The sequence below is a fragment of the Neobacillus niacini genome, assembly GCF_036961885.1.
Lineage (GTDB): Bacteria > Bacillota > Bacilli > Bacillales > Cytobacillaceae > Neobacillus > Neobacillus niacini_H.
Genome location: NZ_JBALNQ010000011.1, coordinates 424 through 58,094, shown reverse-complemented (window position 1 = coordinate 58,094; position 57,671 = coordinate 424). Strand labels below are relative to the sequence as shown.

Sequence of the window (57,671 nt, the reverse complement as noted above, 5' to 3'; positions counted from 1 at the left end):
ATTAGGGGAATTCACTAGGAAGAAAGAATATACATAAAAGAAATGCCATTTTGGAGAGGAAGATTTTGATGAAGCGGAGGAAATTCATCACCAAATACTCTTACACTTCCTGGTATATAACCACTAGGAGAGTATGCGAGCAGCTGATTTTACCGTTCACGATTTTTCAATTAATCCGGACCCTGTTTATTCCGACTGTTTTTGATGTCTTATTATTAACCGTTTTTATAGCCATAGCCGTATCAATTTATTTTGAAATTGTTTAAGAGCCCAATGAGCATCTTCACTGCTGCTGGGCTCCTTCTTTTGCCTGTTTTTCCTTGTCATCGAGTTCTGTCATCCTCATGACAACATACTCTGAATTCTTTAAATGCCAATATTTGCGTTGGAGCATCCGAACAAATTTCAGCTCATTTTTAGGCTGTTCTTTTTTATAATACTTTTCGACTACTTGGATAATAGGAATGGGAAAAGCTAAATAACTAAAGAATAGCAATTTTTCATCTGTTTTAAAGGGAAAATATTTATAATAGTGGTGAACCCACTCAACCGCTTCATCATTACGTGTAGGCTGAGAATTAAAAGATCGTGAAAGGTATGGCAATAAATCATGAATGGGTGAGCCATAGCTGGCATTTTCAAAATTAATAAAATAGCCGTACCCTTTGTCGTCATATAGAAAATGCTCGGATGATAATTTGCCGTGCGTAATCACCATGCGTGCTTTTTCTTCTTCCTTTGTTTTTTCATACCATTCCTCGAATTTTGTTTTTGAAAAACGCAGCGCCTGGCTTATTTCGTTATAGTACAAGCAATACACCAGTTCAAACGGTGACATGTACGCCTTTTTTTCACATTTATCGATGAAGCCGTCTAGAAACTCCTGTTTTTTATCAAGTAATTCAATAGTTTTCTCATAATGCTCTGTCCGTTCCTCTTTGTTCACAGTGATGTCTTTAGCGGATAGCGTGTGCAGCCTCGCTAATTCGCGAAATAGCTGTTGATGTTTATGTTGGCGGTCTTCCTTCACTTCATTCGGCATCCATGGCATCAGGTAATATAGAGATTTATCATGGAGGACGGCATATCTTCCGTCCATTGTCGGATAAATAGGCACAATTCGATTAAAGCCCTTTTGGTAGAGAAGTTGAACATGACGGATGAAATCTGTTCCCACAGTTGGGATTATTTTTTTCAGCGCAAAGGTTCCTTTATTTGAATAAACTTTTTTTATATTGCCGTGTTCCTCAACAAAATATGGTTGTACCTGATAGTTATTTAAAATAGGGACCAGTGAATCCACCTGATTCGAATCACTCATCAAAATTTCATCTACCTTTCAAATGAAAAGCGCAAGCGCCCTGTTCAGCGGCGTATGGCCTCCTCGAAAAAGCTAACGCTTTTTCTTCGTGCGAAGCCTATGCTGCCGATGCGGTCCTTGTGGAGCGCTCCAACTGAGATAAAGGAAACACGAAGAGCCGAAGGCGATTCGATGTTGACTTATCGTAGGGCGGAGAGCGAAGGACACTAGCCGCTAGGGCACTGGAGCTAGACAGTAAACTAAGTTCCAAAAACTTATCTCGTCTTATTCTTAAAAAGATGTGAGCAGGTTTTGTAACCCCGCTCACCCTGTTTTGGCTGTTATTTTTTTGCAAAGGCCACAGGTACGTATAATACCTGACCCTCAAACACGTCTTGGTTGAGCTCGAGATTATTATATCTAAGCAGATTTGGGACGGAAAGATCGTAACGGTCAGCAAGACTATCCAGCGTATCACCCTTTTGAACAATGCAAACTTTTAATCTAGCTTGATCAGAACCTTCTTCCTTGCGGGCAAAGAATTCCGTAAGTGTCATTGATTTCTTTTTTGCTGCCTTCTTTTTTGATTGTTTCGGCGGTGCTTCTGGGGAAGAAGAACTCTCTTCCATAACAGGTTCTTTTGGTTCGACAGATTCCTTTACCTCTTCGGCAATAGGTGCGGCTGGCATTTCCTCGGCGATTTCATGTTCAGGCTTACCGACTTCACTCCTAGCAAATTCAAAAACTGCTGGCTGTTGTGGCTCTTGCACCTCTTCTTCAGGCTCCTGATAGGAAAAGGTTGGAAATTTAGGAAAAGCTTCAATCATTTCTTCTTCAGGCTGCTTTCTGGCTTCGGCCTCAAATAAGAAAGTATCCTCAAATTGTTCCTCTTCTGTATCCTCATTGGCTTTAGCTTGATAGCGATGGAGTACTTCATACTCCTCCTCAGCTTCCACAGCTTCTTCATCTTGCTGCTGGGTTGAATCATATAAGCCGCTGATGGTCAGTTCTGCGGTTAGTTTAAGGCAGCTGCGCTCCGGTAATCCATAATCAAATGACTCTACAATGACATCGATATCATAAATGCTTTGAATTCGATTGTTTGGAATGGTAATATCGACAGGAAAACGGTGTGAGAATTCACAAATTCCCTCTTCTTGTGCATCCACTCTTTCTACATACTTTTGATTCGGTACATTTTCATCCTCATTCTCAGCACTATCTTCGTCACTTCTATATTCGCCTGTTAATTCCAGCGAACCACGTATGGTTACGTATTGATCATTTTCCTGGATAGTAATATCCGGGTCTAGAGAAATCGACACGAGTTCAGCTACTTCCTGTCCCTTTCTAAACCACAAAGATTCCTCCAAGGAAAATCGCAGGCACGATTGATTCTCCTGAGACAAAGCGACTCCTCCTTTCGTTTCCTTTTACGCAAAATCACTATGTCACTTACACAATATGAACAAAAACTTTTAAATATGATAAAAATGCCTTCTGAAGAGAAAAAGTTTAAGTTTAAGGAGGTTGGTCTAAATTAATCTCGCGAGAAATTCTCATGATTGATATAAGGCATAGGTTGGGGCCGTCTATTATCTTGAAATATGTGTGACGAAGTCTTTTTTCGTGTTATTATTAATTTATGAATATTCCAATTTTATCCACTAAACTATATATCCCCCTGCCACGGACTAATGTTGTACTAAGACCGCGCCTTGTCGAGCGGTTGAATAAGGGTCTGAACCGCAAGCTTACACTCATCTCTGCTTCTGCTGGCTTTGGCAAAACTACGCTAGTCAGTGAATGGGTCGCCGGTTGTGAGCGACCAGTCGCATGGCTGTCACTGGATGAAGGAGATGGCGACGCCGCACGCTTCTTAACTCACCTGGTCGCTGCACTGCAGACAATTATAGACAATATTGGAGAAGGCGTAGTTGGTTCGCTCAAATCCCCACAGCCACCGTCAATTGAATCGATTCTAATCGTTCTGCTCAATGAAATTTTAGCTATACCGTACAAATTCGTTCTCGTTCTTGACGACTACCATTTAATTGATTCTAACCGTATAGATGATGCACTTATCTTCCTACTCGAGCATCTACCACCACAGATGCACTTGGTCATTGCCACCCGAGAAGACCCGCAGCTTCCCCTAGGAAGGCTACGTGCCCGGGGTCATTTAACTGAGCTGCGTGCCAACGACCTGCGCTTTACTCCTGGCGAAGCAGCCATGTTCCTCAATGAAGTGATAGGCTTAGATCTCACGACCGACGAAATTACTGCGCTGGAGACCCGGACCGAGGGCTGGATTGCCGGGCTCCAATTGGCAGCACTCTCGATGCATGGGCGCGAAGACATTCCTGCATTCATTCGGGCATTTGCTGGGGACAATCGGTACATTATGGACTATTTGGTCGAAGAGGTCCTGCAGCGTGTGCCCAATTATGTCCGAACCTTCTTACTTCAGACCTCCATTCTCGACCGCTTGCATGGCCCGTTGTGCGACGCCGTCACGAGTCAGGCAGAAAGCAGCGCTCGGTTAGACTCCTTGGAGCGAGGCAACTTCTTTATTGTCCCACTGGATGACAGGCGTCACTGGTATCGCTATCATCATCTCTTTGCAGAGGTTCTTTCTTCGCATTTGAGAGCAGATTTACCCGATCAGGTTGCTACGCTGCACCTGCGTGCGAGTAAGTGGTATGAACAGAATGGATCTCCCGCCGATGCAATCCGCCATGCGTTGGCCGCCAAAGATTTCACACGGGCTGCGGACTTGATCGAGATGGCATGTCCTGCCATAGGCAGGAGTGGACAGTGGGCTCTGGTGTTGGGCTGGTTGAAGGGGCTCCCCAGCGAGCTAGTCCACTGTAGACCTGTACTTTGTGTTTGGTATGCCGGTGCGTTACTGGCAGGCGGCAAGCTAGAGGCAGTTGAGGACCGATTGCAAATTGCCGAAAAATGGCTGGAAACTACGGCAGGCATGCGCAATCGACTGGAAGCTCCACTCGGTAAGATGATTGTCGTGGACGAAGAGGAATTTCGCCGACTCCCAGGTTCGATTGCTGTGTTCCGTGCCGGACTAGCTTTGGTTCTGGGTGATGTGCCCGCCACCGTGAAATACGCCCAGCTTGTGCTCGACCTCGTACCCGAGGATGATCATCTCCCTCGAGGATCGGCAGCTGCGCTCCTGGGACTCGCATCCTGGAGGAGCGGAGACCTCGATGAAGCACACCGAATGTTTGCCGATGGTATTGCTACTGTTCAACTGGCAGGAGCTATCCCTGACGCAATTAATGGTGCAATCGCTCTTGCTGATATACGGATTGCGCAAGGCCGACTCCGCGATGCGATGCGTACCTATAAGCGGGGATTACTACTTGCAGCAGAGTACGGCGAACCTGAACTACTGGGAACGGCTGATATTTACGTGGGAATGAGTGAACTCCACCGTGAGCATAACGATCTGAATACCGCCACGCAACACCTGCTGAGAAGCAAGGAGCAGGGCGAGCATACCGGGTTCCCCCAAAATCGCTATCGGTGGTACGTAGCAATGGCTAGAATACGGGAGGCCGAAGGAAACTTGGATAGCGCGCTCAACCTGTTCCACGAGGCAGAGAAGCTGTATGTAAGTGACTTTTTCCTAAATGTACGTCCTATAGCAGCGTTGAAGACAAGGATATGGGTGGCACAGGGTAGGTTGGGTGAAGCCCTTGACTGGGCACGGGAGCAGGACCTGTCCGCACGGGACGACCTTTCCTACATGCACGAATTTGAGCATATCACCCTGGTCAGGGTACTCCTAGCCAAGTATAAGAGCGAACGTGCAGACCACTCCATGCTTGAAGCAATGGGTCTTCTCGAACGCCTACTCCAAGCAGCGGAAGAGGGAGGAAGGAAGGGAAGTGCGATCGAAATCTTGATCATGCAGGCACTTGCTCACCAAATAAAAGGCGACAGCCCTGCTGCGCTTGTTCCGCTGGAACGTGCCCTGTCCCTAGGTGAGCAAGAGGGCTATGTTCGGATTTTTGTGGACGAAGGACAACCAATGGCTGCCCTGCTGGAAGTAGCAGTAAAACGGAAGGTTTCCCTAAACTATGTCCGCCGTCTCCTGAAATTCTTTAACAAGACTGAGGATAAACCGCCTGCCAATCAGGTTTTGAGCGAGCGACTAAGTGAACGTGAACGTGAAGTACTAAGGCTGCTCAGAACCGACTTGAGTGGCCCAGACATTGCCCGTGAACTCATAGTATCCTTAAACACACTAAGGTCCCACACCAAGAACATTTATGGCAAACTTGAGGTAACCAACCGTCGGGCAGCAGTCCGCCGAGCAGAGGAACTCGATTTATTCTAGCAAGCCCTGCCCCCCTGCTTCTGGCTCATGCCAACGGGTTTCTTTAGTGGCGGCAACATTGTAAGGACATAGAATAACGCACTTGAATTCACACTATAATTCACAGTGCGACTGGTCTTCGTTTTTATTTATAAGAAGTCATATCCTTAATTCAGTAACCAGTGATACTTATGATAAGCGGAGATTTCCGGTTATGGAAAGCAAAATTACCTATTTTCACGTTTTTTGAATTAATAGGCGGAATCCTTCCGTCTATTTAAGCTATTTCCAGTACTTTTTTCCAATTAACAGGATTTCTCCGCTTATTTATCAAACTCGCTTAGCATTCTAATGAACTGTAAAACTTACGGGGTGCTTTTGTGAAAAATAGAAAATTTTAAAAAAGGCTTAGAGATATTGCATCTCTAAGCCTTTTTTCCTGTGCAGAATACTGTGAATTGTATTATGAAATAAATCACCACACCAATCACCACATGTGGTGATGTCTTCTCACCACTTCAACATGTAACTTTGATATAGAAAGGAACGAATACACCGATGGTCATATAAATCCTTAGAACGAACAGGAAGGAGGAACGAAATGAGTGAAACACACAGGTCAACGGAGGGCTATCAAGAACCTAGAACATACGAAATTCGCCTGCAGGGACAACTTGATACCCGGTGGGCCGACCGGTTTGCTGGCATGACCTTCAACCACGAAAGCGATGGAACAACCATTCTCACTGGTCAGGTTGTCGATCAGGCAGCATTACATGGCTTGCTAAGGAAAGTGCGTGATCTCGGCCTGCCCTTGGTCTCCGTTATCCAGATTGATCACAAACAGGCCAAAATGCCCAATGTCAATGCGGAAACAACAAATAGTTCAAAAAAGGAGCCAAACCGATGAAAACAAATCCCCTGACATCAGGCATTGATCGGAAAACTCACACCAACCCTCTCTCTGAGACCAGGTCGGAGAACAGCAAGATGAGGATAACAGCCACCAATCTAATCCGCTGGTCGGGTTTAGCAGCTTTGGCGGCAGGAATCCTTTTCATAATCATTCAGACGATCCATCCAGCTGATATCCTTTCTTCTGTCACCACCGGTCGATGGGCAATCGTCCACTACTTGAGCATCACCATGTGTCTCCTCGGCCTGCTCGGCATTGCGGGAATCTACGCTAGGCAAGTGGAAAAGGCCGGTTGGCTTGGTCTTGCCGGCTATCTCCTATTTAGCCTCTTCTATGCGCTCACAATGGGTTTTCAGTTCATAGAGGCCTTTATCTCGCCGCTGTTGTCGACCGAGGCACCGAAGTTGGTGGAGAGCCTCTTGGCGCTCGCCGGTGGGTCTGCCGGAGAAATGAGCCTCGGAGTCCTCCCAGCGATATATTCGCTAGTAGGGGTACTGTATATCCTCGGCGGCCCGCTGTTTGGCATCGCGACATTCCGCGCTGGCATCCTGCCGCGCTGGGCAGCCGCCCTATTTGCCTCGGCGGGTCCTGTGTCGGCCCTCGTGATTGCACTGCTTCCCCATCCGCTCGACCGCATAGCGGCGGTGCCTCTTGGGTTAGGTTTGGCCTGGCTGGGATATGCGCTCTGGTCTGAACGGAGAGGAAACCCTATCTAGTCGAGGAAACCCCCAGCTCCAATAAACTGAGCTGAATAAGTCATTAGAAACTAAATGGGGAAACAAGCGGCCATCTTGTCTCTTGTAACTTTATAGTCCACCCTATCCCAGTATCTTTGGAACATGCTGTGTCACGCAATAGTCACTAAGTAAATCAGTAAAAGGAGCTGAAAATGAAAGTATTTCATAACGATAAAGGTCAAGCTGCTGATGTACCGCAACTCAATGAGTTAGGAAAACCTACGTCACAGGAAATCAAAGCATCGTCAAAGTGGCTCGTCGCCGCACTGCTCCTGCTGAGTGTGGTACCGCTCGCCGCTGGCGCTTTCCGCTTAACCAACCTAGCTTTTGGTGCGGGAATAACGCCGGACAAAGTACGGTTCCTTATTTTATCCCTGCCTGTGGTGGTGCATATCCTGAGTTCCAGTGTGTATGCCATCTTTGGCGCGTTCCAGTTCGAAACCGGCTTTCGGGAGCGCAAGCCCGTATGGCACCGAGTTGCCGGTCGGCTCCTGGTGATATGCGGGCTACTAGTTGGTCTTTCAGGACTGTGGCTAACCCTGTTCTCTCCCCGCCCAGATGGCACCGGTGAATTGCTTTTTGCATTGCGGCTCCTGTTTGGATCGGCTATGGTCGTGACCATCCTTCTCGGCTTTGTTACGATCCGTCGGGGCGACGTGATTCGGCACCGCGCTTGGATGATACGCGGCTACGCAATTGGGCTTGGCGCGGGCACCCAGGTACTAACCCTATTAGCCGGGGAAATTATCGTCGGCCCACCAAGTGAGCTAGGTAAAGCGCTGCTGATGGGTGCGGGGTGGGTAATCAACCTCACCGTGGCCGAATGGGCCATCCGCAAGCAGTCAGCCTGAAGGAAGCCGCCTATCCAGCACCGTTGGCTTCTTTCTTAGGGAGAACGCTTGGGAGGCTGGTCTATTAAAATATAACGAATTAATGGAGGATAAAATGAAAGCAATTGTGTATACAAACTACGGTCCCCCTGAAGTTCTTCAACTAAAAGAGATAAAAAAACCTACTCCTAAAGAAAATGAAATTTTGATAAAAGTAAAAGCAACAACTGTAACAGTAGCTGATATTCGGGCTCGTAGTTTTACTGTTCCTCTCGCTTTTTGGCTGCCAGCCCGAATGTCACTAGGTTTCAGACAACCCAAAAAAGCGATATTGGGAATGGAGCTAGCTGGTGAAGTTGAGTCAGTTGGGAAAGATGTCAAAAGGTTTAAGGAAGGTGACCAGGTTTTTGCAGCATCCCTATTGGATTTTGGTGCATATGCCGAATATAAATGTTTGCCTGAAGATGGTCCTGTCACTCTTAAACCAGCCAATATTACTTTTGAGGAAGCTGCTGCCATCCCCATTGGGGCACGTACAGCATTGTTTTTTCTTAGAAAAGCAACTATACAGAGCGGCCAGAAGGTTCTAATTTATGGAGCCTCAGGAAGTGTAGGAACGTATGCCGTACAAATTGCTAAAATTTTCGGAGCAAATGTTACGGGGGTATGCAGTACCAGAAACTTAGAATTGGTAAAGTCTTTGGGAGCAGATAGAGTTGTTGATTATACGAAAGAAGATTTTTCAAGTAATGGGGAAACCTTTGACGTCATCTTTGATACGGTTGGTAAAAGTCCATTATCAGCTTGTATGAAATCACTCAAGGACAATGGAACCTATATAAATCCCACCCTGCTACTACCTAATGTTATTATGCTGTGGAAAAAATTGACTAACAGCATCAAATTCATTTTGGGGCAAAACTCTCCTGAAACTCCCGAAGCATTAAACTTCCTCAAAGATTTAGTAGAGGCAGAAAAGCTAAAAGTAGTGATTGATAGAACCTATACGATGGAAGAAATCGTTGATGCCCATAGTTATGTCGAACAAGGACACAAAAAGGGAAATGTCGTCATAAATCTAGAACAAAACAACAAAGGAGGATGAAAAAAATGAATGAAAGCAAAAAAGCTGCTAAAATGAACGAGGTCTCGTTGTTTCGTCTTTATTTGCTGAGGGCGCTGTACCTTTTTATCGTGGTGGGGCTCGCTATCGTACGATGGCCGGATGTCATCCAACTAGTTTTCTATCAGGAGAAGCCCTATGAGTTAATGGAGGGAGTAGTCATCTGCATGCTGGCCTCCTTTTCGGTTCTGTTAATCCTGGGGCTGCCGTATCCACTGCAGATGATACCTTTGCTTCTGTGGGAATTGGTGTGGAAGTCGATTTGGCTGATCAGCGTTGCGCTCCCACTATGGACAGCCGGTCAAATGGACGAAGCAACCTGGGCAATGGCCTATGCCTGTTTATTCGTCTTGATTGTTCCTTTCTGCATTCCTTGGCGCTATGTATTCGCAAACTACGTGAAGAAGCGCGGAGCTCGGTGGCGCTAAAGCCTGCTCTAACAGGTGCTCGAATTTATTAAGGCTCTTTTCTTAAACTTTGTTGCTTTTTGTAACAATATTTAATAATTGTGCAGTGATATCCTAGAAAAAAGCATAAATTTTTTAAGAAAAGAGCTTGCAAATTAAATTCAATGGCTAAAAACAGCTATTTTCTCGTTAAAATCGGCTTTAAGATTTTAACAACAATCGTTACGAAAACAGCCTTCAATAAAAACAGCGACAAAGCTTAAAAGCTTCGTCGCTGTTTTTTGCATATAAATAATGTCCTTGTGGGTACTCCAAAAGAGAACGGCTTACAACAAAGGTAAGTGCTTAACTTTATTTAAGTTTGGAAAAAGCAACTTCTACGGCTTTGATTGTTTTTTCGATGTCTTCATCAGTATGTGCAGTCGATAAGAACAATCCTTCGAATTGAGATGGCGGCAGGAATACACCTTGTTCAGCCATTTCGCGATAGTAGGCAGCAAAATATTCTAGATTAGATGTTTTTGCTTTTTCATAGTTAATAACATTTTCATTGGTAAAGAAGAACCCGATCATAGAACCCGCACGGTTGAATGTAACGGGAATATCATATTTTTCAGCCGCTGCTGTAATTCCTTTTTCAAGTAAGTCACCTAAACGCTTAAACTCCTCGTAATGCTCTGGTGTTAATTGGCTTAATGTCTCATAACCAGCTGTCATCGCAAGTGGGTTTCCAGAAAGTGTTCCCGCTTGATAAATTGGTCCGGCTGGAGCGATTTGACGCATGATTTCAGCTTTACCGCCGTAAGCACCCACTGGCAGCCCGCCGCCAATTACTTTTCCAAGACAAGTGATATCTGGAGTAATATTGAAATAGCCTTGTGCACAATTGTAGCCGACTCGGAAGCCTGTCATTACTTCATCAAAAATCAGTAAGGCTCCGTTTTCAGTCGTAATTTCACGAAGACCTTCTAAGAATCCTGGAAGCGGTGGTACAAGCCCCATATTACCAGCAACAGGTTCAACGATAATACAAGCAATATCATCGCCAAATTGTTCAAAGGCATATTTTACAGCCTCAAGATCATTGTAAGCAACTGTAATCGTGTTTTTAGCAGTTCCTTCAGGAACACCTGGGCTGTCTGGCAAACCAAGTGTAGCGACACCAGAGCCAGCTTTAATCAATAAGGAATCACCATGACCATGGTAGCAGCCTTCAAATTTCAGAATCTTATTACGGCCTGTGTAACCGCGTGCCAAGCGTAGTGCACTCATCGTTGCTTCTGTTCCTGAAGATACCATCCGTATCACTTCAATCGATGGTACACGTTCAATTACAAGCTTAGCCAGTTCATTTTCCATTAATGTTGGAGCACCGAAGCTTGTACCAAGCTCAGCAACTTTTTTAATCCCTTCCACCACTCGATCATTTGTATGACCGAGAATGAGCGGACCCCACGATAATACATAATCGATATATTCATTGCCATCAATATCATAGATTTTTGATCCTTTTCCTCTTTCCATGAAGATTGGATCCATATTCACTGATTTAAAGGCACGAACCGGGCTATTCACACCGCCCGGCATTAAGTTTTTAGCCTCTTTAAATGCTTCGATTGATTTGGTATATGAGCGCATTTTACGTTCCTCTTTTCGCGTTGTTATTGTTGGTCTTCTTTTAACCAGCGGCATGCATCTTTTGCTGCATAGGTAATAATCAGATCTGCACCGGCACGCTTCATGCCTACTAACATTTCAAGAACCGTGTTCTTTTCATCAATCCAACCATTTGCAGCTGCAGCCTTCACCATTGCATACTCACCGCTCACATTGTAAATGACAACTGGAAGATTGAAGTTATTTTTTACATCCCGAACGATATCAAGATAAGGTAAACCTGGCTTAACAATTAAGAAATCTGCCCCTTCAGCCACATCTGATTCTGCTTCCCTAAATGCTTCCATCCGGTTTGCAGGGTCCATTTGATAGGTTTTGCGATCACCAAACTGTGGAGCGCCCTCTGCTGCTTCACGGAATGGTCCGTAAAAGGCTGACGCATATTTAACCGCATAGGACATAATTGGGATCTCTTTAAATCCTGCTTCATCTAAGCCAGCACGAATTGCGGCAACAAAGCCATCCATCATATTTGAAGGTGCAATGATATCTGCTCCAGCTTTTGCTTGTGCTACCGCTGTTTTCACAAGTAATTCAAGGGATTCGTCATTAAGTACCTTTTCCCCTTCTACTACGCCACAGTGACCATGGTCGGTATATTCACATAAGCATGTATCGGCAACGACAATGATTTCTGGGAATCTTTCCTTAATAAAACGAGTTGCAACTTGAATAATCCCATGGTCATGGAATGCTTGCTCCCCGCAGGCATCCTTTGTTGTAGGAATACCAAATAATAATACAGATTTAATTCCATGTGCGACGATATCTTCCATCTCTGCTTGAAGATGATCGATAGATACCTGGAAAACACCTGGCATTGATGATACTTCATTGCGAATGTTCTCACCTTCATAAATAAATAACGGATAGATGAAATCTTCCGGTCTTAAGTGATTTTCTCTTACTAGTGCCCGCATGTTAGCGCTTGAACGTAAGCGGCGATGACGTGAAAATTGTAAATCCATTTATATTACCCCCAACATTATTTTTCTAAGTATTCAATCGTACTTTTTACCATTTCTTTAACGGTATATTCCTTAGGTGAAGCATGTATGGGCAACCCATACGCTTGCAGTTTTTTCTCAGTGACCGGTCCAATACAGCCAATGACACAATTTCTGATGTGACTCTCAAGTTTATACTCCTTCACCACACTCATAAAGTGATCAACAGTAGAGGGACTAGTAAACATTAAGATATCGAGCTCATCTGCAGAAAGCATGTTTGCTAGTTTTTCAAGGCTCTCATTCGGCATGTACGTTTCATAAATGACCATTTCATCGACATGTGCACCGTGCCTTATAAGGGACCTTGAGATATATTCTCTGGCTAGGTTTCCTTTCGGAAGCAGGATCTTTGACCCCTGTGCCACATGAGGCAGGAATTCTTCTACAAATACCTCTGCCACATAGGCCGATGGGACAAATTCAGCCTTTAGCCCCTTATCCTTAATGACCTCTTCTGTTTTCGTTCCAATTACAGCAACCTTAGGGAATGTCTCGAACTCTTCGATATTTTTAAAAGAAAAGAAGGTGTCAACCGTGACATTACTTGTAAAAATAATCCAGTCATATGTATCAATTTCATTTATTGCAGTTTGAAGACGCTGATTGATTTCAATCGGACGAAACGCAATAAGAGGGATTTCAATTGAAATCCCTCCATACTTTTCTACAAGTTGTGAAAAGGATTTTGCTTGACCTGCTCCGCGGGGAACAAGGACCTTTTTGTCTTTCAAACCTAATGGTTTTATCATTGACCATCGAGCTCCCGTTTAACCTTCTCAATCAGGTCTTTAGCTCCTCTTTCGATTAATAAGTCTGCAGCTTGAATGCCAAGTTCTTCTGGATTATGGCCTCTTAGTTCCTCTTTGAAGATTTCTTGGCCTTCAGGAGACGCTACTAACACGGTTAGAGCGATTTCATCATTGTCTGCAATTGTAGCGAAGCCAGCGATTGGAACTTGGCAGCCACCCTCCATTTTTTGAAGGAAGGCACGTTCAGCTCTAACTGCTCTATCTGTTTTCTTGCAGGTAAATTTTTCAAACAGTTCAAGAAGCTCTTTATCATCCTCACGGCATTCGATGGAAAGTGCTCCTTGACCAACTGCAGGTACACAAATATCTGCATCGATAAATTCAGTGATGGTTTCCTTTGCCCAGCCAAGACGAGAAAGTCCTGCTGCTGCTAAGATTATCGCATCATATTCTTCATCTTGAAGCTTTTGTAATCTCGTATCAACATTTCCACGGATCCATTTAATTTCAAGATCTGGCCGCTGTACTAAAAGCTGTGCGCTGCGACGAAGGCTGCTCGTACCGATAATCGCTCCTGGCTTCAAATCTTTTAGCTTAACATGGTCTCTTGAAATTAATGCATCACGGTGGTCCTCACGGAAAGGAATACAGCCAATCGTAAGACCCTCAGGTAATTCAGCTGGCATGTCTTTCATACTATGAACAGCCATATCAATTTCTTTATCCATCATAGCTTGCTCGATTTCTTTCACAAACAAGCCTTTCCCGCCTACTTTTGAAAGGGTAACATCAAGGATTTTATCTCCTTTTGTAACAATTTCTTTTACTTCAAATTCAAAAGGTCCGCCGAGCTTTTTTAGCTGTTCAATTACCCAATTTGTTTGTGTTAACGCCAATTTGCTTCGTCTAGAACCTACGATAATTTTTCTCATGTCTGCCTCCTACTATTATGAATACCAAAAATGAAATGATGATAATTGACCAAAAAGGAAAAAATTAATTAAAACGATTAAAAAGGATCCTGTATTCCATATGGCTAACTGTCTGCCTGACATGTTTTTTACAATTCGCAGGTACAAATACATACTGTAACCAAACAGAACAATAAAAGAACCTATTACTTTCATATCATACCAGGGCATTCCTGGGACCTTTAGAATGGCCCATTGTAATCCAAGAATAAGACTTAATAGCAACATGGGAACTCCTATTACTACTAAAATATAGGAGGACCGTTCTAGCTTGCTTAAATCTGCAATTCTCATAAGTCTGGCACCCCATTTTTTCTTTTTCAATAAATCATATTGAATGAGATACAGCGTAGAGAGGACAAAAGACAATGAGAAAGCTCCATACGATAAAATCGCCATTGTGATATGTATAAGCAAAAGCTCAGACATAAGCTGATTGCTTATGACATGTGAATCATAGTTTATCGGCGCAAATGTATGGATAACAATGACGATAAATCCTAGTATATTTGTAAAAAAAACAATGAAGTCAACCTTTAGTAACCGGTTGATTCCGAGCGATAGGGTAACCAATACCCAGGCATAAAAATAGAGACCTTCAAATATCGTTAACGCTGGAAATCTACCTGTTTTTAGCATATAGGAAGTCAAAACAATCGTTTGTAAAACCCATACAAACGCAAGTAACCAGAAGGCGATTCGGTTTGCCTTCCGGTTATGGTGAATGAAATCGAAAAAATATAACAACACACTGAAGGCATATAGGACTACTGTCAATTCGTGCAGTCGTGTCATATAAAAGTCATACATAATGGTACCTCTTATGACTGAAAAGAAGCCTGAGGTACACGAACCATTGCATTTTTGGTTTCGGCTGCTTTTGTTTGTTTTTCAACAAGTTCTTCAATCTTAAATATTTTCACAAATAAATCCAACGCCTCATCGGCATCAGGGCGAGCAGCCAATTCTTTTGCTTGTAAGATTGGATCTTTTAAAAGCTGATTGATAATGCTCTTGGTGTGTTTATTTAATACCTTAAGATCACGGTCCGATAAATGGGACAGCTTGCGTTCTAAGCTGACCATCGTTTCAGCTTGAATGGCAACCGCCTTGTCTCTAAGCGCTGAGATAACGGGAACAACTCCCAATAATCCAAGCCATTGTTTGAAATCAACAATTTCCTTTTCGATCATTAACATAATGGCTTGAGCTGCTTTTTTTCGTTCCTGAAGGTTTGCCTGCACAATTCCCTCTAAATCATCGATATCATATAAGAATACACTTTCAAGCTCAGCGATTTTAGGATCCAAGTCGCGCGGAACAGCAATGTCAACCATAAACAATGGTTTACCCTTACGCTTTTTCTCGACTTTTTCCATCATCGTTTTCGTAATGACAAAATCCTTTGCGCCTGTAGAACTTATCAGAATATCTGCATCAATAAGCGTCTCATGTAATTCATCAACTGTTTTTGCATCTCCGGAAAAACGGTCAGCAAGAACTTTTGCCTTTTCATATGTGCGATTAATGACGGTAACTTTTCTAACACCGTTCCCATGCAGATTTTGGGCTGCTAATTCACCCATTTTACCGGCACCAAAAATTAGTACATGTTTATTTTCAAGTGAACCAAAGATTTTCTTTGCAAGTTCAACAGCCGCATAGCTGACAGAGACTGCATTTGCGCCAATATCTGTTTCAGCGTGTCCACGTTTCGCAACAGTAATTGCCTGTTTAAACAGGTGGTTGAAGATGGTACCTGTTGTTCCTTGTTCTTGAGCTAAAATAAAGCTTGACCGAACCTGCCCTAATATTTGTGTTTCCCCTAATACCATTGAATGAAGCCCGCATGCTACTTTAAATAAATGCTCCACGGCACCGTCTTCTTCATAAACAAATAGAAAAGGTGAAAACTCAGCTTGTTCAATTCCGAACCATTCAGATAGAAATTCCTTTATATAATAGCGGCCTGTATGCAATTGATCAACAACCGCATAAATCTCTGTACGATTGCACGTCGACACAATTATATTTTCAAGGATGCTTTTTTTAGAATTCAATTTTGTCATGGCTTCCCCAAGGTCGAATTGATTAAATGTCAACCGCTCACGGATTTCCACAGGGGCAGTTTTATAGTTTAAACCGATCACTACAATATGCATTTTTTTGAACACCCCCAATAAGTAATACAATAACTACTAATACATGATTAACTAGTCTGATTATACCACGGGTTTTTCACCATTTACCCGAAAAATGTGAACAGAAAACGAAACTATATGTTACTATAAAAAGCAGAAGCGCCTCTAGTCGTTGGAGCCAGTCTGCTATAATATTAAAATAATCATCTAATGTACCGTACCAAAAAAATAGAATGGATTCAAGTATACCTTACTGGAAGTGGTGTTAAAATGAAGAGTCAACGGATCTTTACGGGAACTATTCTCATAGGCTTTGGGGCCTTTCTTTTCTTGCAGCAATCTGGTTTCTCTGCTCTACAAACATTGTATTCATGGCCAACTCTTCTTATTATTGTAGGAGCGGCTTTTTTGGGACAGGGATATTCAGCAAAAGACTATGAAGCGATTTTGCCTGGAGTCATCATCGGGGGCTTCGGTCTACATTTTCATTTCGCTGGTAAAGTCGCATTTTGGCCGAACAACACCATTGGAATGCTGGTATTATTTATATCCTTTGGCTACTTTCTTCGGTTTCAAAAAGCAAATAATGGTCTATTTCAAGCCTTTCTCTTTTTAATATTAGCATTATTGCTATTATTTTACGACAACGTTTCTGAATATCTTAATTTACTCCAAAATGGGCTAAGCTTTGTTTGGAAATTTTGGCCAGCCGTTATTATTCTTGTTGGAATCTACTTTCTTTTTATGAAAAAGAAATAACGTCAGGCCACAGTGCCTGACGTTATTTTTTACATATAACTTTGTAAGATTGACCAGGCTTTATCTTTGCCTTCGCCTGTTTCTGATGAGAAAAGAACGATTTGATCATTTTCATCCAAATCGAGTGTTTCCTTCGTTACTTTTAAATACTTCTGCCACTTACCTTTTGGTATTTTATCTGCCTTCGTCGCTATGACAACGCAAGCAATACCATGGTGCTTAAGGAAGTCGTACATCATGACGTCATCCGGAGTTGGCGGATGCCTTAAGTCAACAATTAAAACCACCGCTCTTAATTGCTCCCGAGAGGTAATATACGTTTCAATCATTTTCCCCCATGCTGCACGCTCTGACTTAGAAACCTTCGCATATCCATAGCCAGGAACATCAACAAAATGAAGAATTTCATTGATTAAATAAAAGTTTAAGGTTTGTGTTTTTCCAGGCTTTGATGAGATTCTTGCCAGACCTTTACGATTTAACATCTTATTAATAAAGGAGGATTTCCCTACATTTGATCTTCCTGCCAATGCAAATTCAGGCAGCTCTGTTTCTGGGTACTGCGCTGGCCTGACGGCACTGATGACAATATCGGAACTGGTTACTTTCATTTGGATCCACCTTCTACTAGTGCATGTCGTAGAACTTCATCGACATGTGAAACAAGGACAAACTCAATTTCATTTCTGACACTTTCCGGAATATCATCAATATCAATTTCATTATCCTTTGGGAGGATAATCTTTGTTAATCCTGCTCGATGAGCACTAAGTGTTTTTTCTTTTAAACCGCCAATTGGGAGAACCCTGCCTCTAAGCGTAATTTCTCCTGTCATTCCTACTTCACGTCGAATCGCTCTGCCTGTTAACGCAGACACCAATGCAGTCGCCATTGTAATACCTGCAGATGGACCGTCCTTCGGAACGGCACCTTCTGGAACATGAATGTGTACATCATATTTTTCATGAAAGTCTTCTTCAATCCCAAGTTCAACAGCTTTGGAACGAATATAGCTAAAGGCTGCCTGAGCTGATTCTTTCATGACATCGCCTAATTTTCCTGTTAAAACGAGTCTGCCTTTACCCGGGGCTAAGGAGACTTCGATTTGCAACGTATCGCCCCCTACCGTTGTGTAGGCAAGACCTGTTGCAACACCTACTTGATCCTCTGTTTCTGCTTGACCATAACGGTATCTTGGTTTACCTAGGAATTCCTCAACATTCTTTTCGGTAACGACTACCCGCTTTTTCTCACCTGAGACCACAATCTTTGCGGTCTTCCGGCAGATGGTCGCCATTTGCCGTTCAAGACTCCGAACCCCCGCCTCACGTGTATAATGCCTGACCACATTTAGAATGGCATCATCTCGTACCTGCAGGTTCCCTTTTGAAAGTCCATTTTCTTTAATTTGCTTTTGCAGCAGATGGTCTCTAGTGATATGCACTTTTTCGATTTCGGTATAACCGGCAATCGTGATAATTTCCATTCTATCCAAGAGCGGACCAGGAATGGTCGATAAGTTATTGGCTGTCGCAATAAACATAACCTTTGATAGGTCATATGTTTCTTCAATATAATGATCGCTAAAATTATGGTTTTGTTCTGGGTCCAACACCTCTAGCATCGCTGAAGATGGATCGCCACGGAAATCACTCGACATTTTATCAATCTCGTCTAATAAAAATACTGGATTAATCGTGCCCGCTTTTTTCATTCCTTGAATGATCCGACCTGGCATCGCCCCAACATAGGTTCTACGGTGACCACGAATTTCAGACTCATCACGAACACCACCAAGGGAAACTCGGACAAAATTACGATTTAATGAAGAGGCAATCGAACGTGCTAAGCTTGTTTTCCCTACTCCTGGAGGGCCTGCTAGACAAAGAATAGGTCCTTTTAAGGAATTCGTCAGTTTTTGAACAGCCAAAAACTCAAGCACGCGTTCTTTGACTTTTTCAAGACCGAAATGATCCTGGTTAAGGATTTTCTCGGCGCGTTTAATATCAATATCGTCATTCGTCTTTTTTGACCATGGGATCGTAATCAGCCATTCAATATAGTTCCGAATGACCGAACTTTCTGCTGAACTTGATGGCACCTTCTCATAGCGGTCAAGTTCTTTTAATGCAGCCTGCTGAACATGTTCAGGCATACCTGCCTTGGTAATTTTTTGAGTAAGATCGGCAACTTCACCCGTTTTGCCTTCTTTGTCGCCTAATTCCTTCTGGATTGCTTTCATTTGTTCACGCAGATAATATTCCTTTTGCGTTCTTTCCATCGAGCGCTTTACACGCTGTCCAATCTTTTTTTCAAGATTTAACACTTCTTTTTCATTTTGAATGGTAGTAATAACGATATTCATTCGCTCTTTTACATCAATCGTTTCTAATATTTCCTGTTTTTCCTTCAATTTGATTGGTAAATGGGAAGCGATAATATCCGCCATTCTTCCTGGTTCCTCAATATCGACAACTGAGGTATAGGTTTCTGCTGATATTTTTTTTGATAACTTTATGTATTGCTCGAAATATTCAAGCATGGTTCTCATTAATGCTTGATCTTCTACATCCTTTGTAACAGGTTCATCATATGTCACAATGCTGACAGAATAGTATTCTTCCTCATCATGAAATGTTTCGATTTTTGCTCTGTTTAGTCCTTCGACCAATACTCTAATCGTTCCATTTGGGAGTTTAAGCATTTGCTTAACCTTTGTTAACGTGCCAATCTCGTATAACTCTTCCTCAGATGGTTCGTCTATTGCAATATCCTTTTGAGTGGTTAAAAAAATTAAGTGGTCATCTACCATCGCTTTTTCAAGGGCTTCAACCGATCTTTCACGTCCAACATCTAAATGAAGGACCATTGTCGGATATACAAGCAACCCTCGAAGCGGCAGGAGGGGGACGATCAATTCTCTATCTTTCGCCATTAAATTGCACCTCCACATGCATTAAGTCAGTCTTTTCTGTGATAAAAGCAGAATCGTCTTTGTACAATTCTATCTCATTTGCAAATTTGTGTCTAATATTACGAAAGCCATGTACCTGCTTGTCAATATAATTAATTTTCCCCAAGCAAGACGATTTCTATCATTAAAAACACTTCGGTCTGACAACCGAAGTGTTTTTGTTAAATGGATTCTTTTTTTGACAGCTCGATTGAAGCAGGAATCACCTGATTTATTGGCTGATTATTGACGAGGGCAATGTCAAAAACTTCACTTAAATGTGTAACTGGAACAATCCGAATTCCTTTTATTTCATTTAATATGGATTGTATGTTTTCTTCAGGGATTATAACCGTCGTTGCTCCTGCTTTCCTAGCCGCCTTTACCTTCGGATAAACGCCGCCAATTGGCTTCACATTTCCATGAATGCTTATTTCACCCGTCATCGCAACTTTATTATCAATCGGGATTTTGTAAATGGCAGAATAGATTCCGGTTGCCATTGCAATTCCTGCTGATGGACCATCTATCGGGACTCCGCCTGGAAAATTGACATGAATATCGAAATCATCCGCTGGAACTCCCATTGCCCTCAGAACGGTAATAACATTTTCAATCGAACCACGGGCCATACTCTTACGCCGGACTGATTTACCTTGACTGCCAATACTTTCCTCGTCGACAATACCGGTTATGTTTATCGATCCTTTATCCTTCGCAGGGATAACGGTAACCTCAATTTCAAGGAGCGCACCGGTGTTTGGACCATAAACTGCTAAACCATTCACAAGGCCCACACGGGAGTCATCATTAATTTTTCTTTCCATTCTTGGCGAAAGTTGACTAGAATGAGCCACCCATTCTAAGTCTTCATCTTTAATAAAATTGCGCTCATCCGTGATGGCCAGTCCAGCAGAAATCTGAATCATATTAACGGCTTCGCGCCCATTTCTTGCATATGTAGATAAAATATCTAATCCAGCTTCGCTAATGGCGAGGTTTACTTTTTCAGCTGCTTTTTGACCAACTTGAATGATTTCTTCTTGCGATAAATCACGGAAGAAAACTTCCATACAGCGTGAACGGATAGCAGGCGGTATTTCACTTGGAGTTCTAGTTGTTGCACCAATTAAGCGAAAATCGGCAGGAAGCCCATTCTTAAAAATATCGTGGATATGTGTCGGGATTTGATTATTTTCTTCATGATAATAGGCACTTTCAAGAAATACTTTACGATCCTCAAGGACCTTTAAAAGCTTGTTCATTTGAATCGGGTGCAGTTCACCAATTTCATCAATGAATAGGACACCACCATGTGCGTTGGTAACTGCACCTTGCTTTGGCTGTGGTATTCCCGCCTGGCCCATTGCCCCGGCACCTTGATAAATAGGATCATGAACGGAGCCAATTAAAGGGTCAGCAATGCCTCTTTCGTCAAATCGAGCAGTGGTTGCATCCAATTCGATAAATACCGATGCTGGTTTGAATGGAGATTTTTGATTTTTCTTCGCTTCTTCTAAAACTAATCTTGCGGCGGCTGTTTTTCCAACCCCTGGTGGTCCGTAAATAATTACATGCTGAGGATTTGGACCACATAACGCAGCTTTCAATGACTTTATCCCATCTTCTTGACCAACAATATCTTGGAAGCTTGTGGGGCGAACCTTTTCAGCTAATGGCTCTGTTAATGAAATTGATCTCATTTTTCGAAGCTGTTCCATTTCCTTACGGGATTCACGATCAATGGAAACCTTTTGTGTCCGTTGGTTCCTAAGCATATTCCAAAAATACAGCCCAATAATAATTCCAAAAAACAGCTGTATAAATAAAGCAATCCCCGTCCAACTCATATTTTTCCCTCCTGCTACAAAAATAACTTGGGTAGATATTAATAAGTATTTCCTGCATACAGGGGGAATAAACCACAAATGGTAAGAAACAGTTTTTGTTTGGCATGTATAATTTTACAAAAAAGAGAACCCGGTGATTTTACTGGGTTCTCAGAAAATTTATTATTATGCTGATTTTTCTTCTGCTACAACGGTTCCGTCTGCTAAGACTAGCTTAGGAAGACTATTGTCGATGACCGTATCCTTTGTAATGATGCACTTCTGAATATCATCACGGGAAGGTAGGTCAAACATTACATCCAGCATGATTCCTTCTATAATGGAACGTAATCCACGGGCACCTGTTTTACGTTCAATCGCTTTTTTCGCAATTTCGGTAAGTGCACCTTCCTCGAATTCCAGTTCTACTTCATCAATTTCAAGCATTTTTTGATATTGCTTAACTAAAGCATTCTTTGGCTTCGTTAAGATTTCAATTAATGCGGACTCATCTAACTGCTCAAGGCTTGCAATAACAGGCAGACGACCGATGAATTCAGGGATTAATCCGAAGCGAAGTAAGTCTTCAGGTAACACTTTAGAAAGAAGCTCTTTCTGTGAAATGTCTTGTTGCTTAACATCAGAACCAAAACCAATAACTTTTTGACCTAAACGGCGCTTAATGATTGGTTCAATCCCATCAAATGCACCACCACAAATAAATAAAATATTTGTCGTATCGATTTGAATGAATTCTTGGTGTGGATGTTTACGTCCGCCTTGAGGTGGAACACTTGCAACCGTACCTTCGAGAATTTTAAGTAACGCTTGCTGCACACCTTCACCAGATACATCTCTTGTAATCGAAGGATTTTCTGATTTACGGGCAATTTTATCAATTTCATCAATATAAATAATACCCTTTTCCGCTTTTTCCACATCATAATCAGCAGATTGAATCAATTTTAAAAGGATATTTTCTACGTCTTCCCCAACATAACCAGCTTCAGTAAGCGATGTTGCATCGGCGATGGCAAACGGAACATTTAAAATTCGCGCTAATGTTTGAGCTAATAACGTTTTACCACTACCAGTTGGCCCAATCATAGCGATATTACTCTTGGAGAGCTCAACATCATCAATCTTACTGTTAGAATTGATACGCTTATAATGATTGTAAACTGCAACCGATAGCGATTTCTTTGCTTGATCTTGACCAATGACGTAATCATCAAGAATTTCACAAATTTCTTTTGGCTTAGGAACGTCTTTAAATTCTACTTCTTCTTCTGTTCCAAGCTCTTCTTCAACAATTTCTGTGCAGAGCTCGATACACTCATCACATATATAAACACCTGGTCCAGCAACCAATTTACGTACTTGGTCTTGTGTCTTTCCACAGAAGGAACACTTTAATTGACCTTTTTCATCATTAAATTTAAACAATTCATTCACCCCTTAAAAACGTGTTATAACCATATTTAAAGTTACGTAACACAAACAAAAATCGTTGTTTTTTAATACTTCTTCGGTATATGTATTGCATTGTAACACATGAAGCCAATAGACAGGAAATAAAAAGCTTTGTCATTATGTTTTCGGATAAAGCGATTTTGTTTGGAAACTCTCTTTAAATGAATCCTATGTACTCATTAAGCATAACCACTTTTTATAAAAATCAATCTTTCATGGAGCTGGTTTACTTAATTCGATATGTAAATCTTTTTTCCTGCCTGCTTGTTAAAAAGGTTTCCCTGTCCTTATTATAATATGTAATTGAAAAAATGTATAAAAACAGGCACGATTAAATCGTGCCAGTTTTTTCAAAAAAATTATTTTTTAGTTTCGATTAAGAATTCAACCGCTTTTTGCTTTTGAAGATCGCCTTTGATACCTTCAAGGCCGCCAAGTGCTGCCTTAATGTTATCAACTGTCATGTTGTACATGCCAGCCATTTTTTCAAGCTCAGCATTTACGTCTTCGTCAGTAGCTTCAATGTTTTCTGCTTTAGCAATTGCTTCCAGTGTTAGTGCAACGCGAACACGGTTTACAGCTTCTTCTTTCATTTGTCCACGTAGTGCATTCTCATCTTGTCCTGAGAATTGGAAGTATAACTCAAGGTTCATACCTTGCATTTGTAAACGCTGCTCGAATTCTTGAAGCATACGGTTTACTTCGCTTTCAACCATAACATCTGGAATTTCAACTTCAGCGTTAGCAGCAGCTTTTTCTACTAATGTATCACGTAAGTGGTGCTCCGCTTCATGCTTTTTGCTTTCTTCTAAACGAGTTTTAATTTTTTCTTTTAACGCATCTAATGTCTCAACTTCGTCATCAACATCTTTTGCAAATTCATCATCTAATTCAGGAAGTTCTTTTCCTTTAATTTCATGAATGGTTACTTTAAATACTGCTGGTTTACCAGCAAGTTCAGCAGCATGGTACTCTTCAGGGAATGATACTTCAACATCTTTAGATTCGCCAGTAGCTACTCCTACTAATTGCTCTTCAAATCCAGGGATAAAAGAGTTAGAACCTAATTCAAGTGAATGATTTTCAGCTGTTCCACCTTCGAAAACTTCTCCATCAACAGATCCTTCAAAGTCGATGACAACTGTATCGCCAAGTTCAGCTGTACCCTCTTCTTTTACTACTAGCTCAGCTTGACGGTTTTGAAGAGTTTCTAATTCTTTCGCCACATCTTCGTCAGTCACGTTAGTATCGATTTCTTCTACTTCTAAGCCTTTGTATTCACCTAATGTTACTTCAGGCTTAACTTGTACAGTAGCTTTGAAGATTAGTTCTTTACCTTTTTCCATTTGCTCGATGTCGATATCAGGGCGGTCGATTGGCTCGATTCCTGTTTCATCAATCGCATTGCTATACGCTTCTGGAAGAAGAATATCTAATGCATCTTGATAAAGAGATTCTACACCGAAACGCTTTTCGAACATTGGACGAGGCATTTTTCCTTTACGGAAGCCTGGTACATTTACTGTTTTAACAACTTTATTGAAAGCCGCAGTTAAGCCTTCGCTTACTTTTTCGGCACTTACTTCAACTGTAAGGACACCGGTGTTTCCTTCTAACTTTTCCCATTTTACTGTCATAACTTTTTTCCCTCCAACAAATCTATTATCATTTCATTCGTAACGAATTTGGTAGGAATATGTCTTGTCCATTCAAGGCATGATCCACTTTTTTTATGTAAAATAAATTTTTTACACAATGCAACCCTTATATTATAACACAGGATTTTTTTCTTTCAACAAAGTTACCTATATATTGGGATAAGAAATTTCTTCTAATTCTCTTATTTTAATGAGTGCTTGTGCCGTTTTTTCGGGTGATATTTCGTATTCCGCTGAAATATTACTTTCGTCAAGGTCTCCACCTAGATAGCTGAGTACTAGTAAGTGAAAAGCTGCAGCCCACGCTGAAGCTTCTTCCGGCGATAACTCGAAAGGGTAGCTTATAAAGAATATCCGTTCGACCATCCCTTTAATATTTTCAAAAAGTACCGGGTCACTGCTTTCCAATCTCTTTTCAAGCTGGTTTTCAATTTCCTTCATCTTCGGCTGAGCTTGTATGTCTGGCAGTTCGGTTGGAATGATAGTTCTATTCATAGTAAACTTTCTAACCATTATTTCCTTGTCATATTCCTGCTCCTTTAAAAGGGACAGCAGCAATGATTTTAAGAAAGGATGGCCGGATTCCGTATTAAGAAAATCCTTGATTTCTTCCATATAAGGACGAATATTTTTATCTGTTAAATTGGAAATCACGAGCATTTGCTCGTTTAAGTTAGTTAGAGATTGAAGATTGAGTTCCTTTACTCCTCTGTCTTCCTGTGGAAGTTCACTTGGCTCCTGCTGACTATTTTCTGCCATACGCCTGCTAAATTGCAGGATAGTAAGAAAATGATCATGCCGATCAGGTGGAATTTCGTCTTCGTCAAAGAGTGCTTCGATGGTAGCGACAATTTCATGGTACTCGTGGAGCTGTATTAAAATGGTCAAATAGAGATCAACCATTTGCAAATAGTCGCCGATTCCTTTTAGAAGCATGTCATTCGCCATATCTCTTGCTTTTTTATAGGCACCCGCTTCAAAATACGCGAGTACCAGGCCTATTAAAATATCACTATTTTCTGGATCATGTTCCCTTGCCTCTTCTAGCAAGGTGACCGCTTCTTGATACCTTTTATTTTGCAGGCTATCAAGTCCCCTATCCGTTAATCTCTTTTCGAGTCCGGGAAGGAATATAATATTATCTTTCCGTTTCGCTCGTTCCCGCTTTTTCATACTTTGTACCGTCCTCTGCTTCTGTATGGAAAATAGTTTAGCATGAATTTATTAAAAATCAAAAAAACTCACCTTCTAAAGGTGAGTAATAAGTTTGGTATGTAGTTAAATGGCGTCCCAGGAGAGATTCGAACTCCCGACCGTACGCTTAGAAGGCGTATGCTCTATCCGGCTGAGCTACTGGGACATATAAGATTTTCAAAGACAAGATTTATTATATAAAGAATACAATTAAAAGTCAACACAATTTGAGAAGTTTTTATAAATAAGGGAAGAAATAGATCTTCCCTCATTTTTTAGGTAATGTAAATTCAGAGGCCATCGCTTCGAGTTCCCGTCCACTAAGGTCATAAACCGACATGTTAATCCTATTTTCCAATAATTCTAAGATAACATAGGTTTTTTCAACACGCTCACGGGGTAAGCGAATGCTCCCTGGGTTCAAAAATAGGGTTCCGTCAATTACTTCTGCACCCAAAATATGCGAATGTCCGAAACATACGATATTTGCTCCTACTTCCGCTGCCTTATATAATAAATTCATTATAGAAGTTTTTACAGAATACCGATGACCATGAGTTATAAAAAACTTCCATCCAGCCATCTCAGTCGTTGTTTCTAACGGATAGTCAAAATCACAATTTCCCCTCACTGCCAAATAACCGTTCATCACTTGATCATCAGACATCAATTCGGAATCGCCACAATGAATCATTAAATCGACTTCGCTCAAATGTCTTTCCCTTAATACCTCGAGCTCTTTCGTTAAACCATGGCTATCACTAACAACAAGTACTTTACTCATGATTATTCCGCCTTTTCTACGATGGAATCTAGGATTACATCAAGCTGTTTTAATGCATTCGCTCGATGACTTATTTTATTTTTTTCATCTGAAGAAAGTTCTGCCATTGCATAACCTTTTTCAGGTATATAAAAGACAGGGTCGTAACCAAAACCATTTGTTCCTCTTTGTTCCTCTAAAATCCGTCCTTCACAGGTCCCAGCTACGGTAATCGTTTCTTTTCCTGGAAGAGCTACTGCTAACACACAATAAAAGCGAGCGGTGCGATTTTCTTCAGGAATCCCCTTTAATTCTCCTAGCACTTTTTCAAGATTTTTCTGATCGCTCTTCGGTTCACCAGCATACCTCGCAGAATAGATTCCAGGTCTACCTTCCAAAGCATCAACGATTAAACCGGAATCATCACCAATCACCATTTTATTCAATGCTAGCGAAACTGCTTCAGCTTTCAATATTGCATTTTCTTCAAATGTTTTACCAGTTTCTTCTACATCGGCTATTTCAGGATAATCAAGCAATGTCCGGACTTTTATCCCTCTAGGAGCAAAAATATGTTCAAATTCTTTCGCTTTTCCTGGATTTTTCGTTGCGATAATAACCTCTTTCATCTGCTTTTCTCCTTATTTCTTTCGTTTAGCTTCTATTTTTGCAATAATTTCTTCCCCTAATGCTGTTTTTTGATGTTCAAATAGTTCCATCAGCCCTTCTTGAGCCGCACCTAATAAGTCCTGAAGCTGTTGGTATGAGAAAGTAGATTCCTCGCCTGTTCCCTGCAATTCAACAAATTCGCCATTGCCCGTCATGACAATGTTCATATCAACAAGTGCTTTTGAATCCTCTGCATAATTCAAATCGAGAACTGCTTCGTTATTCTTTAAAATTCCAACACTTGTAGCAGCCATGTAATCTGTTATTGGGAATTTATACCCTTTTTTATCTCCAAGACGGTTGAGAGCGATAGCCATTGCTACAAATGCCCCCGTAATGGATGCCGTTCTCGTTCCGCCATCCGCTTGAATGACATCACAATCAATCCAAACTGTTCTTTCACCGAGTGCAGAAAGATCGACGATGGCCCTTAAAGCACGTCCAATTAACCGCTGAATTTCCATCGTTCTTCCTGTAACCTTTCCTTTGGAGGATTCACGAATATTTCTTGTTTCGGTTGCCCGCGGAAGCATCGAATATTCTGCGGTTATCCAGCCTTTGCCTTCACCTCTCATAAACGGCGGGACTCTCTCCTCGATACTTGCCGTACAAATTACCTTTGTGTTACCCACTGAAATCAGGACAGAGCCTTCAGGGTGCATTAAATAACCAGTTTCAATATGTATCGGTCTTAATTGCAGTCGTTCTCTACCATCAACACGCACAACTATTTCCTCCTTTGGCAGGTAACTCTCGCCTGCCATAAAAAATCAAATAAAGAAGAGGAAGCCTAAAGGCAACCTCCCAACGATTGTCACTATATAGTATAACAAAAATAATTTTTTAAAAACTACCTGTATTGACTTTTTCTGGGCGAGTTACTGGCTCAGATATTTTTTTACCCTGGTCATCTACCAGTTCTGCCTTGCCGTCTACCATTACAGCAACACTTTTAATGCCCTTTTGTTCGGTCAATGAAAGTACTAGGGTATTTAGTAAATGGTCGGAAACAATTTTTTCTTCGAAGCTTCCATAGATAGATTCATTAAAGTTTAATGTTACTTTGCCATCCTCAATTTTCGGTACTTCAAGAAGTTCTACATCCTTCATGAATACTGACGCGAGATTAGATTTTGAATTTGGTTCTTTTATCAATTCATTTACGATCGCTACAATATTATTTTTTTCGCTTGTATTCACACGTTTTGTTACAGGTACATAATAGTAAGCACCTTCCTCACCGCCGATGTAATAAACGGTCATTGGCTTGGTATTGGTAATATCCGTTACCCCAGTAGTGTCGATATTGATACCTGTTGCCCTTGAAAGATTTTCGCTAATTGGGGTACCTTTTACAGGCATTTCCGTTAAGGCATGACCATTCATTTGCAGCTTAACTTTTTCCACTGTATCAAATTGTGTAAGCGTCCAAGTTATGGATTGAAGGATTTTTTGTTCATCCTCAGGCTGGTAGTTTTTAAATTCCTTCGAAAAGTCGACTACAGCTACTCCGTCTTTAATGTTCACGGTTATCTTCGTTTCTTCTGGTAATACAGCCCGAAAATCATTCGGCAGCATGTCTGTAACCGGTCCATTTGCAACTAAGTATTCCAATGCTTGCTTCGCTACAGAGGTTTTATCTGGCAAGGTTAATGTTTGCGGTACAACTAATCCATCTTTGTTTATTAAGTATAATTCGGTCTTTGTTCCCTCGACTTCTTCACTTTTACCGGTGGTTTCCTTAGTCGGGTTTGCTTTCGTTTCTGTAACCTGCTTTGGTGGATCAACTTTTTTCTGCACTTCTTTCCCGAATAAACCACACCCCGATAATAGAAGTGTTGAAGCAAAAACAGCTGTTACAAGTGGTTTCACTTTATTTTTTGACATATTTTTTCCCTCCTAAGACAGTTTGTACTATCATGTATACGAGCCTATTAAACTAATTAGACCGCCTTCGGAAAGAAAAATAGGACAATTCTTTTTATTTTTCGCAAAAAAAATAGCGCCCCTGTTAGGGAGCACTGATTATAATATTATTTTTTTCACGTTATTAATAGGTATTCCCAGCCACTGTGTAGCAATTTTCGAAAAAATATACCGCGAACCTGTGGTATAAAATTCATGTGCAGGATCATTCTCATCATTCTCGAGGATCCCATTATATTGTAGAATAGCACTGATTTCTCTTGCAGTTTCATCCCCAGAACTGATGACATTTACACTGTCCCCCATCACTTTCTGGATGAGTGGTTCAAGCAAGGGGTAATGGGTGCAGCCAAGGATCAGAGTATCTATGTTTTGGTTTTGCAAAGGCTTTAACGCTTCTATGACAATTTTCTCAGCAATCTCTCCATCGTACTCGCCACTTTCAACAAGGGGAACAAACTTCGGACAAGCTTGCCCGGTAACAAACAATCGGCTGTTTAGTGCTTTTAATGCTTTTTCGTAGGCACCGCTTTTAATCGTTCCTTCCGTACCAATAATCCCTACCCGATAGTTTTTTGTCCGTTTAATTGCCGTGCGTGCACCGGGATAGATTACACCTATTACGGGTATGGTCAGTTCTCTTCTGATTTCATCCAAGACGGCTGCCGTCGCTGTGTTACATGCGATAACGAGCATTTTTATGTTTTTTTCTAACAAAAACGTTGTTAGTTCCCAGGTAAATCGTTTAACTTCCTTTAGAGGTCGGGGACCATATGGGCATCTTGCTGTATCACCTAAGTATATTATTTTTTCATTCGGAAGCTGTCTGATGATTTCCTTCGCAACCGTTAATCCGCCAACTCCAGAATCAATTACACCAATTGGTTGTTTCAAAATTCTCGCCTCTTTTTAACATCAATCTTTACGAAACATCTTTTTTAACGCATATCTTGATGCAGTTTCATCAAATTGGTTTGAAGTTGTTGAATTTCCTCTAATGAGAAATTTGTTAAAACTTCATCTAAGTAGACTTGCCGTTTCTTGATTACTTCATCTATGATTCTTTCGCCTTCTTCGAGTAAATGAATTCTTACGACACGGCGATCTTTAGGGTCCTTTACTCTGACAACAAGTTGATTTTTTTCCATTCGATCAACTAAATCGGTTGTCGTACTGAAGGCCAGATACATTTTCGTAGACAACTCACCAATCGTCATATCACCATCTTCAAATAGCCACTGCAAAGCGACAAATTGCGGTGGAGTTATTTTATAATGAGACAGGATCTCTCTTCCCTTTTGCTTAATAATTCCGGAAATATAACGTAAATCTTTTTCTAGTCTAGCGACAATTTCTTCACTGACCTTTGTTGATTTTTCGACAGTCATATCTATTACACTCCTAAATGAGGTTTACCTTTAAGTTTGTTTACTTGTTATCCTACTTAAACTTGTCCTTATTTTCTACTTTTTTCGGTAAAATATCAAGTTGAAAGGTAACAAAGGGGTAAAAATGCATAATAAAAACATGAACCGGCCTCCCGTAGGATGCCGGTCATGATTAAAGTTCTAGCTCTCCCATACGAAGGAGCTCTACAACTGCTTGTGAACGCCCCTTAACACCAAGCTTTTGCATAGCATTGGAAATATGATTTCGAACCGTCTTTTCGCTTATAAATAATTCACCAGCGATTTCCTTAGTAGTTTTATCCTGTACTAAGAGTTCGAATACTTCTCTTTCACGTTTGGTGAGTAACGGCTTGTGTGTATATTCATTCTCCTTCAAGTATTGTGACCCTCCTTGCCTTCGCCAGTTATGAACCGTTGGGTGGGTATATATTTAGTCACGATATCATATGTGAATCACATGGATGGAGTGACTGTAATTGCTATAAGGAGAATAATTTTTCTTTGCCCCATAATTATTTGTGGCTCCTACTCTCTGTCGATCACTATAGTTACCCAAATTGTTGTCGGACTAGTTTTCGGGCACTATAGACTCTCTATAGTAACCCAAATTCATGTTGGGTCTAGTTTTCGGGCACTATGAACCCTCTATAGTTACCCAAATTGTTGTCGGGACTAGTTTTCGGGCACTATAGACTCTCTATAGTTACCCAATTTGTTGTCGGGATTAGCTTTCGGGCACTATGAACCCTCAATGGTTAAATTCCAGACCTCCTGCATTGACCCAAATGCCTTTTCTGAATGCTTTTCGGTCACTCCAGACCACCTGCATTAACCAAAAATAAAAAAGCCCTCCGAAAAGGACTTTAGATTGGTTTCGCATAGATGATATACCGTTCCGGGGCGTCACCGACAAAACGGAATGGATAACAGGTGATGACGATTAATTCTTCCTTTGTATTTTGCAGGGTAATGATTGTTCGGTCATCCTTGTCGACAATCTTGGTATCGGTAAGTTCATACTTATATTTTCCGTTTTCCATGTCAATTTCAAAAATATCTCCTGGCTTCAATTCACCTAAGCGCCTAAAAACAGTATCTCGGTGTCCAGATAAAACAATTTGACCGTTCTCACCAGAAAAGTAAGAGCCTTTGTAATGCCCTACTCCTTTTTTCAAATCATTCGGGTCAGTACCCTCAACAATGGCTAATTCAGCCTTGATTTTCGGAATCGTCAATAATCCTACTGTGTCACCAAAATCGGGAGGTTCAATTTTTTCAGCTTTCTTAGGTGTTTCCTCGTCAACATCAGCTGCCCGAGATTCGGCCTTTGCCACAATTTCCTTTGCCTCTTTCAGAGAAGAATCAGTTTGAAATTTGGTCTCTACGATTTGCCAGACTCCGATTCCAATTACGACTAAACCTGCCAGTATGATGAATAAAGGAAGCTTTTTCACTCACATGTACCATCCTTTTTCTAACATTTGTTAGTACTAGTATACCAAAGTGTCCTAAGTACAAGAAAGGAAAACCTTCTCTTCATAATAGAAAAGAAGGTTTTAAGAATTAAACTAGGCGCTATCGCTTTTCTATGCTTGGTCGCTTCCGAAGAAGCTTCTAAATGCTTGGATGGTCGTATCTCGATTCAACGCTGCAATTGAAGTAGTTAATGGGATTCCTTTTGGACATGATTGAACACAGTTCTGTGAATTACCACAGTTTGCTAGTCCACCATCACCCATAATCGCTTCTAAACGCTCTGCCTTATTCATCTCACCTGTAGGATGAGCATTGAACAGACGTACTTGAGACAGGGACTGTGGTCCAATAAAGCTTGAGTTGCTGTTTACATTTGGGCAAGCCTCAAGGCAGACACCACAAGTCATACATTTTGAAAGTTCATATGCCCATTGACGTTTTTTCTCGGGCATCCGTGGTCCAGGTCCTAGGTCATAGGTTCCATCAATTGGAATCCATGCTTTAACTTTCTTCAATGCATCGAACATTCTACTGCGGTCGACCTGAAGATCACGGACAACAGGGAATGTTTTCATCGGTTCTAAACGAATTGGCTGCTCCAGTTGATCAACGAGTGCTGAACATGATTGGCGCGGTTTTCCGTTTATGACCATTGAACAAGCTCCGCAAACTTCTTCAAGACAGTTACTATCCCAAGTAATTGGCGTAGTATCTTGTCCTTTTGTGTTTACAGGATTTCTTCTAATTTCCATTAGTGCAGAAATTACGTTCATATTCGGTCGATAGGCTAACTCAAACTCCTCATCATATGGAGCAGAATCTGGGCTATCTTGGCGTGTAACAATAAATTTTACTGTATTATTTTCAGACATGCTATTCTACTCCCCCTTGCTTTTTGAGTAATCGCGTTTACGTGGCTGAATTAAAGAAACATCTACCTCTTCGTAATGGAATGCCGGTGCAGATGAACTATCAACAAATTTCGCCATAGTCGTTTTCAAGAAATCTTCATCATTACGGTCAGGGAATTCAGGCTTGTAATGAGCACCACGGCTTTCATTACGGTTATAAGCACCAATGGTAATAACACGGGCTAATTGCAGCATGTTCTCTAATTGGCGAGTAAATACTGCCCCTTGATTACTCCACTTAGATGTATCATTGATATTGATTTTTTGATAGCGCTCTAAAAGTTCTTGAATTTTTTCATCTGTCTTTAATAGCTTGTCATTAAAACGAACAACGGTAACATTATCGGTCATCCACTCACCAAGCTCTTTATGAAGAACATAGGCATTTTCAGTACCGTTTAATGACATAATAGAATTCCACTTGTCTTCCTGCTCTTTCACATGACGATCGAAAACAGTTGAAGAGATACTTTCTGAACTCTTCTCAAGGCCTTTAATATAACGAACAGCGTTAGGTCCAACGACCATTCCACCGTAAATTGCTGAAAGTAATGAATTCGCACCTAGACGATTCGCACCATGCTGGGAGAAATCACATTCTCCAGCAGCAAAGAGTCCTGGAATGTTAGTCATTTGATCATAATCCACCCAAAGTCCGCCCATGGAATAATGAACAGCAGGGAAGATTTTCATTGGAAGTTTACGTGGGTCATCACCTGTGAACTTCTCATAGATTTCAATAATTCCACCAAGTTTAACATCCAATTCATGCGGATCCTTGTGAGATAGATCAAGGTAGACCATGTTCTCACCGTTAACTCCTAGTTTCTGATTTACGCACACATCGAAAATTTCACGTGTTGCGATATCACGAGGTACTAGGTTTCCGTATGCTGGATATTTTTCCTCTAGGAAGTACCAAGGCTTTCCGTCTTTATATGTCCAAACCCGGCCGCCTTCTCCACGAGCAGATTCACTCATTAAGCGCAGTTTATCATCTCCAGGAATGGCAGTTGGGTGAATCTGGATCATTTCACCATTTGCATAATAGGCACCCTGTTGATAAACGATGGATGCTGCAGAACCTGTATTGATAACAGAGTTTGTTGTTTTTCCAAAGATAATTCCAGGTCCGCCTGTTGCTAAGATTACGGCATCGCCAGCGAAGGACTTAATTTCCATAGATGTTAAGTTCTGTGCTACAATTCCACGGCAAACGCCATCATCATCGACAACTGAACCCAGGAATTCCCAGCCTTCATATTTTGTAACTAATCCAGCTACTTCATGTCGGCGAACCTGCTCGTCTAGGGCATATAGCAGCTGTTGACCGGTTGTTGCACCGGCAAATGCTGTCCGATGATGCTGGGTACCACCAAAACGACGGAAATCTAAAAGACCTTCTGGAGTCCGGTTAAACATCACTCCCATACGGTCCATTAAGTGAATAATTCCTGGTGCTGCTTCACACATCGCCTTTACTGGCGGCTGATTCGCAAGGAAGTCTCCGCCATAAACAGTATCATCAAAGTGAATCCAAGGAGAATCTCCTTCTCCTTTTGTATTTACAGCTCCATTAATACCACCTTGGGCACAAACAGAGTGGGAACGTTTAACTGGAACAAGTGAAAATAATTCTACAGGTGTTCCTGCTTCTGCAACTTTGATCGCTGCCATTAAGCCGGCTAAACCGCCGCCAACTATGATCACCTTACCTTTACTCATTGTGACTCACTCCCTTAATCCAAAAATCCGATATTTTTCAACACAAAGTATGAAGTTATTTTTTTAAGCAAAAGCTAATAGTGTCCGAATTGCGACAATTGAAAGAACCACAAAAACACCGATTGTAAAATATGTAGATATTACTTGTGAACGAGGGGATACTGTAATACCCCAGCTTACAAAGAATGACCACAACCCATTTGCAAAGTGGAATATCGTTGAGATTACACCGATTACGTAGAAAATGAACATGAATGGAGAAGACAGAATAGTAGCCATCATGTCAAAATCCACATGTGCACCGAATGCTGCCGCAACGCGCGTTTGCCATACGTGCCATGCAATAAAGATTAAAGTAATGACACCTGATACACGTTGTAGCAAGAACATCCAGTTCCTGAAAAAACCATAGTTCCCGGCATTATTTTTTGCAGTAAAAGCAATATAAAGGCCATAGATTGCATGAAATAAAATTGGTAAATAAATCACTACGGTTTCTAGGACAATTCTAAAAGGAAGGTTCCCCATAAAATCTGCAGCCTTGTTAAAGGACGCCGGTCCTCCTGTAGCAAAATGGTTGACTACTAAATGCTGCACAAGGAATAAACCAATAGGAATTACTCCTAGTAAAGAATGCAATCTTCGATTAAAAAACTCTCGATTCCCCGCCATAATTAACCCCCCTTGAATTTTTAAAATGATGGTAAGCTTTTTTCCTAGCGTTCATAATTAATAGAATGTTAAAACTTAGCATCACTGTGACAATTATGTGACATGTCCATTTTACTCCCAACCGTTATTAGCGTCAAGAAAACGGATACACAAAAGTGTGAGAAAAGTAAAATTTTTTAGATATATTGATATTATAATAAATTTTAAGGATCTTTTCACGTAATTGGGATTTCCTAGAATTAAACCCATTAATATTACAATGAATTATTAAATTTTTACGATGGACTCTTTTCCATTTGGGGGACCATAGTTATGATGAAAACAATACTTCTATATTGCAAAATAACATTCCTTTACCGCTCTAAAGTTTTACACTAATTTCTAAAAAATGTGTTCTGACTTAAGGTTTACTTTGTATATAATAGAATGGTAGAAAGAGGGGAAGCATATGAAAGACAGTACTGCCGTCGAAATTAATTTACAATCAGATGAACCAAGAAATATTTCCTTATTTGGTTATGAATTAATTAGGGAATTTGTTTTACCGGAAATATTAGGAAAAGATACTCATGAGATTCTTTATTGGGCAGGAAAAAGATTAGCGCGTAGGCATCCATTAAATACACTTGATGAAATCATTGACTTTTTCTCTAAAGCCTCTTGGGGACAGCTCGACATAAAAAAAGAGCGCAAGGATGAAATTGAATTTGAACTAATAAGCCCGCTCATCGTCTCTCGAGTCAAATCAAAAGCAGAACACTACTTCCAAATTGAAGCGGGCTTCCTTGCCCAACAAATAGAACAACAAAAACAAGTTATTGCCGAAACCTTCGAACACCCTGTAAAAAAAGCCAACAAAGTTGTATTCACCGTTAAATGGGATCGAAAAGACACATTATAGCATTTCCAAAAAGCTTTCATCGAGTCGATGAAAGCTTTTTAGATTATTATTGGTTGTCTGCCGTTAGACCAAATGCTTGGTGCAGTACTTCTACAGCTTTTAGCATTTGCTTTTCTTCGACTACTACTGATACTTTGATTTCAGATGTGCTGACCATTTTAATTTGAATCTGGTTAGCTGCGAGAATTTCAAACATTTTTGCTGCAACCCCAGGGTTCGAAATCATTCCTGAACCAACGATTGATACTTTGGCTAGTTTATTTTCTGCGTCAAGCTGTTCATAGTTGAGGACATCCTTGTTATTTTCAAGAACATTTAATGTTTCTAAAAGGTCATTCGTTTTAATCGAAAAGGCAAGATTGGCTGTCTCTGCTTCCGTTGTACTTTGAACGATAATATCTACATTTAGATGGTTCTCTGCCAGCGTTGAAAAGATAGTTGATAAACTAGTTAAAGAATTGGCAAGGCCTAAGACACTTACCTTTGTAATTTCATCTTCAAATGCCACTCCGCGGACAACAAGGTTTTGTTCCATTGATGCTTCCTCCTCAATCATCGTACCTTCTTCTTTTTCCATACTTGAACGTACCTCAAGACGTACTTGATAGTTTTTCGCAAATTCTACTGCTCGTGGGTGCAACACACCTGCACCTAAATTGGCTAGTTCAAGCATTTCATCATAAGATACAGATTTTAATTTACGTGCCATCTTTACATATCTTGGATCAGAGGTGAATACCCCTGTTACATCCGTATAGATATCACATTTATCAGCTTTAAGGGCCGCTGCTAGTGCAACCGCTGTCGTATCAGAGCCGCCACGGCCAAGGGTTGTTATCTCGCCATCTTCGGTAATCCCTTGGAAACCAGCTACAATCACTACTTTTCCTTCGTTCAACTGATTCTGCACGGATTCAGTATTAATGTTTGTAATACGGGCGTTACCATGGACAGGTTCTGTCAAAATTCCAGCCTGCCAGCCCGTAAACGATACGGCAGGTAGATTTTGCTCATTTAGCGCCATTGACAATAAAGCGATTGTCACCTGTTCCCCCGTACTAAGCAGCATGTCCATATCCCGTTTATTTGGCTGCCCAGAAATTTCTTTCGCTAAATCAACAAGATGATCCGTTGATTTCCCCATCGCTGAGACAACCACCACTACCTGATTCCCTTGGTCACTTTCAGCTTTTATTCGCTCTGCCACCTTTAGAATTTTATCAACACTTCCTACTGAAGTGCCGCCAAACTTTTGTACAATTAAACCCATCTTTTCCCCTGCTTTCAGTTATAGGTTAAGAATTACTATAATTTTCCCGCAAAAAAAATAAAAAGCAATGAGAGGGCATCTCATTGCTTTACATACACAAAAATCTTGCGTCTACAATGTAAGATAGCTCTCCAAGACTAACGTCTTGACAATCCGGCATTTATTCAATGCTCAGACCAGCAAAGAAAGGAAAGAGACTTTCTTCACTTCGGCGATAGCCCCTTTCATGATTCTTCCCAGAAGCTCATCCTTCTCAGAATCATTACTATTGAATCTCGCACCTCTACCTTCACTTCAGTATTAAAAAGTGATAGTATTATAAATTTTCACTCATTATAGCATAGCCATAATACTCTGACAATCACTAGGATTGAAGTTTTTTAATTAATTCCTCTGCAACTGGAGCTGGAATTCCGATTGCCCTAAACTCTTCAAAAGTAGCTTCTTTCATTTTCTTTACCGAGCCAAATTCTTTGAGCAATTGCTTTTTTCGCTTTTCACCGACACCTGGAATGTCATCAAGTAAGGACTGAAAGGCACTTTTTCCTCGGATTTGGCGATGAAAAGTAATCGCAAATCGGTGAACCTCATCTTGAATTCTTTGTAATAAATAAAACTCTTGACTGTTTCTGCCAAGCGGGATAATTTCAAGCGGATTTCCATAGAGAAGCTGTGAGGTGCGGTGCTTCTCATCCTTAACCATTCCAGCTAACGGAATATCTAGGCCTAATTCATTTTCCAGAACATCCCTGACAGCCTCAACATGTCCTTTGCCGCCATCTATAAGAATTAAATCCGGCAATGGAAGTTCTTCCTTTAGTGCCCGCGAGTACCTTCTTCTTGTTACCTCACGCATTGATTCATAATCATCCGGACCTTGGACAGTTTTTATCTTATATTTCCGGAATTCACGCTTGTTCGGCTTTCCATCGATAAATACCACCATTGCGGATACTGGATCTGTCCCTTGAATATTCGAATTATCAAACGACTCAATTCGGTGAGGTGTATAGATTCCCATTAGTTCACCGAGGTTCTCAACAGCTTTTATCGTTCGTACTTCATCTTTTTCAATAAGCGAAAACTTCTCAGCCAGAGCAAGTTTTGCATTCTTGATAGCCATTTTAACGAGGTCCTTCTTTTGACCACGCTGCGGCTTCAGGATTTTTACTTGAAGGAGCTGTTCGGTCATATTTAAGTCAATTTCATCCTGAATGAGGATTTCCTTTGGCTTAAAATGATTCGATTTTTCGTAAAATCGACCAAAAAAAGTGAGGATTTCTTCTTCTGGCTCATTGTAAATCGGGAACATGGAAACATCGCGCTCAATTAGTTTACCTTGGCGTACAAAGAAAACTTGAACACACATCCAGCCCTTATCAACAGCATAGCCAAATACATCACGGTCAGTAAAATCTGTCATCGTAATTTTTTGCTTTTCCATAATGGTTTCAATATGAATAATTTTATCACGGAACTCTTTGGCCCGCTCAAAATCCAATTCTTCGGATGCACTCATCATTTTTTCCGTTAGTTCTTTTTTTATCTCATTATACCCGCCATTAAGGAAACGGGTAATCTCATCTGTCATATGCTTATATTGCTCTTCGTGCACTTCATTAACACATGGTGCCAGGCACTGCCCTAAATGATAGTACAAGCAAACCCGGTCAGGCAGTGTTGAGCACTTTCGTAATGGATAAATTCGATCGAGCAGCTTTTTTGTCTCGTTTGCTGCCATAACATTTGGATACGGTCCAAAATACTTTCCTTTATCCTTTTTGACTTTTCTAGTAATAATCAGTTTTGGATGTCTTTCCGCTGTTAACTTAATAAACGGATAAGTCTTATCGTCCTTCAGCATTACATTATATTTTGGGTCGTATTTCTTGATTAAATTTAATTCTAGCAGCAGTGCTTCGATATTCGATGAAGTGACAATATATTCAAAGTCCTCAATCTCATTGACAAGTCGGAACGTTTTTCCATCATGGGACCCGGTAAAATAAGACCTGACTCGATTTTTTAGAATTTTTGCTTTCCCTACGTATATAATCGTTCCCTGACGGTCCTTCATCAAGTAGCAGCCAGGCTGATCAGGCAGCAGTGTTAATTTTTGTTTGATATTCTCATTCATTCTAGCTGCTCCTCCCCGTCTTTTTATCTATCCTAAAATTTTAAAGCAAACTACGTATAAAGGAAAGCTGATTCTTTTTCCAAGGCTCTTTTCTTAAAATTGTTACTTATTAAAAAATGTTAATAATTATGCTGTGTTTTCGCGGAATACAGCCTAAATTTAATAAGAAAAGAGCTTGCAAACTTTATTCAAAGGTGCAAAATAACTATTTTCACGTTAAAATCGGCTTTAAGATTTTAACAAAAATCGTTACGAAAACAGCATTTTTCAAAAAGAAAAAACCTCAGCTAGAAAAATCTAACTAAGGTTTTATTTGCTTATACGTGCTTTTCTAACACACTTGCTAAAGCGTCTTTTGGCTGGAAGCCGACAACTTTATCAACCACTTCGCCATTTTTGAAAACAAGCAATGTAGGGATACTCATTACTCCGAATTTAGCAGCCGTTTCTTGGTTATCGTCCACATCTAATTTAACGATTTTAACTTTGTCGCCCATTTCTGAATCAAGTTCTTCAAGAACTGGAGCGATCATTTTACAAGGTCCACACCATGGAGCCCAAAAATCTGCAAGTACAAGACCAGAGCCTGTTTCAGCAGAGAAATTTGCATCTGTTACTTTTGAAATAGTCATTTGTTTATACCCTCCTAATGAATACTGAAATACTACCGAAAGTATAGCATTGTTTAAAGTATCATGCTAATAATCTGTCTCGCATGTAATTTCCCCAAAAATTCTTTTCATATACTTGAAAAGCGAGCAGTTTGTCACTGCTCGCCCGCACCCATATTATGAATGTACTTTAAGCTTTTTAAATTCCTCTGTTAATAAAGGCACCACTTCAAATAGGTCTCCAACAATTCCGTAATCTGCTACTTTAAAGATATTCGCTTCTGGATCTTTGTTAATTGCAACGATTACCTTTGAGTTAGACATACCAGCTAAGTGCTGAATGGCCCCAGAGATTCCACAAGCAATATATAAGTCAGGTGTTACAACCTTTCCAGTTTGACCGATTTGCAAAGAGTAGTCACAATAGTCAGCGTCACAGGCACCCCGTGAAGCACCAACTGCACCGCCTAAGACTTTGGCTAATTCTTTTAGTGGTTCAAAGCCCGCTTCACTTTTCACACCACGGCCGCCGGAAATTACAACTTTTGCCTCACTTAAATCTACACCTTCGCTTGCTTTTCTCACTACTTCTTTAATAATGGCACGAAGGTCTTTAATTTCAACTGAAAGGGAAGCGACTTCACCTGTTCTGCTTTCATCCTTCGTAAGTGGTGCAATATTATTTGGTCTTACGGTTGCAAAAATGATACCGTCCGTAACAATTTTCTTTTCAAAGGCTTTGCCGGAATAGATAGGTCTTGTAAAGACAACATTTCCACCCGCTACCTCAACTGCAGTTGTATCAGAAATTAATCCAGACGCTAATTTTGCAGCAATTCTTGGTGAAAGATCTTTACCAAGAGAAGTATGTCCTAAAACGAGTCCTTCTGGGCTTTCCTTTTCCAGCACAGCAAGTAATGCTTGCGCATAACCGTCAGATGTATATTGACTTAACTTTTCATTTTCTACAACAACCACACGGTCAGCACCGTATTGAACTAATTCCATTGCTAAAGCGCTAACATTTTCACCAACTAAAACGCCAACAACTTCTCCGCCATCTGCCACTGTTTTTCCAGCGGCAATTGCCTCGAAAGAAACATTACGTAAAGAACCGTCACGGGTTTCCCCTAATACTAATACTTTTCTAGTCATTCCTTTACCCTCCTGCAAATCGATTTATCGTCCATTCTTATCGTTAAATTACAAATATAATTAAACAACTTTCGCTTCGGAATGAAGAAGGTGAACAAGTTCTTTAACCTGATCATTTAATTCTCCAGATAACACCTTTCCTGCTTCCTTTTTAGCTGGCAGGTAAATTTCAATCGTTTTGGTTTTTGCTTCAACATCGTCTTCTTCTAAATCTAGATCATCCAATTCTAGTTCATCTAGCGGCTTTTTCTTTGCTTTCATAATTCCTGGTAAAGATGGATAACGAGGCTCGTTCAAACCTTGTTGAGCCGTTACTAATAATGGCAGGCTTGTTTCGATTATTTCAGAATCACCTTCCACGTCACGGGTTACCGTTACAGTTGTTCCATCAATTTCAAGCTTTGTAATCGTCGTCACATACGGAATGTTTAACAATTCAGCTACACGTGGACCCACTTGACCAGAACCACCGTCAATGGCAACATTGCCACCTATAATGAGGTCTGCTTCTTTATCCTTTAAGTATTCGGCAATGATTTTAGCTGTTGTGAATTGATCACCGTTTTCGACATCATCTTCTGTATTAATAAGGACCGCTTTGTCGGCTCCCATAGCAAGTGCAGTGCGTAATTGCTTCTCAGATTCTTCACTTCCAACTGAAATAACAGTTACTTCACCGCCATTTGCTTCGCGTACTTGGATTGCTTCTTCAACGGCATATTCATCATAAGGATTGATGATAAACTCGGCACCATCCTCATTAATTTTTCCGGCTGCAATGGTTATCTTTTCCTCCGTATCAAACGTTCTTTTTAAAAGTACAAAAATATTCATGATTTCCCTCCTATAATGCAAACATTTTTTCTGTTCGAAAGATTAAGAAAATTTGTAGCAAAAAAATATTAGTAACTTCTATGTAGAAGCTATTCACCTTTAAAATGAGGCTCTCTTTTTTCAATAAAAGCCTGTATACCTTCTTTCGCATCTTTAGAAACAAAAATTTCTCCAAACAACTCTGCTTCCTTTTGTGAACCTTCATAAAACTCTTGGTTTTTGGCATAGTTTAATAATTGGATGGTCGCCTTCAGTGCACCAGTACTTTTCTTAGCGATTTTACCGGCAAGCTTGATGGCTTGTTCTAAAACTTCATTTTCCGGATAGGCATGATTTGCCAAGCCAAATTGAACCGCCTCCAATCCTGTGATTGGTTCGGAGGTAAACAGCATTTCTGCTGCTCGGCCGACGCCTACATATTTTGGCAGGCGCTGTGTACCAGCAAATCCCGGAATCAATCCGAGCTGCAATTCTGGAAGACCAAGCTTTGTATTTTCGCCCACTAACCGGAAATGACAAGCCATTGCCAGCTCTAAACCCCCGCCAAGTACTGCACCGTGAATCGCAGCAATAATTGGTTTAGGAAATTTTTCCATCCGGTCAAACAAATCTTGTCCATACTTTCCAAGATCACGAAAGCCTTCAGGAGAAGAGACGGTTGTGAATTCTTTAATATCCGCCCCCGCTGAGAAAAAGCGTCCTTCCCCATGTATGACAATTACCCTGACGTCAGTATTTGGTTCAACTTCGTCTAGGACTGCCGACAGTTCTCGTAACAGTCCTTGTGAGAGGGCATTTGCAGGCGGACGCTTAATAGTAATTGTTGCAATCCCTTCTTGGTAAGACCATGTTAAGTTTTCCAATAGACTCCCTCCTTCTCTTACACTCAAAAACTAATGATTTCCGCAGCCCTTAATCAGCAGCTGGTGAACTGGTTTAGCGAGTGCCATTAAATCGTATTTCTCCTCATTTAAAACCCAGGTTGTAACGGTTTCATCCATCGTACCGAAAATCATTTGTCTGGCAAGACGAACATCGAGATCTTTTGAAAACTCTCCCGTTTCTTTCCCTTCAATGATGATTTTATCAATCACTCTCAAGTATCCTTTAAGAACATTATTGATTCTTAAACGCAATTCCTTATTGGACTGTCGTAATTCAAGTTGAGTTACGATTGCCATGTGGTGATCATCAGAGAGGTTTTTGAAATGAGCTTCTACCATCATTAATAACTTCTCCACCGCTGTCTCTTTTCCTGCTATTAATCCATCTATTTTTTCAATAAAGCTTCCCATTTTTTCTTCAAAGAGTGAAATGAGAATGTCTTCTTTGTTTTTAAAATAGAGATAAATGGTTCCATCTGCGACACCAGCTTGCTTTGCAATCTTCGAAACCTGGGCCTGATGATAACCAACCTCTGCAATTGCAATAACCGCTGCATCAATAATTTGCATGTATTTCGGCTTATTTTTTTTCATTGGTTCTCCCTCCTCTGGAAGAAAGTAAAAAAATATGAATGAATAATCATTCATATTTTTATAATAGTTATAACTTGTATTTCTGTCAAGAAGTACAATGATATTTTTATATTACTTTACTACTCTCAAAGAGACAAGCTCTATCATCCAAAAAAAAGAAGTGCGATCAACTGGTGGTATTAGGCATGTTTTTTGCTTTCTTCCTCTATTTTTCTCATTTCTTCTTCAACAAGTGTTCTTCTTAAAATTTTTCCTACCGCTGTTTTCGGTAATTCTTTTCTAAATTCATATAATCTTGGGGCTTTATAGGCGGCTAAATATTTTCTCGCATATTGGTTTAAGTCATCAGATGTAATCTTTGAACCTTCTTTTAAAACGACGTAGGCCTTAACGGTTTCACCACGATATGGATCGGGTATTCCAGCAGCAACAGCTTCTAAAACATCTGGATGTTCATATAATACTTCCTCTATTTCTCTTGGATAAATATTGTACCCACCAGCAATGATCATATCCTTCTTTCGATCCACTACATAAAAATACCCTTTATCGTCCATATACCCAAGATCACCCGTGAATAACCAGCCGTCTTTAATCGTTTCCTCTGTAGCCTCTTTTCGATTCCAATAGCCTTTCATTACTTGAGGGCCTTTAATGATAATTTCTCCAATTTCACCTACTGGCATTAGTTCATCCGAATCCATTGAGACAATTCTTACCTCTGTATTTGGCCATGGTACCCCGATACTGCCTTTTACCCGCGGGCGATCCCATAAGAAATTTGCATGGGTAACTGGAGATGTTTCGGTTAAACCATACCCTTCCACGAGTTTACCGCCTGAAACTTCCTCAAACTCTTCTTGGACTTCAATTGGCAGCGGAGCAGAGCCACTTAGACAGGAATCGATAGACGATAAATCATATTTTTTCAGGTCTGGATGATTTAATAGTCCAATATAAATCGTTGGCGCACCAGGAAACAAAGTAGGACGCTGCTTTTGGATGGTCTTTAAGGTGGTCAATGGATCGAACTTAGGCAATATAATCATCTTATACGCCTGCATAACCGATAAAATCATGACGATCGTCATTCCGTAGACATGAAAAAACGGAACAATCCCTAAGACTGATTCCTCACCCGGTTTTGCTTTGTATAGCCAGGCAGTACACATGGAAGAGTTCGCTACTAAATTCCGATGTGTCAGCATAACCCCTTTAGGAGAACCCGTTGTACCGCCTGTATATTGCAGCAGCGCTACCTCTTCTTCAAAATCAAAGTCATATTCTACTAGTTTTTTAGGAGCTAATTTTATGATTTCTTTAAATAAATGGGTGTTGCCTTCATGTTTAACATTTACGACAATTCCATATTGCTTTTTCTGAATAAAAGGGTAAACTAAATTTTTTGGAAATGGCAGGTAGTCTTTGATAGCGGTTACAATTATGTGCTGCAAATTGGTTTGCGGCATCACCTTAGAAGCGCGAGGATAGAGGATGTCGAGTGTGATGATCGCCTTGGATCCGGAGTCCTTCATCTGGTATTCAAGTTCACGTTCCGTGTATAACGGGTTGGTTTGAACGACAATTCCCCCAGCCATTAGTATACCAAAATAACTTATGACTGCTTGCGGGGTATTGGCAAGCATGATGGCAACTCGATCACCTTTTGAAATACCAATTTGCTGGAGATAGCTGGCAAATGATAATGATTCATTATAAAGCTCTTTATAGGTCATTTCCTTCCCCATAAAATGAATAGCGATTTTGTCTGGAAAATTTTTTGCCGCATCTACTAGATACTGCTGAACAGGTTCTTTCCGAAATTCCAGTTCTGCAGGAATTTCCTCTGGATAATGCGCTAGCCATGGTTTTTGATCATACATAGTAACCCTCCTTCTAATTCCTTTGTAATATTTTCCACTTCCTTTTCATTATAATATAGTCAGACTCTTTAAACAATTAGAATAATAGTATATGTTTATTATCTCACTAAAAAAATCATCGCTGAATGACAGCGATGATTTCAACTTAAAAAAACAACATATACCCCATACCGATTAGTAAAAACAAGGCGCATAAACCAAGAAGTACTTTAGCTAATGTCTCCACTTTATTCTCCCCTTACGATATCCCCGCACCTATTACAAAGGATAAGCCGATTGATAGTATCATCGCAATAAAACCAACTGCGCGATTATCATTTTTAATTTCATCATCAATGTTAAACTTAGGTGTTAAAAATTCAAAAATGAAATATCCAATCAATAAAAGCACAAATCCAAATACACCCCAGATAACCATTGTCACTAAGGAATCATTTTGTTCAATGGAATAACGAAAGATATTGGCAATTCCAAAAATCTTCCCTCCGGTTGCCAAGGCAACAGCGATGTTCCCCTTTTGAATTTCTTCCCAATTTTTATATTTCGTAACTAATTCAAAAATAGCTAAAAAAACGACCACACATAAAATGACGACGCTATAATTAGCAGCACTTTGAACATACATGTTATCCCAAAACTGGTTCATTCCCTAATCTCCCCGGACATTTTTATTTAAATTCAACAACTGTAACACCAGAGCCGCCCTCACCGGCTTCTCCAAACCGAATTTTCTTTACAGATCGGTGATTTCGCAAATATTCCTGGACACCCTGTCTTAATGCTCCTGTGCCTTTCCCGTGGATGATTGATACACGAGGATAGTTTGATAATAAAGCATCATCTATATATTTTTCCACTCTTAAAAGCGCAGCCTCATATCTTTCTCCTCGCAGGTCTAATTCTAATTTTACATCAGCGTCTCTGCCTCTAACAATTGCCATTGGTCTAGTCTCAACTTGCTTAGGGGTACTGCTAAATTCTAAGTCCTTTTCTTTTACCTTCATTTTCAAGATGCCAATTTGCACCTGCCATTCGGTATCAGAAACTTTATCAAGTAACGTCCCCTTTTGACCAAAGGTGAGTACCTTAACTTCATCCCCCGGCGTTAGCGTATGTTTCTTTATTTTCTTGTTCATTTGAGCAGCAGATTTCTTTATCTCAGGGGTTGCTGCATCAAGACGGCGCTTCGCATCAATTAATTCATGCTCCTTTATTTCAGCATGTTTTTCAATCCTCATTTTACGGAGATCACGAATAACCTTTTCGGCCTCACTCTTTGCTTCTTCGAGAATTTCCCCTGCTTTTTCAGCTGCTTTTTCTAGCATGGAGTCCTTGTTCTCATAAAATTCCAGCATTTGCTTTTGCATATCCTGATGGAGCTTTTCTGCCTGTCTTAAATAATCACGCGCTTCTTCCTGCTCAATTTCAGCTTGCCGCTTACTATTTTCGAGAGATGCAATCATCTTATCGATCTGGTTCGCATCTTCACTTACATGTGATCGAGCAGCCTCAATAACACGATCATTCAACCCTAAGCGTTTTGAGATTTCAAATGCATTGCTTCGCCCAGGTACTCCAAGTAGGAGTTTGTACGTTGGGCTCAACGTTTCAACATCAAATTCTACACTTGCATTTAAAACCCCTTCACGATTATAGCCGTAGGCCTTTAATTCTGGATAATGGGTAGTAGCAATAACTCTTGACCCTCGATTGTGAACCTCATCTAGTATGGAAATAGCTAGCGCAGCACCCTCCTGTGGATCTGTGCCTGCACCAAGCTCATCAAACAATACGAGAGAATTAAAATCAACCTTTTCTAAAATATCGACAATATTTACCATATGGGAAGAAAACGTACTTAAACTTTGTTCAATGGATTGTTCATCACCGATATCTGCATAGATGGCATCAAAAACAGCTAACTCTGACCCATCAAGTGCAGGAACCTGCAATCCTGCCTGCGCCATTAATGAACATAAACCAAGTGTTTTTAAGGTAACGGTTTTACCACCCGTGTTTGGTCCGGTAATGACAATGGTTGTATATTCCTTCCCAAGTAAAATATCATTCGCAACGACCTCGTCTATGGGAATTAGCGGGTGCCTGGCTTTGTAAAGTGCTATTCTTCCCTCATTATTCATGATAGGCATACTTGCCTTTATTTTGCGACCATACCTAGCCTTGGAAAAAATAAAATCCAAATTGGCAAGAATCTCAACGATCCCTTGCAGTTCCGATTCAAATTCAGCTGTTTTCGCTGACAGCTCGGTCAATATTCTTTCAATTTCTAGCTGCTCTTTGACTCTTATATCCTGTAATTGATTGTTTAATTGGACAATCACTTGTGGTTCAATAAATAGTGTTTGCCCTGATGCGCTTTGGTCATGGATAATCCCACCATAATGGCCACGATATTCTTGTTTAACAGGAATAACAAAGCGGTCGTTTCGAATTGTGACAATCGAATCCGACAACATCTTTGCCGCATTCGAAGACCGAATCATACTCTCTAATTTTTCACGGACACGTGCTTCATTTGAACGCAGCTGCTGCCTTAATGAACGTAAAAGAACACTTGCACTATCAAGAACTTCCCCGCTCTCATCAATGGCAAGTCTAATCGACTCCTCCAAACTTACTAATGGGATGATCCGATCTACTTGCTCCATTAAAATCGGTATTTCCGCTCTTTCTTCTGCTATATCCTCAATAAATCGCTTTATTTGCCGGCTGGCATGAATGGTGCTCGCCACCTGGGTCAATTCATGTGAACTAAGAACTCCTCCAATTACAGAGCGCTTAATATGGGCACGAATATCATGAATTCCTGCTAACGGCACATTTCCTTTAATCCGTAGTACAGTTGACGCTTCATCCGTTTCGGTTTGCAGCATTACGACTTCCTCAAAATCAGTCGATGGAACCAATTTCTTTAACTTATCTATTCCAAGTGAAGAAGATGCATGCTCGATGAGCTGGTCTCTCACTTTAATAAATTCTAACACCTTTAACGTTCTTTCTTGCATGGAGATAAACCTCCCCCTAGTTTCGATTATGCAAATATTCTAGTAAGTCCTTCGGTTCAAGTGCATTGATAACCGTTGATTTTTTAATCCAGCCTTTTTTTGCTGTTGATACACCTACACTCATATGTGATAGCGTTTCCCTCTTATGGGCATCCGTATTAATAAATATTTTAACGCCCATCTCTTGTGCCTGCCTTAAATATTCAGCTTTTAGATCTAATCGATTCGGGTTGGCATTAAGTTCTAAGGCAGTATTCGTTTCTTTTGCTAATTCCATTAATAAATCAATATCAACATCGTAGCCTTCGCGGCGGCCAATTTTCCTGCCAGTCGGATGAGCAATTAAATCAACGTGAGCATTTTTTAGGGCTGTTGTTAACCGCTCCATAATTTTTTCTCTCGGCTGTGAAAAAGCGGAGTGAATGGACGCAATAACGAAATCCATTTCTGCTAATAGATCATCCTCGTAATCCAACGTACCATCTGGCAGGATGTCCATTTCAACTCCTGATAAAATTAATATATCATCGTATTTTTCATTTAATTTTTTTATTTCTTCCTTTTGCTGCAGCAATCGCTCACGTGTCAGTCCATTTGCTACTTTTAAATACTGAGAGTGGTCCGTGATTGCCATATATTTATACCCTTTTGCCCGGCAGGCCTCAACCATTTCCTCAATCGAATGAGCCCCATCACTCCAGGTTGAATGCATGTGAAGGTCACCTTTTATGTCAGTTAATTCGATTAATTCACCTTCATATGCGTGAAAATCCTCCACTTCTTTTCCATCTTCCCGAACTTCTGGCGGGATAAACGGCAGATCAAAATGTTTGAAAAACTCTTCCTCTGAAGTAAAAGTAAGAACTTCCCCTGTCTCACCATTTTCCACACCATACTCACTAATTTTTTCCCCACGTTCCTTAGCAAGCTGTCGCATTCGAACATTGTGGTCTTTTGAACCAGTAAAATGGTGGAGAGTCGTCGTAAACTCCTCTGGTTTAACCAGTCTAAAATCAACTGAAACATCATAGTCAAATTCAAACACAAGTGATACCTTTGTATCTCCAGCACCAATTATTTCTTTTATATTCGGAAAATCAAGTAAGAATTGTTTGACCACTTCAGGCTGCTCACTCGAAATAATAAAGTCCAAATCTTTAATCGTTTCTCGCATTCTTCGCAGGCTTCCTGCACGTGAGAACTGATGAATCTCTTTAAGTTCAGAAAGCTTCGCTTCAATTTGTTCTGCAATTGGAAGCATGTAAGCAAGCGGTAATCTGTCTGGTCTTGAACCTACATTCGCAATCGAACTCAATATCTTTTCTTCTGTCTTTTTTCCAAAACCAGCGAGTGCTTGCACTTTCCCTGCTTTACAGGCTTCTTCTAATGTAGTGACATCCTCAATTCCTAACTCTTTATGTAGCTTAGCAATCTTCTTTCCGCCAAGACCGGGTAATTGCAATAACGGAATTAAACCTTTCGGAACTTCTTCCTTTAGATCATTCAGCACTGTGGAAGTGCCCTCTTCTATGTATTCCTCAATAACCGCTGAGGTCCCTTTTCCGATTCCTGATAGAGACGTAAAATCTTCGATATCAGAAAGGCTGCGATCATCAAATTCCAGTGCTGATGCTGCTTTGCGAAAGGCAGATACCTTGAAGGGATTTTCACCTTTCAGCTCCATATATACTGCAATTGTTTCTAAATGACGAATTAAATCCTTTTTGTTCATCTCCATTACTTCCACCCACCTTGTCTTTATTTTAACCCTTTTAATAGAAAAACTTCTCTCTAGAGAGAAGTAGTTCATTCTCTCCTTACAGAGAAGTCGAATATTCAATCCACATACTTTTTATTTGTTCTGAAAGAAATGGTGTATGATTGACAATTAAGTTTGCCAAAATTGAATCATCCAAAGGTTTTTGCATAAATTCCATTGGAACTAGCGCAGCAATATATAATAAAATAAAGATAATTAAGTAGACTTCAGCAAAACCAAGAATCCCGCCTGCCCAAACATTTAATTGCCTAATAATAGGTAAATGGGCAATAAAATCGAGCATCGATCCAATAATTTGCAGTACAATCTTGACCGCGAAGAAGATGATAATAAAAGCAATCGCTCTATAAAAGGCATCCTCCATATTACCGCTCTCACTTAATAGTTTTAAAGGAGATGTTGTGCCAAGATTCGGATATGGAATCCATAGCGTCAGTCTTGGTGCCAAATCGTCATAGTATAAATTTGCCACTATGTATGCAATAATAAAACCTGTTAAATGGACTAACTGTAAAATGAAACCTCTTCTTAAACCGATAAAAAATCCAAAAATTAATAATATAATAATTGCTAAATCCAGCATGACTTATTCAGTCCTTTTCCTTTTTTAGTTCAGCTTGCATCCGCTCTAATTGGTCCTTCATTTTAATATAATCATTGACGGCATTTACTGCTGTTAAAACAGCGAGTTTATTAACATCTAGTAATGGATTCCTAGAACCAATTTCACGCATTTTCTTGTCAACTAATGAAGCAACATGCTGAACATGATTTTGAGCCTCGGTACCTAAAATAATGTATTGCTGTCCGTATATATCAACGGTTGTTCTGGTTTTTTCAATATTTGACAAGTTACTGCCTCCATTCGATTCGAGCGAAATCCCTATTTTATAATATAACACGAACGGATATGTGTCGAAAAGAGAAACAGCTGATTTGAAGGTTTTTTACCTTTTTCTAAAAAATTGTCGAGGGGTGTTTTTTGATTGGGAAATGTAGTGTTAAATCTAAGCATGTCTGAAATTAATAAAATGAAAAGCTATTATAATGGAAAATTACTAGATAAGGTTCCCCCAGGCAGTGTATTTTCAGCGAAAACTGCAAGCTGTACCATTACTGCCTATAAATCAGGTAAAGTTTTATTTCAGGGGAATGGTAATGAAGCAGAAGCAATGAGGTGGGGTGAAGCTTCCAGTGTGAAAGCTCCTGCCACAGCAAAAGCTGCACGTGGTAATTTACCGGAGGGCTTTAGCCAGTTGTCCGTCATTGGCTCTGATGAGGTCGGCACTGGTGACTTTTTCGGACCGATAACGGTTGTTGCGGCTTATGTTCGAAAAGAAGATATTCCATTATTAAAAGAACTAGGTGTACGTGATTCAAAGGATTTAAAGGATGAAAAAATTATCGCAATTGCTAAGGTAATCAAAGATATTGTTCCATTTAGTCTAATGACGCTGAAGAATGAAAAGTACAACCAGCTGCAGAGTTCTGGGATGTCGCAGGGAAAAATGAAGGCCCTCCTGCACAATCAGGCGATTCTCAATGTTTTGGAGAAAATTTCACCGGTGAAACCTGATGCCATACTGATTGATCAATTTGTCCAAGAAAGTACCTATTACCTGCATATAAAAAATCAGAAAGCAATTGCGAGGGAAAATGTGTATTTTAGCACGAAGGCAGAGGGTATTCACCTTGCTGTTGCAGCAGCATCAATTTTGGCACGTTATGCCTTTGTCCAATACTTTGACAAGCTTAGTGACGCAGCCGGCTTTAAGATACCTAAAGGAGCTGGCGGGCTGGTGGACGAAGCGGCTGCAAGGCTGATTTTGAAAAAAGGCAGAGAAATTCTTCCGCAATATGTAAAACTACATTTTGCTAATACGGAGAAGGCGATTAACTTAGTGAATAAAAAGAAAGGTTAATCGTTTTCGATTGTTTATTGATGCGGGACGTTTCATGAGGCCACTTATTTGGAAATCTGAAAGATTTTGGGCTTCATGAACACTTCATGAGGCCACTTATTGGGGATTCTGAAGGATTTTGGGCTTCATGAGCACTTCATGAGGCCACTTAATTCATGATTATTGGTATTTTGGGCTTCATGAACCGGTGATGAGACCACTTATTTTAGATTCTTAAATATTTTGGGCTTCATATACCAGAACATAAAAAAATGACCTAGTTGATTTTTCACTAGGTCATTTTTATTCTATCATTACCCTCGCAATACTGCTCCGGCCTGAGTCTTCAAAGCTTCGAGTACTTGAGTGTGGACTTTTGTTACTTCTTCATCTGTTAACGTCCGTTCTGGATCCATGTATTTCAATGAGTACGCAATGGATTTTTTGCCTTCTTCCATCCGATCTCCCTCGTATAAGTCAAATACATTTACTTCTTTAAGAAGCTTTCCGCCAGCGCCCTGGATTATATCCTTCAATACTCCAGCAACTGTTTCCTTATCCACGACTAGAGCGATGTCTCTCGTAATAGACGGGAACCGTGGAATAGCCTCATATCTTAGCGCTGCTGCTGCTGCTTCTAGCACTGCCTTCAATGAGAGCTCGAATACATAAGTGTCTTTTAAATCAAGCTCTTTTTGCATGGTTGGGTGCACTTGGCCGACAAAACCAATCCGCACGCCATTTAAGTGAATTTCCGCGGTACGACCAGGGTGCATGTTGTCTACTTGAGCTTGAACATATGTCACACTTTCCGTCAGACCTACTTTTGCAAACAATCCTTCTAAAATACCTTTTATTACATAGAAGTCAACGGCCTTTTTCTCACCCTGCCATGAGTGGCTGTGCCATAGACCCGTAATTGCACCAGCTAAATGCTCCTCTTCTTCAGGTAGAACCTCGGTTCCATTTGCTAAAAATACTGCACCTGTCTCATAAACGGCAAGGCTGTCGTTTTGACGGGCACTGTTGTATTTTAAAACTTCCAATAGCTGCGGCATAATGCTTAAGCGCAGGATACTACGGTCCTCACTCATCGGCATGGCTAGACGAATGAAATCGCGTTTTTCAAAAGCGAATTGCTCTGCTTTTTCCTCACTTGTTAAGGAATACGTTACCGCTTGATACAAGCCAGCGCCCTCTAAATATTGACGAACAATCCGGCGTTTTTCCTGATACTTAGATAATTTACCAGGTGTAGCTGAACCGATTGGCAATGTCATTGGTATGTTGTCATAGCCGTAAAGACGGGCAACTTCTTCAATTAAGTCTTCCTCAATTTTAATATCACCACGGCGTGTTGGAGCAGTAACTGTAATGATTTCTTCTTCACTGCTTACAGAAAACTGAAGGCGTTCGAAAATGGCTTCAACATCTGCAACAGTCAGTTGTGATCCAATGACACTATTTATTTTTTCTAACGTAATCGAAACCACTGCTGGCTCAATTGTAAGTGTATCAACTTCTGAACTACCTTCTAATACTTCACCGCCTGCATATTTTACCATCAAGTAAGCTGCACGCTCACCTGCTGCACGCACACGATTAGGATCAACACCTTTTTCAAAGCGAGCACTTGCTTCACTCCGTAAACCATGGTCTTTTGAAGCTTTTCTTACAGTTCCTCCTGTAAAATAAGCCGCCTCCAACAATACAGTTGTTGTATCTGAAGTCACCTCAGAATTAGCTCCGCCCATAACGCCTGCTAAGGCAACTGGTTCTGTTCCATTCGTAATGACTAATTGGTCAGAGGTTAACGTACGTTCTACATCATCTAATGTTGTGAATTTCTCACCGTCGTGTGCACGACGTACTAGAATTTCTTTTGAACCTAAACGATCATAGTCAAATGCGTGCAGCGGCTGACCATATTCTAATAAAATGTAGTTGGTAATATCGACTACATTATTGTGTGGACGAATACCTGCAGACATTAGTCTTGTTTGCATCCATAAAGGTGCAGGACCAATTTTTACATTTTTAATTACTTTGGCCGCATATAAAGGATTATCCGCATTTGCATCAACTTTTACCGTAATGTAATCAGTTGCTTTTTCATTCACAGGTTGAAGATCGATTTCTGGCAGTTTTACCTCACGTCCAAGGATTGCTGCAACTTCATAAGCGACACCAAGCATGCTCAAGCAATCGGCACGGTTAGGTGTTAAGCCTAGTTCAAGCACTTCATCGTCACGGTTTAATAATGCGATTGCATCCGTTCCAACTTCTGCATCTTGAGGGAAAACAAAGATTCCTTCAGAATATTCCTTCGGTACGATTTTTGCTTCCATCCCAAGCTCTGTTAGGGAGCAGATCATCCCATTCGATTCTTCACCGCGAAGCTTTGCCCTTTTTATTTTAAAATTACCTGGTAAAACCGCTCCAACCGTTGCTACTGCAACCTTTTGGCCTTGCGCTACATTTGGTGCGCCGCAAATAATTTGAACTGGTTCTCCTTGACCGATATCCACCTGGCATTTGCTTAGTTTATCCGCATTTGGGTGCTGGACACGCTCAACTACGTGACCAACCACTACTCCTTTAATTCCTTCGTTGAGGACGTCTACTCCTTCAACCTCAATCCCGCTTTTTGTAATTTTTTCAGCTAATTCATCAGCTGTTACTCCGGATAAATCAACATAATCCTGAAGCCATTTATATGAAACGAACATTTTGTGTCCCTCCTCCTACTCGTGTTTTGAAAACTGTTTTAAGAAACGTACATCGTTTGTGTAGAAATGACGAATATCGTCGACACCGTATTTCAACATTGCGATCCGCTCTGGTCCCATTCCGAATGCAAATCCAGTGTATTTTTTAGAATCATAGCCAGCCATTTCAAGGACGTTTGGATGGACCATTCCTGCTCCAAGTATTTCAATCCAGCCTGTTTTCTTACAAACATTGCAGCCATGTCCGCCGCAAATCATACAGGAGATGTCCATTTCTACAGATGGTTCTGTGAATGGGAAGAAACTTGGGCGTAATCTGATTTCACGGTCTTCACCAAACATTTTCTTCGCAAACACCTCTAACGTTCCCTTTAGGTCGCTCATACGAATATTTTCGTCGACGACAAGACCTTCAATTTGCATGAATTGATGAGAGTGTGTTGCGTCATCATTATCGCGACGGTATACCTTACCAGGGCAGATAATTTTGATTGGACCTTTTCCCTTGTTGTTTTCCATTGTCCGAGCTTGTACGGGTGAAGTATGCGTACGCAATAAAATCTCATCTGTAATATAGAAGGAATCCTGCATATCGCGAGCCGGGTGTCCTTTTGGTAAATTTAGCGCTTCAAAATTATAGTAATCCTGCTCAACTTCAGGTCCTTCAGCTACCTGATAGCCCATCCCGATAAATAAATCTTCAATTTCTTCAATAATTCTTGTTAATGGATGGTGGTTTCCAACCTTAACTGGACGTCCTGGAAGGGTAACATCAATCGATTCAGAGGCTAGTTTTTCTAAAACAGCTGCTTCTTCTAAATCCTTCTGCTTAGCTTCCAAAATCGACGCAATTGCTTCACGGACTTCATTTGCTAGTGCTCCCATTACTGGACGCTCCTCTGCTGAAAGCTTACCCATTCCACGCAGCACTTCGGTAATCGGACCCTTTTTTCCTAAATAGGCAACGCGAATATCATTCAATTCTTTCAAGCTTGAAGACTGCTCAATTTTTTGAATAGCTTCCTGCTGCAATTCCTTTAATCGTTCTTGCATTGAAATTCCTCCTTAAAATTAATGATTGTTTGAATGAAGTATAGAAAAACAAAAAAACCCCATCCCTGGAAAGGGACGAGGTTTATAGTCGCGGTACCACCCTTGTAAACACGGTATGTATAAAAACATATGCGTTCGCTTCATTCGGATAACGGCTAGGCCGGTGCACCTTTACACGAAGCGGAGGCGGGCTAGACAGCTTTCCTCTTTATTCGTGGTCCCGATGCCAACTCAGGAGGTGAACTTCTCCTATCATGCCCATAAAAGTGCTTTCAGTCACGGCACTTTCTCCCTAAATGGTCTTTGACAAGGTACTTTTCTCCGTCATCGTCTTTGGTATTTTCAATAATGTAGATTATTATATAATACTTTACTTAAGGTTTCAAACAAGTATCGTCTATTTTTTCAAAAAATATAACAAGATGCCTGTTGCAACAGCTACATTTAGCGATTCACTTTTGCCATAAATCGGGATATACAGGTTTGTATCAGTTTTAGCAAGCAGCTCTTTGTTGACGCCATTTCCTTCATTGCCAACAAGTAAACCAAAGTTACGTTCTGTTGAAATATCATTATATGCGGAAGCCCCTTCAAGTGCTGTACCGTAAATGGAAATATTTTTTTCCTTAAGCTGTTCTATCCACTCATGGAGGTCACCTCTTATAATTGGCAGGTGAAAATGACTCCCTTGTGCAGAGCGAAGTACCTTTCCATTATAGACATCAGCGCTTCCCTTTCCTATGATAACGGCGTCAATCCCAGCTGCGTCCGCTGTGCGAATCATCGTTCCTAGGTTCCCTGGGTCCTGTACGGCATCAATTAAAAGGTATGTCTTTGCATTGGGTACTTCGATTTGAACTTGTCTGCAAACGGCATAGATTCCTTGTGGTGCTTCTGTATCTGATAATGAATTTGAAATCTCTTCGGTTACGGTGGTAACAGGTATTTCTCTTGAGTCCCAGCGCGGTGGAATGCCAACACTAGTGGACACAATGATTTCGATAACACTCTCGCTGTGTTTTAATGCTTCTTCAACTAAATGAAAACCTTCGACTAAAAATGTTCCAGATTTATCGCGTTCCTTTTTCGTTAAAAGTTTTTTCCATTGTTTTACTTTTGGATTCTGTATGGATTCAATATGCTTCAATTTTGTGCTCCTCTAGTGTTTTTCCTCATTATATCCTAAAAAAAATACATAATAAAACCAAAAATAGAAAACATATTAAAGTAATAGAGGACAAGAAATGCGCAAGCGTCCTGGTCAGCGGCGTATGGCCTGGAGCGCTCCAACTGAGA

51 protein-coding genes, 1 tRNA gene and 1 riboswitch are annotated in these 57,671 nt (G+C 40.7%); of the genes, 10 read left to right on the top strand and 42 right to left on the bottom strand.

Annotated features, from left to right (window positions below):
* Positions 1-68: 68 nt before the first annotated feature.
* Complete coding sequence (locus V7124_RS07215) at positions 69-266, top strand: hypothetical protein (protein ID WP_335418998.1); 198 nt, start codon at positions 69-71, stop codon at positions 264-266.
* 17 nt (positions 267-283) lie between these two features.
* Here V7124_RS07215 and ysxE read toward each other — a convergent pair whose 3' ends face one another.
* The gene (gene ysxE / locus V7124_RS07210) at positions 284-1,321 is read right to left on the bottom strand and encodes a spore coat protein YsxE (protein WP_335419000.1); all 1,038 of its coding nucleotides are present in this window, start codon (positions 1,319-1,321) and stop codon (positions 284-286) included.
* A 320-nt stretch (positions 1,322-1,641) separates the two neighbouring features.
* Positions 1,642-2,709 carry a stage VI sporulation protein D gene (gene spoVID / locus V7124_RS07205; RefSeq protein ID WP_335416377.1) on the bottom strand — a complete coding sequence of 356 codons (1,068 nt, stop codon included), beginning with the start codon at positions 2,707-2,709 and terminating at the stop codon, positions 1,642-1,644.
* A gap of 320 nt (positions 2,710-3,029) precedes the next feature.
* Between spoVID and V7124_RS07200 the strand changes: the two genes are divergently transcribed.
* From V7124_RS07200 to V7124_RS07175, 6 genes are all read left to right on the top strand, one after another.
* Entirely contained in the window at positions 3,030-5,660 is a 2,631-nt protein-coding gene (locus V7124_RS07200) for a LuxR C-terminal-related transcriptional regulator (RefSeq protein WP_335487503.1), read from the top strand.
* A gap of 580 nt (positions 5,661-6,240) precedes the next feature.
* Positions 6,241-6,549, top strand: coding sequence for a hypothetical protein (locus tag V7124_RS07195; protein ID WP_335416373.1), 309 nt, complete (start codon positions 6,241-6,243; stop codon positions 6,547-6,549).
* The gene (locus tag V7124_RS07190) at positions 6,546-7,271 is read left to right on the top strand and encodes a hypothetical protein (protein WP_335487500.1); all 726 of its coding nucleotides are present in this window, start codon (positions 6,546-6,548) and stop codon (positions 7,269-7,271) included. The genes V7124_RS07195 and V7124_RS07190 overlap by 4 nt, the downstream gene beginning before the upstream one ends.
* Before the next feature lie 173 nt (positions 7,272-7,444).
* Positions 7,445-8,143: a DUF2306 domain-containing protein gene (locus tag V7124_RS07185; protein ID WP_335487497.1), complete on the top strand. Its 699-nt coding sequence runs from the start codon at positions 7,445-7,447 to the stop codon at positions 8,141-8,143.
* A gap of 94 nt (positions 8,144-8,237) precedes the next feature.
* The gene (locus V7124_RS07180) at positions 8,238-9,227 is read left to right on the top strand and encodes an NAD(P)-dependent alcohol dehydrogenase (RefSeq protein ID WP_335487494.1); all 990 of its coding nucleotides are present in this window, start codon (positions 8,238-8,240) and stop codon (positions 9,225-9,227) included.
* Positions 9,228-9,232: 5 nt separating this feature from the next.
* A complete protein-coding gene (locus tag V7124_RS07175) occupies positions 9,233-9,673 on the top strand; it encodes a hypothetical protein (RefSeq protein ID WP_335487491.1) in 441 nt (146 codons plus the stop codon).
* Positions 9,674-10,003: 330 nt separating this feature from the next.
* Here V7124_RS07175 and hemL read toward each other — a convergent pair whose 3' ends face one another.
* The 6 genes from hemL to hemA are packed head-to-tail and all read right to left on the bottom strand — an operon-like array spanning position 10,004 to position 16,221.
* Complete coding sequence (hemL, locus tag V7124_RS07170; RefSeq protein ID WP_335416362.1) at positions 10,004-11,290, bottom strand: glutamate-1-semialdehyde 2,1-aminomutase; 1,287 nt, start codon at positions 11,288-11,290, stop codon at positions 10,004-10,006.
* Positions 11,291-11,313: 23 nt separating this feature from the next.
* Positions 11,314-12,297 carry a porphobilinogen synthase gene (gene hemB, locus V7124_RS07165; protein ID WP_335416360.1) on the bottom strand — a complete coding sequence of 328 codons (984 nt, stop codon included), beginning with the start codon at positions 12,295-12,297 and terminating at the stop codon, positions 11,314-11,316.
* Between the two features lie 17 nt (positions 12,298-12,314).
* Positions 12,315-13,088 carry a uroporphyrinogen-III synthase gene (locus V7124_RS07160; protein WP_335487489.1) on the bottom strand — a complete coding sequence of 258 codons (774 nt, stop codon included), beginning with the start codon at positions 13,086-13,088 and terminating at the stop codon, positions 12,315-12,317.
* The gene (gene hemC / locus V7124_RS07155; protein ID WP_335487486.1) at positions 13,085-14,020 is read right to left on the bottom strand and encodes a hydroxymethylbilane synthase; all 936 of its coding nucleotides are present in this window, start codon (positions 14,018-14,020) and stop codon (positions 13,085-13,087) included. The genes V7124_RS07160 and hemC overlap by 4 nt, the downstream gene beginning before the upstream one ends.
* A gap of 15 nt (positions 14,021-14,035) precedes the next feature.
* Positions 14,036-14,869 (bottom strand): cytochrome C assembly family protein, encoded by an 834-nt coding sequence (locus V7124_RS07150; protein ID WP_335416356.1) that lies wholly within the window; start codon positions 14,867-14,869, stop codon positions 14,036-14,038.
* 11 nt (positions 14,870-14,880) lie between these two features.
* A complete protein-coding gene (hemA, locus tag V7124_RS07145; protein ID WP_335416354.1) occupies positions 14,881-16,221 on the bottom strand; it encodes a glutamyl-tRNA reductase in 1,341 nt (446 codons plus the stop codon).
* Positions 16,222-16,470: 249 nt separating this feature from the next.
* On the opposite strand from hemA, the gene V7124_RS07140 reads away from it, so the two are divergent.
* Positions 16,471-16,959 (top strand): LiaF transmembrane domain-containing protein, encoded by a 489-nt coding sequence (locus V7124_RS07140; RefSeq protein ID WP_335416351.1) that lies wholly within the window; start codon positions 16,471-16,473, stop codon positions 16,957-16,959.
* A gap of 29 nt (positions 16,960-16,988) precedes the next feature.
* Here the strand turns inward: V7124_RS07140 and yihA are convergent, their stop codons facing one another.
* The 18 genes from yihA to V7124_RS07050 form a co-directional block, all read right to left on the bottom strand.
* Positions 16,989-17,570, bottom strand: a complete 582-nt coding sequence (yihA, locus tag V7124_RS07135) for a ribosome biogenesis GTP-binding protein YihA/YsxC (RefSeq protein ID WP_335416349.1) — start codon at positions 17,568-17,570, stop codon at positions 16,989-16,991.
* Complete coding sequence (gene lon / locus V7124_RS07130; RefSeq protein ID WP_335416348.1) at positions 17,567-19,894, bottom strand: endopeptidase La; 2,328 nt, start codon at positions 19,892-19,894, stop codon at positions 17,567-17,569. The genes yihA and lon overlap by 4 nt, the downstream gene beginning before the upstream one ends.
* Before the next feature lie 200 nt (positions 19,895-20,094).
* Positions 20,095-21,762 (bottom strand): ATP-dependent protease LonB, encoded by a 1,668-nt coding sequence (gene lonB, locus V7124_RS07125; RefSeq protein ID WP_335487483.1) that lies wholly within the window; start codon positions 21,760-21,762, stop codon positions 20,095-20,097.
* Positions 21,763-21,927: 165 nt separating this feature from the next.
* The gene (clpX, locus tag V7124_RS07120) at positions 21,928-23,187 is read right to left on the bottom strand and encodes an ATP-dependent protease ATP-binding subunit ClpX (RefSeq protein ID WP_335416343.1); all 1,260 of its coding nucleotides are present in this window, start codon (positions 23,185-23,187) and stop codon (positions 21,928-21,930) included.
* Between the two features lie 386 nt (positions 23,188-23,573).
* Positions 23,574-24,851, bottom strand: a complete 1,278-nt coding sequence (gene tig, locus V7124_RS07115; RefSeq protein ID WP_335487480.1) for a trigger factor — start codon at positions 24,849-24,851, stop codon at positions 23,574-23,576.
* Positions 24,852-25,019: 168 nt separating this feature from the next.
* Complete coding sequence (locus V7124_RS07110; RefSeq protein WP_335487477.1) at positions 25,020-26,045, bottom strand: tetratricopeptide repeat protein; 1,026 nt, start codon at positions 26,043-26,045, stop codon at positions 25,020-25,022.
* A 110-nt stretch (positions 26,046-26,155) separates the two neighbouring features.
* Positions 26,156-26,232: transfer RNA gene (locus tag V7124_RS07105), tRNA-Arg, on the bottom strand.
* Positions 26,233-26,334: 102 nt separating this feature from the next.
* Entirely contained in the window at positions 26,335-26,850 is a 516-nt protein-coding gene (locus V7124_RS07100; protein WP_335487474.1) for a metallophosphoesterase family protein, read from the bottom strand.
* Between the two features lie 2 nt (positions 26,851-26,852).
* Entirely contained in the window at positions 26,853-27,458 is a 606-nt protein-coding gene (locus tag V7124_RS07095) for an XTP/dITP diphosphatase (protein WP_335487471.1), read from the bottom strand.
* A 12-nt stretch (positions 27,459-27,470) separates the two neighbouring features.
* Positions 27,471-28,223 carry a ribonuclease PH gene (rph, locus tag V7124_RS07090; RefSeq protein ID WP_335487468.1) on the bottom strand — a complete coding sequence of 251 codons (753 nt, stop codon included), beginning with the start codon at positions 28,221-28,223 and terminating at the stop codon, positions 27,471-27,473.
* 118 nt (positions 28,224-28,341) lie between these two features.
* Positions 28,342-29,385 carry a GerMN domain-containing protein gene (locus V7124_RS07085; RefSeq protein WP_335487465.1) on the bottom strand — a complete coding sequence of 348 codons (1,044 nt, stop codon included), beginning with the start codon at positions 29,383-29,385 and terminating at the stop codon, positions 28,342-28,344.
* Positions 29,386-29,523: 138 nt separating this feature from the next.
* On the bottom strand, positions 29,524-30,318 hold the full coding sequence (gene racE, locus V7124_RS07080) for a glutamate racemase (RefSeq protein ID WP_335487462.1): 795 nt from the start codon (positions 30,316-30,318) through the stop codon (positions 29,524-29,526).
* Positions 30,319-30,362: 44 nt separating this feature from the next.
* Positions 30,363-30,812: a MarR family winged helix-turn-helix transcriptional regulator gene (locus tag V7124_RS07075; protein ID WP_335487458.1), complete on the bottom strand. Its 450-nt coding sequence runs from the start codon at positions 30,810-30,812 to the stop codon at positions 30,363-30,365.
* A gap of 172 nt (positions 30,813-30,984) precedes the next feature.
* Entirely contained in the window at positions 30,985-31,209 is a 225-nt protein-coding gene (gene gerE, locus V7124_RS07070) for a spore germination transcription factor GerE (RefSeq protein ID WP_009796032.1), read from the bottom strand.
* 487 nt (positions 31,210-31,696) lie between these two features.
* A complete protein-coding gene (locus V7124_RS07065; protein ID WP_335487455.1) occupies positions 31,697-32,287 on the bottom strand; it encodes a class D sortase in 591 nt (196 codons plus the stop codon).
* Positions 32,288-32,419: 132 nt separating this feature from the next.
* Positions 32,420-33,181 carry a succinate dehydrogenase iron-sulfur subunit gene (gene sdhB, locus V7124_RS07060; RefSeq protein ID WP_335487452.1) on the bottom strand — a complete coding sequence of 254 codons (762 nt, stop codon included), beginning with the start codon at positions 33,179-33,181 and terminating at the stop codon, positions 32,420-32,422.
* A gap of 6 nt (positions 33,182-33,187) precedes the next feature.
* Complete coding sequence (gene sdhA / locus V7124_RS07055) at positions 33,188-34,945, bottom strand: succinate dehydrogenase flavoprotein subunit (protein ID WP_335487449.1); 1,758 nt, start codon at positions 34,943-34,945, stop codon at positions 33,188-33,190.
* A 63-nt stretch (positions 34,946-35,008) separates the two neighbouring features.
* Positions 35,009-35,617 carry a succinate dehydrogenase cytochrome b558 subunit gene (locus tag V7124_RS07050; RefSeq protein ID WP_335487446.1) on the bottom strand — a complete coding sequence of 203 codons (609 nt, stop codon included), beginning with the start codon at positions 35,615-35,617 and terminating at the stop codon, positions 35,009-35,011.
* Positions 35,618-36,065: 448 nt separating this feature from the next.
* Between V7124_RS07050 and V7124_RS07045 the strand changes: the two genes are divergently transcribed.
* Positions 36,066-36,518, top strand: a complete 453-nt coding sequence (locus V7124_RS07045) for a YslB family protein (RefSeq protein ID WP_335416291.1) — start codon at positions 36,066-36,068, stop codon at positions 36,516-36,518.
* Positions 36,519-36,564: 46 nt separating this feature from the next.
* Here the strand turns inward: V7124_RS07045 and V7124_RS07040 are convergent, their stop codons facing one another.
* The 13 genes from V7124_RS07040 to zapA form a co-directional block, all read right to left on the bottom strand.
* Positions 36,565-37,788 carry an aspartate kinase gene (locus V7124_RS07040; protein WP_335416288.1) on the bottom strand — a complete coding sequence of 408 codons (1,224 nt, stop codon included), beginning with the start codon at positions 37,786-37,788 and terminating at the stop codon, positions 36,565-36,567.
* A 116-nt stretch (positions 37,789-37,904) separates the two neighbouring features.
* A riboswitch (Lysine riboswitch) is annotated at positions 37,905-38,082 on the bottom strand.
* Positions 38,083-38,152: 70 nt separating this feature from the next.
* Complete coding sequence (gene uvrC / locus V7124_RS07035) at positions 38,153-39,925, bottom strand: excinuclease ABC subunit UvrC (protein WP_335416284.1); 1,773 nt, start codon at positions 39,923-39,925, stop codon at positions 38,153-38,155.
* A 317-nt stretch (positions 39,926-40,242) separates the two neighbouring features.
* Positions 40,243-40,557 carry a thioredoxin gene (trxA, locus tag V7124_RS07030; protein WP_335416281.1) on the bottom strand — a complete coding sequence of 105 codons (315 nt, stop codon included), beginning with the start codon at positions 40,555-40,557 and terminating at the stop codon, positions 40,243-40,245.
* Positions 40,558-40,713: 156 nt separating this feature from the next.
* On the bottom strand, positions 40,714-41,691 hold the full coding sequence (locus V7124_RS07025) for an electron transfer flavoprotein subunit alpha/FixB family protein (protein ID WP_335487442.1): 978 nt from the start codon (positions 41,689-41,691) through the stop codon (positions 40,714-40,716).
* Positions 41,692-41,751: 60 nt separating this feature from the next.
* The gene (locus tag V7124_RS07020; protein WP_335487438.1) at positions 41,752-42,525 is read right to left on the bottom strand and encodes an electron transfer flavoprotein subunit beta/FixA family protein; all 774 of its coding nucleotides are present in this window, start codon (positions 42,523-42,525) and stop codon (positions 41,752-41,754) included.
* 89 nt (positions 42,526-42,614) lie between these two features.
* On the bottom strand, positions 42,615-43,388 hold the full coding sequence (locus V7124_RS07015) for an enoyl-CoA hydratase (protein WP_335487435.1): 774 nt from the start codon (positions 43,386-43,388) through the stop codon (positions 42,615-42,617).
* 30 nt (positions 43,389-43,418) lie between these two features.
* On the bottom strand, positions 43,419-44,003 hold the full coding sequence (locus tag V7124_RS07010) for a TetR/AcrR family transcriptional regulator (RefSeq protein ID WP_335416269.1): 585 nt from the start codon (positions 44,001-44,003) through the stop codon (positions 43,419-43,421).
* 179 nt (positions 44,004-44,182) lie between these two features.
* Entirely contained in the window at positions 44,183-45,886 is a 1,704-nt protein-coding gene (locus tag V7124_RS07005; protein WP_335487432.1) for a long-chain-fatty-acid--CoA ligase, read from the bottom strand.
* Positions 45,887-46,124: 238 nt separating this feature from the next.
* On the bottom strand, positions 46,125-46,532 hold the full coding sequence (locus V7124_RS07000; protein ID WP_335416261.1) for a DUF350 domain-containing protein: 408 nt from the start codon (positions 46,530-46,532) through the stop codon (positions 46,125-46,127).
* 22 nt (positions 46,533-46,554) lie between these two features.
* Positions 46,555-48,912 carry an endonuclease MutS2 gene (locus V7124_RS06995; protein WP_335487429.1) on the bottom strand — a complete coding sequence of 786 codons (2,358 nt, stop codon included), beginning with the start codon at positions 48,910-48,912 and terminating at the stop codon, positions 46,555-46,557.
* A 16-nt stretch (positions 48,913-48,928) separates the two neighbouring features.
* The gene (gene polX / locus V7124_RS06990; protein WP_335487425.1) at positions 48,929-50,650 is read right to left on the bottom strand and encodes a DNA polymerase/3'-5' exonuclease PolX; all 1,722 of its coding nucleotides are present in this window, start codon (positions 50,648-50,650) and stop codon (positions 48,929-48,931) included.
* A gap of 79 nt (positions 50,651-50,729) precedes the next feature.
* Positions 50,730-51,275, bottom strand: a complete 546-nt coding sequence (locus V7124_RS06985) for a CvpA family protein (RefSeq protein WP_335416253.1) — start codon at positions 51,273-51,275, stop codon at positions 50,730-50,732.
* A gap of 7 nt (positions 51,276-51,282) precedes the next feature.
* Positions 51,283-51,543: a cell division protein ZapA gene (gene zapA, locus V7124_RS06980; protein ID WP_335487422.1), complete on the bottom strand. Its 261-nt coding sequence runs from the start codon at positions 51,541-51,543 to the stop codon at positions 51,283-51,285.
* Positions 51,544-51,678: 135 nt separating this feature from the next.
* Between zapA and rnhC the strand changes: the two genes are divergently transcribed.
* Positions 51,679-52,614 carry a ribonuclease HIII gene (rnhC, locus tag V7124_RS06975; RefSeq protein WP_335487418.1) on the top strand — a complete coding sequence of 312 codons (936 nt, stop codon included), beginning with the start codon at positions 51,679-51,681 and terminating at the stop codon, positions 52,612-52,614.
* Positions 52,615-52,907: 293 nt separating this feature from the next.
* On the opposite strand, the gene pheT is transcribed toward rnhC, so the two are convergent.
* The 3 genes from pheT to V7124_RS06960 form a co-directional block, all read right to left on the bottom strand.
* On the bottom strand, positions 52,908-55,322 hold the full coding sequence (pheT, locus tag V7124_RS06970; RefSeq protein ID WP_335487415.1) for a phenylalanine--tRNA ligase subunit beta: 2,415 nt from the start codon (positions 55,320-55,322) through the stop codon (positions 52,908-52,910).
* A gap of 15 nt (positions 55,323-55,337) precedes the next feature.
* On the bottom strand, positions 55,338-56,375 hold the full coding sequence (gene pheS / locus V7124_RS06965) for a phenylalanine--tRNA ligase subunit alpha (RefSeq protein ID WP_335487412.1): 1,038 nt from the start codon (positions 56,373-56,375) through the stop codon (positions 55,338-55,340).
* Between the two features lie 397 nt (positions 56,376-56,772).
* The gene (locus tag V7124_RS06960) at positions 56,773-57,522 is read right to left on the bottom strand and encodes a TrmH family RNA methyltransferase (protein ID WP_335487409.1); all 750 of its coding nucleotides are present in this window, start codon (positions 57,520-57,522) and stop codon (positions 56,773-56,775) included.
* Positions 57,523-57,671 lie beyond the last annotated feature (149 nt).

What these genes read in the sequence shown, in the direction of transcription:
- trxA (WP_335416281.1), bottom strand. Translation starts at nt 40,557, where the DNA reads ATGACTATTTCAAAAGTAACAGATGCAAATTTCTCTGCTGAAACAGGC.
- pheS (WP_335487412.1), bottom strand. Translation starts at nt 56,375, where the DNA reads ATGCAAGAACGATTAAAGGAATTGCAGCAGGAAGCTATTCAAAAAATT.
- lonB (WP_335487483.1), bottom strand. Translation starts at nt 21,762, where the DNA reads ATGAGTTGGACGGGGATTGCTTTATTTATACAGCTGTTTTTTGGAATT.
- tig (WP_335487480.1), bottom strand. Translation starts at nt 24,851, where the DNA reads ATGACAGTAAAATGGGAAAAGTTAGAAGGAAACACCGGTGTCCTTACA.
- V7124_RS07140 (WP_335416351.1), top strand. Translation starts at nt 16,471, where the DNA reads ATGAAGAGTCAACGGATCTTTACGGGAACTATTCTCATAGGCTTTGGG.
- hemA (WP_335416354.1), bottom strand. Translation starts at nt 16,221, where the DNA reads ATGCATATTGTAGTGATCGGTTTAAACTATAAAACTGCCCCTGTGGAA.
- V7124_RS07185 (WP_335487497.1), top strand. Translation starts at nt 7,445, where the DNA reads ATGAAAGTATTTCATAACGATAAAGGTCAAGCTGCTGATGTACCGCAA.
- uvrC (WP_335416284.1), bottom strand. Translation starts at nt 39,925, where the DNA reads ATGAATGAGAATATCAAACAAAAATTAACACTGCTGCCTGATCAGCCT.
- V7124_RS07100 (WP_335487474.1), bottom strand. Translation starts at nt 26,850, where the DNA reads ATGAGTAAAGTACTTGTTGTTAGTGATAGCCATGGTTTAACGAAAGAG.
- V7124_RS07040 (WP_335416288.1), bottom strand. Translation starts at nt 37,788, where the DNA reads ATGGGTTTAATTGTACAAAAGTTTGGCGGCACTTCAGTAGGAAGTGTT.
- V7124_RS07160 (WP_335487489.1), bottom strand. Translation starts at nt 13,088, where the DNA reads ATGATAAAACCATTAGGTTTGAAAGACAAAAAGGTCCTTGTTCCCCGC.
- V7124_RS07095 (WP_335487471.1), bottom strand. Translation starts at nt 27,458, where the DNA reads ATGAAAGAGGTTATTATCGCAACGAAAAATCCAGGAAAAGCGAAAGAA.
- hemL (WP_335416362.1), bottom strand. Translation starts at nt 11,290, where the DNA reads ATGCGCTCATATACCAAATCAATCGAAGCATTTAAAGAGGCTAAAAAC.
- hemB (WP_335416360.1), bottom strand. Translation starts at nt 12,297, where the DNA reads ATGGATTTACAATTTTCACGTCATCGCCGCTTACGTTCAAGCGCTAAC.
- pheT (WP_335487415.1), bottom strand. Translation starts at nt 55,322, where the DNA reads ATGTTCGTTTCATATAAATGGCTTCAGGATTATGTTGATTTATCCGGA.
- V7124_RS07110 (WP_335487477.1), bottom strand. Translation starts at nt 26,045, where the DNA reads ATGAAAAAGCGGGAACGAGCGAAACGGAAAGATAATATTATATTCCTT.
- V7124_RS07150 (WP_335416356.1), bottom strand. Translation starts at nt 14,869, where the DNA reads ATGTATGACTTTTATATGACACGACTGCACGAATTGACAGTAGTCCTA.
- sdhA (WP_335487449.1), bottom strand. Translation starts at nt 34,945, where the DNA reads ATGAGTAAAGGTAAGGTGATCATAGTTGGCGGCGGTTTAGCCGGCTTA.
- V7124_RS06995 (WP_335487429.1), bottom strand. Translation starts at nt 48,912, where the DNA reads ATGCAAGAAAGAACGTTAAAGGTGTTAGAATTTATTAAAGTGAGAGAC.
- V7124_RS07020 (WP_335487438.1), bottom strand. Translation starts at nt 42,525, where the DNA reads ATGAATATTTTTGTACTTTTAAAAAGAACGTTTGATACGGAGGAAAAG.
- V7124_RS07195 (WP_335416373.1), top strand. Translation starts at nt 6,241, where the DNA reads ATGAGTGAAACACACAGGTCAACGGAGGGCTATCAAGAACCTAGAACA.
- V7124_RS07010 (WP_335416269.1), bottom strand. Translation starts at nt 44,003, where the DNA reads ATGAAAAAAAATAAGCCGAAATACATGCAAATTATTGATGCAGCGGTT.
- lon (WP_335416348.1), bottom strand. Translation starts at nt 19,894, where the DNA reads ATGGCGAAAGATAGAGAATTGATCGTCCCCCTCCTGCCGCTTCGAGGG.
- V7124_RS07045 (WP_335416291.1), top strand. Translation starts at nt 36,066, where the DNA reads ATGAAAGACAGTACTGCCGTCGAAATTAATTTACAATCAGATGAACCA.
- V7124_RS07215 (WP_335418998.1), top strand. Translation starts at nt 69, where the DNA reads ATGAAGCGGAGGAAATTCATCACCAAATACTCTTACACTTCCTGGTAT.
- hemC (WP_335487486.1), bottom strand. Translation starts at nt 14,020, where the DNA reads ATGAGAAAAATTATCGTAGGTTCTAGACGAAGCAAATTGGCGTTAACA.
- yihA (WP_335416349.1), bottom strand. Translation starts at nt 17,570, where the DNA reads ATGAAAGTAACCAGTTCCGATATTGTCATCAGTGCCGTCAGGCCAGCG.
- V7124_RS07190 (WP_335487500.1), top strand. Translation starts at nt 6,546, where the DNA reads ATGAAAACAAATCCCCTGACATCAGGCATTGATCGGAAAACTCACACC.
- V7124_RS07180 (WP_335487494.1), top strand. Translation starts at nt 8,238, where the DNA reads ATGAAAGCAATTGTGTATACAAACTACGGTCCCCCTGAAGTTCTTCAA.
- ysxE (WP_335419000.1), bottom strand. Translation starts at nt 1,321, where the DNA reads ATGAGTGATTCGAATCAGGTGGATTCACTGGTCCCTATTTTAAATAAC.
- V7124_RS07005 (WP_335487432.1), bottom strand. Translation starts at nt 45,886, where the DNA reads ATGTATGATCAAAAACCATGGCTAGCGCATTATCCAGAGGAAATTCCT.
- polX (WP_335487425.1), bottom strand. Translation starts at nt 50,650, where the DNA reads ATGGAGATGAACAAAAAGGATTTAATTCGTCATTTAGAAACAATTGCA.
- V7124_RS07075 (WP_335487458.1), bottom strand. Translation starts at nt 30,812, where the DNA reads ATGACTGTCGAAAAATCAACAAAGGTCAGTGAAGAAATTGTCGCTAGA.
- V7124_RS07025 (WP_335487442.1), bottom strand. Translation starts at nt 41,691, where the DNA reads ATGACTAGAAAAGTATTAGTATTAGGGGAAACCCGTGACGGTTCTTTA.
- V7124_RS06985 (WP_335416253.1), bottom strand. Translation starts at nt 51,275, where the DNA reads ATGCTGGATTTAGCAATTATTATATTATTAATTTTTGGATTTTTTATC.
- V7124_RS07175 (WP_335487491.1), top strand. Translation starts at nt 9,233, where the DNA reads ATGAATGAAAGCAAAAAAGCTGCTAAAATGAACGAGGTCTCGTTGTTT.
- V7124_RS07050 (WP_335487446.1), bottom strand. Translation starts at nt 35,617, where the DNA reads ATGGCGGGGAATCGAGAGTTTTTTAATCGAAGATTGCATTCTTTACTA.
- V7124_RS07000 (WP_335416261.1), bottom strand. Translation starts at nt 46,532, where the DNA reads ATGAACCAGTTTTGGGATAACATGTATGTTCAAAGTGCTGCTAATTAT.
- sdhB (WP_335487452.1), bottom strand. Translation starts at nt 33,181, where the DNA reads ATGTCTGAAAATAATACAGTAAAATTTATTGTTACACGCCAAGATAGC.
- V7124_RS07085 (WP_335487465.1), bottom strand. Translation starts at nt 29,385, where the DNA reads ATGTCAAAAAATAAAGTGAAACCACTTGTAACAGCTGTTTTTGCTTCA.